Source organism: Micromonospora sp. NPDC047187, assembly GCF_040643355.1.
Taxonomy (GTDB): domain Bacteria; phylum Actinomycetota; class Actinomycetes; order Mycobacteriales; family Micromonosporaceae; genus Micromonospora; species Micromonospora salmantinae.
This window is the reverse complement of sequence record NZ_JBEYUF010000038.1, coordinates 1-43078: the sequence shown is the minus strand read 5'-3', so window position 1 is coordinate 43078 and position 43078 is coordinate 1. Positions and strand designations below refer to the sequence as shown.

The 43078-nt window shown below is 70.6% G+C and carries 42 protein-coding genes; 22 read left to right on the top strand and 20 right to left on the bottom strand.

Translation table 11 applies throughout. The annotated features are described in order from the left end of the window. The 3 genes from ABZ794_RS32450 to ABZ794_RS32440 form a co-directional block, all read right to left on the bottom strand. Positions 1–335 (bottom strand): C39 family peptidase (locus ABZ794_RS32450; protein ID WP_357519178.1); only part of this gene is annotated, 335 nt, incomplete at its 3' end. A 452-nt stretch (positions 336–787) separates the two neighbouring features. Next, positions 788–2671: a Xaa-Pro dipeptidyl-peptidase gene (locus ABZ794_RS32445; RefSeq protein ID WP_357519176.1), complete on the bottom strand. Its 1884-nt coding sequence runs from the start codon at positions 2669–2671 to the stop codon at positions 788–790. Between the two features lie 125 nt (positions 2672–2796). Next, the gene (locus tag ABZ794_RS32440) at positions 2797–3333 is read right to left on the bottom strand and encodes a helix-turn-helix domain-containing protein (protein ID WP_124772961.1); all 537 of its coding nucleotides are present in this window, start codon (positions 3331–3333) and stop codon (positions 2797–2799) included. 290 nt (positions 3334–3623) lie between these two features. Between ABZ794_RS32440 and ABZ794_RS32435 the strand changes: the two genes are divergently transcribed. The 13 genes from ABZ794_RS32435 (at position 3624) to ABZ794_RS32375 (ending at position 18489) form a co-directional block, all read left to right on the top strand. Continuing rightward, the gene (locus ABZ794_RS32435; RefSeq protein WP_357519174.1) at positions 3624–5228 is read left to right on the top strand and encodes an ABC transporter substrate-binding protein; all 1605 of its coding nucleotides are present in this window, start codon (positions 3624–3626) and stop codon (positions 5226–5228) included. A 10-nt stretch (positions 5229–5238) separates the two neighbouring features. Next, positions 5239–6324, top strand: coding sequence for an ABC transporter permease (locus ABZ794_RS32430; RefSeq protein ID WP_210786304.1), 1086 nt, complete (start codon positions 5239–5241; stop codon positions 6322–6324). Further along, the gene (locus ABZ794_RS32425) at positions 6321–7220 is read left to right on the top strand and encodes an ABC transporter permease (RefSeq protein ID WP_357519171.1); all 900 of its coding nucleotides are present in this window, start codon (positions 6321–6323) and stop codon (positions 7218–7220) included. Before ABZ794_RS32430 ends, ABZ794_RS32425 begins: the two co-directional genes overlap by 4 nt. Before the next feature lies 1 nt (position 7221). Then, on the top strand, positions 7222–8199 hold the full coding sequence (locus ABZ794_RS32420; protein WP_357519169.1) for an ABC transporter ATP-binding protein: 978 nt from the start codon (positions 7222–7224) through the stop codon (positions 8197–8199). Next, positions 8196–9173, top strand: a complete 978-nt coding sequence (locus tag ABZ794_RS32415) for an ABC transporter ATP-binding protein (RefSeq protein WP_357519167.1) — start codon at positions 8196–8198, stop codon at positions 9171–9173. The genes ABZ794_RS32420 and ABZ794_RS32415 overlap by 4 nt, the downstream gene beginning before the upstream one ends. Before the next feature lie 9 nt (positions 9174–9182). Further along, positions 9183–10421 (top strand): amidohydrolase family protein, encoded by a 1239-nt coding sequence (locus tag ABZ794_RS32410; protein ID WP_210786301.1) that lies wholly within the window; start codon positions 9183–9185, stop codon positions 10419–10421. Further along, the gene (locus ABZ794_RS32405) at positions 10418–12061 is read left to right on the top strand and encodes a DUF885 domain-containing protein (protein ID WP_357519165.1); all 1644 of its coding nucleotides are present in this window, start codon (positions 10418–10420) and stop codon (positions 12059–12061) included. The genes ABZ794_RS32410 and ABZ794_RS32405 overlap by 4 nt, the downstream gene beginning before the upstream one ends. Before the next feature lie 38 nt (positions 12062–12099). After that, entirely contained in the window at positions 12100–12471 is a 372-nt protein-coding gene (locus ABZ794_RS32400; RefSeq protein ID WP_357519163.1) for a nuclear transport factor 2 family protein, read from the top strand. Continuing rightward, positions 12468–12794, top strand: coding sequence for a TIGR04076 family protein (locus ABZ794_RS32395; protein ID WP_210786298.1), 327 nt, complete (start codon positions 12468–12470; stop codon positions 12792–12794). The genes ABZ794_RS32400 and ABZ794_RS32395 overlap by 4 nt, the downstream gene beginning before the upstream one ends. Further along, positions 12791–13783 (top strand): LLM class flavin-dependent oxidoreductase, encoded by a 993-nt coding sequence (locus tag ABZ794_RS32390; protein WP_210786297.1) that lies wholly within the window; start codon positions 12791–12793, stop codon positions 13781–13783. The genes ABZ794_RS32395 and ABZ794_RS32390 overlap by 4 nt, the downstream gene beginning before the upstream one ends. A gap of 101 nt (positions 13784–13884) precedes the next feature. Continuing rightward, positions 13885–17226, top strand: coding sequence for a S8 family serine peptidase (locus tag ABZ794_RS32385; RefSeq protein ID WP_357519160.1), 3342 nt, complete (start codon positions 13885–13887; stop codon positions 17224–17226). Positions 17227–17353: 127 nt separating this feature from the next. Beyond that, positions 17354–18001 (top strand): DUF998 domain-containing protein, encoded by a 648-nt coding sequence (locus ABZ794_RS32380; protein WP_357519158.1) that lies wholly within the window; start codon positions 17354–17356, stop codon positions 17999–18001. 44 nt (positions 18002–18045) lie between these two features. After that, the gene (locus ABZ794_RS32375) at positions 18046–18489 is read left to right on the top strand and encodes a DUF1801 domain-containing protein (RefSeq protein ID WP_210786295.1); all 444 of its coding nucleotides are present in this window, start codon (positions 18046–18048) and stop codon (positions 18487–18489) included. A 10-nt stretch (positions 18490–18499) separates the two neighbouring features. Here ABZ794_RS32375 and ABZ794_RS32370 read toward each other — a convergent pair whose 3' ends face one another. The 5 genes from ABZ794_RS32370 to ABZ794_RS32350 form a co-directional block, all read right to left on the bottom strand. Continuing rightward, entirely contained in the window at positions 18500–18994 is a 495-nt protein-coding gene (locus tag ABZ794_RS32370) for a DUF2231 domain-containing protein (protein ID WP_210786294.1), read from the bottom strand. Between the two features lie 92 nt (positions 18995–19086). Beyond that, positions 19087–19722 (bottom strand): LysE family translocator, encoded by a 636-nt coding sequence (locus ABZ794_RS32365; RefSeq protein WP_357519155.1) that lies wholly within the window; start codon positions 19720–19722, stop codon positions 19087–19089. A 2-nt stretch (positions 19723–19724) separates the two neighbouring features. Then, a complete protein-coding gene (locus ABZ794_RS32360; protein ID WP_210786292.1) occupies positions 19725–20471 on the bottom strand; it encodes a metallophosphoesterase in 747 nt (248 codons plus the stop codon). A gap of 89 nt (positions 20472–20560) precedes the next feature. Next, positions 20561–21604 carry an SEC-C metal-binding domain-containing protein gene (locus ABZ794_RS32355; protein WP_357519153.1) on the bottom strand — a complete coding sequence of 348 codons (1044 nt, stop codon included), beginning with the start codon at positions 21602–21604 and terminating at the stop codon, positions 20561–20563. A 92-nt stretch (positions 21605–21696) separates the two neighbouring features. Next, positions 21697–22527 carry an NAD(P)H-binding protein gene (locus ABZ794_RS32350; RefSeq protein ID WP_210785431.1) on the bottom strand — a complete coding sequence of 277 codons (831 nt, stop codon included), beginning with the start codon at positions 22525–22527 and terminating at the stop codon, positions 21697–21699. A gap of 103 nt (positions 22528–22630) precedes the next feature. Here ABZ794_RS32350 and ABZ794_RS32345 point away from each other — a divergent pair, with 103 nt between their 5' ends. Together ABZ794_RS32345 and ABZ794_RS32340 are read left to right on the top strand one after the other, a co-directional pair. Continuing rightward, positions 22631–23557 carry an AraC family transcriptional regulator gene (locus tag ABZ794_RS32345; RefSeq protein WP_357519150.1) on the top strand — a complete coding sequence of 309 codons (927 nt, stop codon included), beginning with the start codon at positions 22631–22633 and terminating at the stop codon, positions 23555–23557. Next, entirely contained in the window at positions 23554–24843 is a 1290-nt protein-coding gene (locus tag ABZ794_RS32340; RefSeq protein WP_357519148.1) for an alkaline phosphatase family protein, read from the top strand. Before ABZ794_RS32345 ends, ABZ794_RS32340 begins: the two co-directional genes overlap by 4 nt. A 165-nt stretch (positions 24844–25008) precedes the next feature. Here ABZ794_RS32340 and ABZ794_RS32335 read toward each other — a convergent pair whose 3' ends face one another. The 4 genes from ABZ794_RS32335 to ABZ794_RS32320 all read right to left on the bottom strand — a co-directional run bounded on the left by ABZ794_RS32335 (position 25009) and on the right by ABZ794_RS32320 (position 28929). Then, positions 25009–25845: an aldo/keto reductase gene (locus ABZ794_RS32335; RefSeq protein WP_357519146.1), complete on the bottom strand. Its 837-nt coding sequence runs from the start codon at positions 25843–25845 to the stop codon at positions 25009–25011. Between the two features lie 73 nt (positions 25846–25918). Beyond that, positions 25919–27772 carry a DUF2075 domain-containing protein gene (locus tag ABZ794_RS32330; protein WP_357519144.1) on the bottom strand — a complete coding sequence of 618 codons (1854 nt, stop codon included), beginning with the start codon at positions 27770–27772 and terminating at the stop codon, positions 25919–25921. A 194-nt stretch (positions 27773–27966) separates the two neighbouring features. After that, complete coding sequence (locus ABZ794_RS32325; RefSeq protein ID WP_210785427.1) at positions 27967–28302, bottom strand: nucleotide pyrophosphohydrolase; 336 nt, start codon at positions 28300–28302, stop codon at positions 27967–27969. 297 nt (positions 28303–28599) lie between these two features. After that, on the bottom strand, positions 28600–28929 hold the full coding sequence (locus ABZ794_RS32320; RefSeq protein WP_307850608.1) for an aldo/keto reductase: 330 nt from the start codon (positions 28927–28929) through the stop codon (positions 28600–28602). A gap of 1010 nt (positions 28930–29939) precedes the next feature. On the opposite strand from ABZ794_RS32320, the gene ABZ794_RS32315 reads away from it, so the two are divergent. Further along, entirely contained in the window at positions 29940–30287 is a 348-nt protein-coding gene (locus ABZ794_RS32315; RefSeq protein WP_357519142.1) for a hypothetical protein, read from the top strand. Positions 30288–30657: 370 nt separating this feature from the next. Here the strand turns inward: ABZ794_RS32315 and ABZ794_RS32310 are convergent, their stop codons facing one another. After that, positions 30658–30861, bottom strand: a complete 204-nt coding sequence (locus ABZ794_RS32310; RefSeq protein WP_210785425.1) for a DUF397 domain-containing protein — start codon at positions 30859–30861, stop codon at positions 30658–30660. Next, positions 30854–31468, bottom strand: coding sequence for a DUF5753 domain-containing protein (locus ABZ794_RS32305; RefSeq protein WP_357519139.1), 615 nt, complete (start codon positions 31466–31468; stop codon positions 30854–30856). The genes ABZ794_RS32310 and ABZ794_RS32305 overlap by 8 nt, the downstream gene beginning before the upstream one ends. Between ABZ794_RS32305 and ABZ794_RS32300 the strand changes: the two genes are divergently transcribed. Beyond that, positions 31449–31700, top strand: a complete 252-nt coding sequence (locus ABZ794_RS32300) for a hypothetical protein (RefSeq protein ID WP_357519137.1) — start codon at positions 31449–31451, stop codon at positions 31698–31700. The genes ABZ794_RS32305 and ABZ794_RS32300 overlap by 20 nt on opposite strands. 54 nt (positions 31701–31754) lie before the next feature. Here ABZ794_RS32300 and ABZ794_RS32295 read toward each other — a convergent pair whose 3' ends face one another. Genes ABZ794_RS32295 through ABZ794_RS32280 form a run of 4 tightly spaced genes read right to left on the bottom strand, consistent with a single transcriptional unit; the run spans position 31755 to position 34067 of the window. Continuing rightward, complete coding sequence (locus tag ABZ794_RS32295; RefSeq protein ID WP_357519180.1) at positions 31755–31979, bottom strand: hypothetical protein; 225 nt, start codon at positions 31977–31979, stop codon at positions 31755–31757. A gap of 9 nt (positions 31980–31988) precedes the next feature. Further along, positions 31989–33272, bottom strand: a complete 1284-nt coding sequence (locus tag ABZ794_RS32290) for a WXG100 family type VII secretion target (RefSeq protein ID WP_357519135.1) — start codon at positions 33270–33272, stop codon at positions 31989–31991. Beyond that, positions 33269–33637 carry a type VII secretion target gene (locus ABZ794_RS32285; RefSeq protein WP_357519133.1) on the bottom strand — a complete coding sequence of 123 codons (369 nt, stop codon included), beginning with the start codon at positions 33635–33637 and terminating at the stop codon, positions 33269–33271. Before ABZ794_RS32285 ends, ABZ794_RS32290 begins: the two co-directional genes overlap by 4 nt. After that, positions 33624–34067, bottom strand: a complete 444-nt coding sequence (locus tag ABZ794_RS32280; RefSeq protein ID WP_357519131.1) for a YbaB/EbfC family DNA-binding protein — start codon at positions 34065–34067, stop codon at positions 33624–33626. Before ABZ794_RS32280 ends, ABZ794_RS32285 begins: the two co-directional genes overlap by 14 nt. A gap of 306 nt (positions 34068–34373) precedes the next feature. Between ABZ794_RS32280 and ABZ794_RS32275 the strand changes: the two genes are divergently transcribed. Then, on the top strand, positions 34374–35318 hold the full coding sequence (locus tag ABZ794_RS32275) for a TAXI family TRAP transporter solute-binding subunit (protein ID WP_357519129.1): 945 nt from the start codon (positions 34374–34376) through the stop codon (positions 35316–35318). A 23-nt stretch (positions 35319–35341) separates the two neighbouring features. Here the strand turns inward: ABZ794_RS32275 and ABZ794_RS32270 are convergent, their stop codons facing one another. Beyond that, a complete protein-coding gene (locus ABZ794_RS32270) occupies positions 35342–36763 on the bottom strand; it encodes a HAMP domain-containing sensor histidine kinase (RefSeq protein ID WP_238690060.1) in 1422 nt (473 codons plus the stop codon). Positions 36764–36767: 4 nt separating this feature from the next. Further along, positions 36768–37451 carry a response regulator transcription factor gene (locus tag ABZ794_RS32265; protein ID WP_238690061.1) on the bottom strand — a complete coding sequence of 228 codons (684 nt, stop codon included), beginning with the start codon at positions 37449–37451 and terminating at the stop codon, positions 36768–36770. A gap of 145 nt (positions 37452–37596) precedes the next feature. Here ABZ794_RS32265 and ABZ794_RS32260 point away from each other — a divergent pair, with 145 nt between their 5' ends. Genes ABZ794_RS32260 through ABZ794_RS32245 form a run of 4 tightly spaced genes read left to right on the top strand, consistent with a single transcriptional unit; the run spans position 37597 to position 42586 of the window. Continuing rightward, positions 37597–38619, top strand: a complete 1023-nt coding sequence (locus ABZ794_RS32260; protein WP_357519126.1) for a tripartite tricarboxylate transporter substrate-binding protein — start codon at positions 37597–37599, stop codon at positions 38617–38619. A 1-nt stretch (position 38620) separates the two neighbouring features. Then, the gene (locus ABZ794_RS32255; protein ID WP_357519124.1) at positions 38621–39082 is read left to right on the top strand and encodes a tripartite tricarboxylate transporter TctB family protein; all 462 of its coding nucleotides are present in this window, start codon (positions 38621–38623) and stop codon (positions 39080–39082) included. A 20-nt stretch (positions 39083–39102) separates the two neighbouring features. After that, the gene (locus ABZ794_RS32250) at positions 39103–40608 is read left to right on the top strand and encodes a tripartite tricarboxylate transporter permease (RefSeq protein ID WP_357519122.1); all 1506 of its coding nucleotides are present in this window, start codon (positions 39103–39105) and stop codon (positions 40606–40608) included. A gap of 43 nt (positions 40609–40651) precedes the next feature. Then, a complete protein-coding gene (locus ABZ794_RS32245; protein ID WP_357519120.1) occupies positions 40652–42586 on the top strand; it encodes a Na+/H+ antiporter NhaA in 1935 nt (644 codons plus the stop codon). Positions 42587–43078: the final 492 nt, after the last annotated feature.

Sequence of the window (43078 nt, the reverse complement as noted above, 5' to 3'; positions counted from 1 at the left end):
TCCTTGTTCAGCACCGGGGTGATGTCGTTGATGGAGTTGGTGCCGGCCTCGGTGGTGCCCATCTCCTTGGCCATGGCGTCCACGCTGATCTCCTTACCCTGCACGGACAGGGCGTTACGCGTGGCGGCCGGGCCGCAGTAGTAGAAGTTCGGCTGGGCCTCGTAGCGCACACCGAGCTGACGCTCACCGGCGGGCTTACGGTCGCTCTGCGTCTGGGTGGCCGGCCTGGCTTCCGACGCGGCGTACGCGGCGGTCACCGGTCCGGCGATAGCCCCACCGGTGAACGCGAGGCCAGCAGCGGTCAGAGCGGTCTTACGGATCAGATCGGTACGCATGATGGCGTGCTCCTCTGCATCGGGGGTGCCCGCACCACACTCGGGGGTGGGTGGTGGTGCGGGGAAGGTTCACGGCAACGCCGGCGATCCGGGGGACCTGCTCGGGCGTTGCGGGGGATGTAACCGGGGCGGCCCGGCGGATGTTCCCGGCGGCTGCCGTGCCCCGCGACCCGAGAGTCGCGGTGGCGTGCCAGGTATAACGACCCCGCCGGGCCCCCGATTCCGCCGTCGGGGTGGCCTGGACCACCCGACACCGCCGCACAAACCAGACAACCCGCCCACCCCGCTCACCCGGGGCGAACCCGACACGGGAGCCAGGACGGCCGTGATCCACTCGGGTTCCTGGAAATCGCGGTGTCTGGGTGCCGGGGATATCCCGACCTCATGAAAGCCGAGTGGGTGGGGCAGCCCGAACGTGCCGGACTGCCCCACCCGGGAGCGCGGAGATGAAATCAGAACCCGAGGACGTTCCGCCCGCCGACGACCGGCAGTCGCAGTTCGCTGTCGTTCGGTGCGACCCGCAGTTCGGTGCCACCCAACGGCAGCAGGGTGTACTCCTGGTCGCTGGAGAAGACGACCACGCCGATCCGGTGTCCCGCCGGGAAGATGTAGTCCTTCGGCTCCATGGTCCACCGGTAGTCGTACAGCTTGCCCTGCTTGACCGGCTCGGTGCGCGCGGCGCTCTTGCGGTTCTGCGGGTCCATCCACCCTCGCGTCACCACTGTCGGGGCGGCGGTCGACCCGGCCGGGCCGTAGTCGACCAGGTACGCGGTGAGGTTCGCGTCCGGCTTGTTGTCGATAGCCATCCGCAGTCGCATCTCCGGACGCCCGGAGATGCGCACGCTCCGCGTCAGCTCGGGGGAGCGGTAGGCGAGTCGGTTGGCGCTCGCGGTGTCCGGGTTGGACACCAGGGTGTCCGGGTGGATGGTCCGGCCCTCGTCGACGAAGCGCTGCTCGACCTTGGCCTTCGGTGGCTTGCCGGTGGTGAGCGCGCCGGGTGCGGTGGTGTCGGTGGCCGCGAAGCGCAGGCCGACCTCCCGCGCCACCGGGTCGGGCCAGTTGGCGTACGTGGCGTAGGCGCGGTCCTCGCGCTGGAGCACCGCCGTCGGCTCGTCCATGATGCCGTTGCGAACGTTCCACAGCCAGAAGTCGAACCAGCGGTTCTCGGTCTGCTTGTACGTCCACGTCTGGCCGCTGGGCAGGGTCACCGACGCGTTGCTGCCCGGACCACCGTGGCCGCCCTGGTGCAGCCAGATCTTGCGGGGGACGTCGCGCTTGGCGAGCTGGTCCCACCAGCCGGCGAAGTGTTCGGTCTTCACGTTCCAGTCGTTGAGGCCGTGTACGACGAAGACGCTGGCCTTGACGTCGCGGGCGTCGAGGTAGTCCCGGTCGCGCCAGAACGTCGAGTAGTCGCCGGTGACCCGGTCCTGCTTCGCGGTGATCTCGGCGAGTTCGTCGGCGCACTGCCCTTCGGCGCGGGCCTGCCCGGCGGTGTACTGGGCCAGGATGTCGAGGTCCTCGCCCTGGAACGTCCCGGGCGCGACCACCAGACCGTTGGCCCGGTAGTAGTCGTACCAGCTGCTGATCGCGGAGACCGGCACGATGGTCTTGAGCCCCTTGACGCCAGTGGTGGCCACCTGGTTGGGCAGCGTCCCGTTGTAGGAGACACCGGTCATGCCGACCGCGCCGGTGGTCCAGCCGGCGGTGACCGGGGCGCCGTTCGCGTCGTACCCCTTGGCCCGGCCGTTGAGCCAGTCGATGACCGCCTTGGTGCCGAGCGTCTCGGCCTGGTCCCCGCTGGTCGGGCAGCCGTCCGAGTCGCCGGTGCCGACGCTCTGGCCGAGCACCACCGCGTACCCGCGGGGCACGTAGTAGTCGTCCAGCGAGCCGGGCAGGTTGGCCTTGGCCTGGGCCCGCTGTGCGCCGGCGTCGAGGGCGCGCCGCCCGTCGCGGTCGGTCAGGCCGTTCTGCGGCAGGTCGTCGACCAGCACGCTCGGGTACGGCACGTCACCCCAGGTGCCCTTGCGGTACGGGCTGTGCTCGAAGATGGCAGGCACCTTGAAGCCCTGCGTGGCGGTCTCGCGGGGGCGGGAGATGTCGATCGCCACCCGGTCGGGTCGACCGTCGTGGTCGGTGTCCACCGGGGTCTGGACGAACACCCGCTCCTCGATCGCGTCGGCGAGCGAGAACACGGGTTGGGTCATGCCGTCGCTGACCACGATGCCGGTGGGCGTGGTGGGCGTGGGCGGAGCGGCAGCCGCGGGTGGTGCTGCGCCGAGGACCAGGGCGCCGGACACGCCGACGCTCAGGAGTACCAGATGACGGGGTCGACGCATGCGCGTCTCCCTTCGGTTGGGCTGGTTGCCGGGGGTCGGCAGGGCCGATCTCGAAGATCCATTCGTGGTCATGCTAGGTCCGCCGCGGCGTCCCGTCGATCCCCTCGGCTGTCCACCGTGGTGGGTCAGGGAGTCGGCGGCGTCACCGCGATGATCAGGTGGGCGCGCTGGTCGCTGGCGTTGCGGTAGAGGTGCGCGAGGCGTGAGTCGAAGGTGACCGACTCGCCGGCGGTGAGGGTGTACGACTCACCGCCGATCTCGGCGACGACCTCCCCGGTGATGACGATCGCGCATTCGGTCGACGGGTGCGCCCACGGTTCGGCGGAGCTGGCGTCGCCGGGTGCGAGGTGGGCCTGGAGCACCTCCAGGTCGCCGCGACCGGGGGTGAGTCGTTCGTAGGTGATCTGGCCGGGTGGCGCGGCCAGCCTGGTCCGGGCGCCGACGCGGCTGACGTGCACGGGTGGCGCCTCGGGCTCGGAGAACAGTTCCGCGATCGAGGTGTCGAAGACCTGGGCGAGCTTCCGCAGGGTGGAGAGGCTGGGGTCGGTCGCGCCGTTCTCGATCTGGCTGAGCAGGGCGGGGGACACATCGGCGGCTGTGGCGAGCTGACGCAGCGTGAGGGAGTGCTGCTGACGCAGGTCGCGGAGTCGGTCACCGAGCATGTGTCCTCGTTCCAAATACAGTGTGGCTGAATCTTGATTGACCAAACTATACGGCCATGTTTAGGATCACTAAACATCGGGCGGCAATGTTCAACTCAGGTGAACAAACCGCATCGAGGCGCGAACCGGACGCCTGCCGCCCGGTCTACATCCAACCCCGAGACGACGCCCCCGAGAAGCCCGCGACGCCGTCATCCCATCGGCCCGGCCGATGCGTGGTGTCGCGCGCCGGACGTCGACGCCCCGCGGATCCCGCACAGCGGGCCGCGCGATACGAAGGTAGGAACAGCATGTCGGTGTCTCCCCGCCGGCTCCTCGCCGGAGCGTCCGCTCTGGCGACGCTGGCCGTCCTCTCCGTCAGCGCCTGTAGCGCCGGCGGCAGTGGTGGAAACGCGAACGGTACGGCCAAGACCCTCACCGTGAACACCTCGTTCGTGCTCAAGACCCTCGACCCCGGCCGGGTCTACGAGGCAACCGGTCTGACCGCCGTGCACGCCCTCTACGACACCCTGCTCACCTTCAAGGGTTCGGACGTGAGTAAGCCGGTCCCCGCGCTGGCCGAGTCGTACCAGGCGTCGCCGGACGCCACGACGTTCACCTTCAAGCTCCGGCAGGGCGTGACGTTCGCCGACGGCAGCCCGCTCACCGCCGACGACGTCGTCTTCTCGCTCAACCGGCTGAAGAACATCAAGGGCAGCCCCGCGGTCACCGTCAGCGGCCTGACCGTGACCAAGACCGACGACAGCACAGTCGTGGTCGCCTCGGCCACCCCCGATCCGAACATCCCGGTGGTGCTGTCGATGCCGTCGACAGCGGTGCTCAACTCCAAGGTTGCCAAGGAGCACGGTGCCCGCGACGGCGCCGACGCCGCCCAGGGCGACACCGCGCAGCAGTACCTGGACACCAACTCCGTCGGCAGCGGCCCGTACGTGCTGAAGTCCTACGACCCCTCGTCGCAGGTGGTGTTGGAGGCCAACCCGAAGTACTGGGGAACGAAGCCGCAGTTCTCCCGGGTGGTGCTGCGCAACATGGACGTGCAGACCCAGAAGCTGACCATGCAGCGCGCCGAGGCCGCCGAGATCTCCCTGGACATCTCCGGCAAGCTCCTCGACGGACTGTCGGGCAGCCTGCAGACCTCCGGCGTGCAGGACACCGTCTACTTCCTCTTCCTCAACGCCGACCCGGGCGTCTCGGCGGTCACCTCGAACCCGAAGTTCAACCAGGCCCTGCGCGCCGCCATCGACTACCAGGGCATCGCTGCCCTGTACGGCAAGGGCGCCGCCCCCGGCGCCGGGCTGGTCGCTCCCGCCTTCCCGGGCGCGTTGCCGGCCGGCGAGGAGTCCAAGCGGGACGTGGCCAAGGCCAAGGCGCTGCTCACCGAGGCCGGCCTGACCAACCCGACGGTGAAGTTCACCTACCCGGCCATCACCTACAAGGGTGTGGACCTCGGCACTGTGGCCACCAAGGTGCAGGGCGACGCCGCCGAGGCCGGCATCAAGCTGGAACTCAACCCGCAGCCGCTGACCACGTTCCTCGACGAGATGCGCGGCGGGAAGTCACCTCTCGGATTCACCCCGCAGAGCCTGAACTACCCGGTCGCCGACTCACTGATCAACAACATGGCACCGGGTCAGGCGACCGCGCTGCGCTCCGGCTGGACGGTCGAGCGGGCCGACCCGGCCGTGGTGGCCGCCGGCAAGAAGGTCACCGCGACCCTCGACCTGGCCGGTCGGGCCACCGCCATGCAGGAGTGGCAGCGGCTGATGAACGCGTCCTCGCCGTACCTCGTGCTGGCCAGCAACTCCTCCATCGTCGTGGCGACCACAGACCTGACCGGAGCGGACTACACCGCCGCCGGTTGGCAGGTGGACGTCGCCGCGGTCGGCCGCAAGTAGTCCCGACGACATGACGACAGTCCACGACGGTGAGCCGGGCGCGGTCGCCACGACCGCGTCCCGGCCCCGGGGTGCCCATCCGCTGCTCACCTTCCTGGCCAAGCGGGTGGCGGTCACCGCCGGCCTGCTGCTCGGCGTCACTGTGGTGACGTTCGGTCTGGTCAACGTGGTCCCCGGTGACCCGGTCACCGCCAACCTCTCCGACCAGGCGCTCAACGACCCCGCCGCGGTGGCCGCCTTCCGCGAGAAGTGGGGCCTGGACCAGCCGCTCTGGGCCCAGTACCTGCACTACCTGGGCAACCTGCTGCACGGCGACCTGGGCCACTCCCAGCAGACCGGGCGGGCCGTCCTGGACGACCTGCTGCACTACGTGCCGGCGACCCTGGAACTGGCCCTGCCGAGCATGGTGCTGGCGCTGCTCATCGGCACCGGGGTCGGCATGCTCGCGGCGGTCCGCAACGGCCGGTTCACCGACCAACTGGTCCGGGTCGGCGCCCTGCTCGGGCTCTCCACCCCGCCGTTCTGGCTGTCCCTGGTCGTGCTCTACGTCTTCTTCTACCAGCTCGGCCTGGCCCCCAGCGGCGGACGACTCTCCACAGACTTCAGCCCACCGCCCACCGTCACCGGCATGTACACGGTCGACGGGGCGCTCGCGGGGCAGTGGGACGTCGCCTGGGATGCCGCCCAGCACCTGTCCCTGCCGGTGCTCGTGCTGACCTCGCTGACGGTGGCGATGTTGGTCCGCTTCGTCCGCTCGGCGATGCTCGAGGTGCTCCAGCAGGACTACATCCGGGCCGCGTACGCCAAGGGTCTGCCGACCCGGGTGGTGCTGCGCCGGCACCTGCTGCGCGCCGGCCTCGTCCCGGTGGTCACCGTCTCCGGCCTGGCGTTCGCCTCGCTGCTCTCCGGGACGGTGCTGGTCGAGAGCATCTTCGGCTGGCCCGGCGTCGGCCAGTACGCGTACCGCAGCGCCACGGCGCTGGACCTGCCCGCGATCCTCGGCGTCAGCCTCTTCGTGGCACTTGTCTACACGCTGGTCAACCTGACCGTCGACCTGCTGTACGGGCTCATCGATCCGAGGATCCGGTTGTCATGACGACACTTGCAGACCCGAAGGCGGAGCGGGCCCTGGGCCGACGCCGCTGGCTCGGCCGACTGCGCGGTAGCGCGACCAGCCGACCGGTCTGGCGTCAGCCGATCACCGTGGTGGCGTTGACCATCCTCGGTGGATGGTTGCTGCTGGCGTTGCTCGCCGACGTTCTCGCGCCGTACGACCCGCTGGCGCAGAGCGCCGACACGTACGCGTCGCCGTCCGGGGCGCACTGGTTCGGCACCGACTCGCTCGGCCGTGACATCCTCAGCCGGGTCGTCCACGGCGCCCGCCTGTCCATCCCGCTGGCCCTGGCGATCGTCTCGCTGGCCCTGCTGGTCGGCGGGCTGCTCGGGCTGGTCGCCGGATACGTCGGCCGGTTCGTCGACGAGGCGCTGATGCGCCTGACCGACCTGGTGTTCGCGTTCCCGCAGATCATCCTGGCCATGGCGGTGACGGCGGCGTTCGGCCCGAACACCCGCAACGCCGTGCTGGCCCTGGTCATCGTCTCCTGGCCGGTCTACGCCCGGGTCATCCGCAGCGCCGTGCTGAGCATGCGCGGCGACGACTACCTCAACGCCGCCCGCCTGCTCGGCGTCGGGCCGATCCGCGCGTTGCGCCGCGACGTGCTGCCCAACAGCATCGGCCCGGCGATCGTGCTGGCCACCCTGGAGCTGGGCAACGCGGTGCTGCTGCTCGCCGCCCTGTCGTTCCTCGGCCTGGGCCCGCGCCCGCCGGCCGCCGAGTGGGGCTCGATGGTGGCCCTCGGCGCGCAGGACCTGTCGATGTGGTGGGTCAGCGTGTTCCCCGGTCTCGCCATCCTCACCGTGGTGATGGCCTTCAACGTGCTCGGCGACGCGCTGCGCGACCGGCTCGACCCCCGCTACACGAAGGGACGCTGAGGTGGCACCGCTGCTCGACGTCGACTCCCTGGCCGTCACCCTGCCCTCACCGCGTGGCCCGCTGCCGATCCTGCACGACGTGTCGTTGACAGTCGACGAGGGTGAGCTGGTCGGCATCGCGGGGGAGAGCGGCTGCGGCAAGAGCCTCACCGCGCAGACCCTGCTCGGGCTCCTGCCCCCGGGGGCGGCGGTCACCGGCTCCGCCCGGTACGCCGGCACCGAACTGCTGAGCCTGGACGCCCGGGGCTGGCAGCGGGTCCGTGGCGCCGGCATCGCCATGGTCTTCCAGGACCCGAGCGCGGCCCTGCACCCGATGCTCACGGTCGGGCGGCAGCTCACCGAGCACATGCGGGTGCACCTGCGGATGGACCGTCGAGCTGCCGGCCGCCGCGCGGTGGAGCTGCTCGACCAGGTTCGCATCCCGGACCCGGAGCGGGCGCTGCGCGCGTACCCGCACCAGTTCTCCGGCGGAATGCGGCAGCGGGTGGCCATTGCCATCGCGCTGGCCGCCCGGCCCCGACTGCTGATCGCCGACGAACCGACGACCGCCCTCGACGTCACGGTGCAGGCCGGCATCCTCGCCCTGCTGGAACGGCTGCGCGCCGAGACCGGGCTGGCCGTCGCGTTCATCACCCACGACCTCGGGGTGCTCAGCGCCCTCACCACCCGTGGCTACATCTTCTACGCCGGGCGGGTCGTCGAGACCGGCCCGACGGGCGGCCTGCTCACCGCCCCCAACCACCCGTACACGGCCGCGTTGCTCGGCGCCCGACCGCACGGCACCCAGACCGGCGGGACGTTGCGGCCCATCCCGGGCGCCCCGCCGGCACCCGGCGAGGCGCCGCCGGGGTGCCCGTTCCAACCCCGCTGCGGGTACGCCGAACCGTCCTGCGGCGAGGCCCCGCCCCCGCTCACCCCCGCCGGAGCCGACCGGTCGGTGGCCTGCGTGGTCCGTCCGCACCTGGAGGTGGCGGCGTGAACACCACCGCGCCCGCGCGACTGTCCTTCACCGACGTCGAGGTCGAGTACCGATCCCGAGGGCGTGGCCGGGTGCGGGCCGTCGCCGGGGTCAGCCTGGAGGTGTCACCCGGCCAGATCGTCGGGCTGGTTGGCGAGTCCGGGTGCGGCAAGTCCACCCTCGCCCGCGTCGCGGTCGGGCTCAGCGCACCGAGCGCCGGCGCCGTCGAGTACGCCGGCCGACCGGTCACCCCGCTGGGCTGGCGGCCCCGCTCCGGTGCCGAGGTCGGCCTCCAGATGGTCTTTCAGAACCCGTACGCCTCGCTGAACCCCCGGCGCACCATCGGCTCCCAGCTCCTCGACGGCGTGCCGGCCGCGGTCACCGGGTCGGCCCGCCGAGCCCGGGTGCACGAGCTGCTCGAACGGGTGGCCATGCCGACCAGCGCCGCCCAGCGGTATCCGCACCAGTTCTCCGGTGGTCAGCGGCAGCGCCTGGCGATCGCCCGCGCGCTCGCCCCGGAACCCCGGATGATCATCGCGGACGAGCCGGTCACCGCGCTGGACGCCTCGTCCCAGGCCCAGGTGGTCAACCTGCTCGTCGGGCTGGTCCGCGACCTCGACATGGGAATGCTCTTCATCTCCCACGACCTGGCGCTGGTGCACGAGATCGCCGACGTGACCGCCGTGATGTACCTGGGCCGGATCGTCGAGGCCGCACCCACCCGCGAGCTGTGGCGCGAGCCCCGACACCCGTACACCCGGGCGTTGATCGACGCGGTGCCGCAGATCGGGCCCACCCCGCGCCTGCCCGCCATCCTCGCCGGGGAGGTGCCCGACCCGGCCAACGCGCCCACCGGGTGCCGTTTCCGGCCCCGCTGCCCGCACGCGTTCGCGCCCTGCGGGGAGCAGCCGCCCACCGTCGACCTGGGCGGCGGCAGCGTCGCCTGCTGGCTCACCGACTCCGCAACGGTCCCGACCGCCGCGCGCTCACTCTGAGGACGCCCCATGCGCATGCCCACCGAACAGGTCCTGGTCAACCTCGCCCTCTACGACGGTGTCCAGGACGCCCTCCAACCGGATCGCGGCATCTGGATCGACGCCGACGGGATGATCCGTGCCGTCGGTCAGGTCGACGACGTCCTCGCCGAGGCCGGCGCAGCCCGGGTGGTCGACCTGGGCGGCGAGCACGTCATGCCGGGTCTGACCAACATGCACGTCCACCTGTCGCTGGGGCTGCCCGGCCACCTCGCCGACACGGTGCACGGCGCGAACCTGGCCGAGCTGGTGCTGCTGATGGCCGACTCGGCCCGGCGCACCCTGCACTCCGGCGTCACCACCGCCCGCCTCGTCGGGGAGAGCCGGTACGCCGACTTCGCCCTGCGCCGGGGGATCGAGGCCGGCGCGGTCGACGGCCCGCGCATCTTCACCGCGGGGCACGCGCTCTGCTGCACCGGCGGGCACGGCTGGGAGGCCGACGCCCTGGAGGCCGACGGCGCTGACGGGTTCCGTCGGGCCACCCGTGAGCAGCTTCGCGCCGGCGCCGACCTGATCAAGGTCTGCATCTCCGGCGGGATCGCCGGGCAGCACGAGGCGATCGACACCCCGCAGCTGCTCGACGACGAGATGGCAGCGGTCATCCGCGTCGCGCACGACTGGGGGCGCAAGGTCACCGCGCACGCCGGCCCGGCCGACTCGGTCCGTCGGGCCGTGGAGCTGGGCCTCGACTGCGTCGAGCACGGGTACGAGCTGACCGACGACGTCACCCGACTGATGGCCGAGCGGGGTGTCTGGTACGTGCCGACGATCGTGGTGAGCCGTTGCGAGCAGTTCTTCCGCGACTCCGGGGTGCCCGGCTGGCTGATGGACCGGGCCCTCGCGGCCGGCCCCCGGCACTGGGAGAGCCTCCAGCACGCCATCCGCAACGGCGTGCCGATCGCCCTGGGCAGCGACATGCCCCCGCACGCCGGCTACGACGAGACCACCGCGACCATCCGCGAACTGGAGTTCATGGTGGACGCGGGGATGCCCGTCGCGGACGCGCTCAAGGCCGCCACCACCCGCCCCGCGCAGTGGCTGGGTCGGGCCGACACCCTCGGCACCGTCGAGGCCGGCAAGCACGCCGACCTGCTGGTGCTGCGCGACGACCCGACCCGCTCGGTCTCCGCGTTGCGCACCCTGCACGCGGTGCTGAAGGGCGGGGTGGCGTACCGCGACGACCACGGCCGGCTCGGCGTACCGCGATGAGCAGCATCACCCAGGTCGCCGACGGGTACCTCGACGCGCTCGCCGAGCTGGACCCGCAGGCGGCCGAGGCGGTGGGGCGTACACCCGTGTCGCACGTCCCGGATCTCTCACCGGAGGGCTTCGACGCCCGCGCCGAGCTGGCCCGACGCACCGCGACGGCCGCCGCCGCGGCGACCACGCACGACCCCGGCGAGCGGTCCCTGGCCGATGCCCTGCTCGATCGGCTGGCCAGTGAGGTCGACCTGTACGACGTGGGCTTCACCACCCGGCTGCTCGCCCCACTGGCCACGCCGGTGCACCTGCTCCGGCAGCTCTTCGACAATCTGCCCCGGCACACCGAGGACGACTGGGCGGTGGTCGCCGACCACCTGCGCCAGGTGCCCGAGGCCCTCGCCCGGTACGCCGAGACGCTGCGTCGGTCGGCGCAGCGCGGACAGTTGGTTGCCCGCCGGCAGGTGCTCGTGGTCGCCGACCAGTGCACGGCCTGGACCCGCGCGGACTTCTACGGGCGGCTGGTGGACGGTTACTCCGGCGGCCCGCTCGCCGCGCAGCTGCAATTGGGTGTGCGACTGGCGACCGCCGCCACCGCCGGTTTCGCCGCGTTCCTCCACGCCGAGCTGGGACCTACGGCGTCCAACGTGGATGGTGTCGGCGGCGACCTGTACCGGGTAACTGCCCGCAGTTTCCTCGGTGCGAGCGTCGACCTCGACGAGGTGTACGAGTACGGCTGGGCGGAGTTGGACCGCACCGCCGCCGAGCTGCGGACCGTCGCGGGCGAGCTGGGCCACTCGCGGGTGGCCGCCGCGCGGGCGGCCCTGGACGCCGACCCGGCCGGTCGGGTGGCGGCCGGACCCGCCCGGGAGGAGTGGCTGCGCCAGCGCACCGAGCAGCTGACCCAGGCCCTCGACGGCATCCACTTCGACATCCCGCCCGCCACCCGTCAGGTGGTGTGCCGGATCAGCCCCGCCACGTCCGGGGTCATGTACTACACGCCTCCCGACCCGGCGTTGACGCGTCCCGGCGCGATCTGGTGGTCGGTGCCCACTGGCGAGTCGACGGTGCCGGTGTGGCGGCACGTCGGCACGCTCTGCCACGAAGGGCTGCCCGGCCACCACCTCCAGCACGCCGTCACCCTCACCACCGCCGCCCTGCACCCGTGGCAGCGCACCCTCTGCCAGGTGCACGGGTACGCCGAGGGGTGGGCGCACTACGCCGAGCGCCTCGCCGACGAGATCGGCCTGTACGCCGGCCCGGCCGAGCGACTCGGCATGCTCGACGGTCAGATGTGGCGGGCCGCCCGGGTGGTCATCGACCTGGGTCTGCACCTGAGGCTGCCGATCCCGGCCGGCAACGGGTTCACCGAGGAGCGCCACTGGACGCCAGCGCTCGCGGTGGACGTCCTCACCCGGGTCGCCGGCCTGGACGCCGAGACCGCGCGCTTCGAGGTCGACAGGTATCTGGGCTGGCCGGCGCAGGCCCTGGCCTTCAAGGTCGGCGCGCGGCTGTGGCAGCAGGCCCGCCGGGACGCCGAGCGCCGCGAGGGTGCGGCCTTCGACCGGAAACGCTTCCACCACACCGCGTTGGCGCTCGGACCCATGGGACTGGATCCGCTCCGCGCCCGCCTGGCCGACCTGCACTGACCACCCGCACCGCCGTACCCGATCGGAAGTGACAGCCGATGAGCGATGAGCTCCGCACCACCATCACCGACGTGTACCGGTCCCTCGGCGACCGGCAGGCCTTCGACGCGCACCTGCACCCCGACCTGACGTTCTGGGAGTCCGACGCCGACGGACTGCTGTCCGGCCTGCCCGCGCTCGACGACCTGCGGGACCGGCGAGCGACCCGGGCAACGGGGTCGACGCCGATCTCGGTGGCGCCGGAACACCTGCGCGCCGACGCCTGGGGCGACACCGGTCTGGTCCGCTACGTGCTGCGGGCCCGCTTCGCCGGCACCCGGCCGGACGAGTGTTTCCGGGTGACCGACGTCCTGCGCCGCGAGGACGGCGCCTGGCGCATCGTGCACCACCACGCGGAGGCCGTGCGATGAGCGCCGAGGAACCCACCACCGACCTGTACGACCTGCGGGTCGTGGTGGAGCGGATCGAGGGCCGCTCGGTGTGCGGCCTGAAACCGGGCGACCACATCGACCTGACCGGCTCCAACCGGCTCACCATTCCCGCCGGCAAACACTTCTGCCTGTACGCCCTGGCCGCGTGCCTGCCGCTGCTGCCGGCGAAGCAGCGGGCGCTGGCCGAGGGCGACTGGATGGCCCGGGACAGCCACGTCGCCTGCCCGGACCCGGACGAGCGGCTCATCATGCGCATCGAGCGGACCGCCCTTCAGCGCATCCCCACCGAGGAGCTGACGTGAGCGCTGGGCTGGTCGGCATCGGCCTGCAGTCCGACAAGTCCGCCGACGAGTACGCGGAGCTGGCCGAACTGACCGAGCGGCACGGCTTCGACGTGCTGTCGGTCTTCGGTGACCTGATGTACCAACCGCCGATCTTCCCGCTGCTGGTGGCGGCCCGGCACACCCGGCGGATCCGCCTGGGCGCGGCGTGCCTCAACCCGTTCACCATGCACCCGGTGGAGGTGGCCGGTCAGGTGGCCGCACTGGACCTGGCCTCGCAGGGTCGGGCCTACCTGGGCCTGGCCCGGGGCACCTGGCTCAACGAGATCGGTGTGCCGCAGGTCCGCCCGATCCGGCGCATCGTCGAGACGGTCGCCGTCGTACGGCTGCTGCTCGCCGGCGACGACAGCGGTTTCCAGGGTGGGGAGTTCACAGTCGCGCCGGGCACGTCGCTGCGGTACACGCCGACCCGTGCCGACGTGCCGGTCCTGGTCGGCACCTGGGGGCGGCAGACCGCCCGGGCAGCGGCCGGCTTCGCCGGCGAGGTCAAGGTCGGCGGGTCGGCCAACCCGGCGATGGCCCGGATGATGCGCGCCTGGCTGGACGACGCGGCGGTCGCGGGCCGGGACGGCACGGGTGTCGTGCTCGGTGCGGTCACCGTCGTCGACGAGGACGGTGCGCTGGCACGTCGGGTGGCGCGCCGGGAGGTGGCCATGTACCTGGCGGTGGTCGCCGCCCTCGACCCGACGATCGAGGTGGACCCGGAGTTGCTGGCGCGGATCCAGCAGCACGTCGGCCGCCGGGAGGACGACCTCGCCGGCGCGCTGATCGGCGACGACCTGCTCGATCTGTTCGCCTTCTCCGGCACGCCCGAGCACGTCGCGGGGCAGGCCGCGGCGGTGTTCGACGCCGGGGCGAGCCGGGTGGAGTTCGGCACCCCGCACGGCTTGACGCCGCACGGCGGCATCGACCTGCTCGGTCGGCGGGTGCTTCCCCTGTTACGGGCGTGAAAACCTCCTCGTCGAAAGCTCCCCGAAGATCGTTCCCCTGCATATGATCTTGCCGAAGTCGCCCGAAGAGGCGGCTTCGTCCACATTAGACGAGGAGCGACATGCTCAGGAAAACGCGATGGCTGTTGGCCGTCGCCGTCACGGCCACGACGCTGACCGCCCTACCGGGCGGCGCCGCCACGGCCGGACCCAGCGACATCGGTCAGACCGGCGCACCCGCAGCCACTGCTGACGGGAAGACGCACACCGTCACCCTGCTGACCGGGGACGTGGTGACCGTACGGGACACCGGATCGGGCTGCCCACAGGCCACAATCCGGCCGGCGGACGAGAACGCGGTGATCCACCAGAGCTGCGGCCCCGACGGTCACCTGCACGTCATCCCCGCCCGCGTCGCATCCCAGCTCGGCTCGGTCCTCGACCCCGACCTGTTCGACGTCACCACGCTGATCGCCGACGGCTACGACGACGACAACGCAGCCGAGCTGCCGCTCATCGTGCAGCCCGCCACCGCGTCCGCCCGGGTGGCCGCGCTCGGTGACGTGCTGTCGCTGCCCAGCATCGGTGCGGTCGCCGGCCGCGTACCCAAGAAGAGCCCGGCCACGGCGAAGCTCGCCACCAACTCGCTGCTCGCCGGCGCGAAGAAGGTCTGGCTCGACCGCAAGGTCCGGGCCACCGCCCTGACCGGCGGTGGGCGCCCCGCCGGCCTGGACCGCAACCTGGGCCAGATCGCCGCGCCGGACGCCTGGAAAGCCGGCTACACCGGCAAGGGCGTCCGGGTCGCGGTGCTCGACACCGGCGCCGACTTCACCCACCCGGACCTGGTCGGCCGGGTCGCCGATCGGGCCGACTTCACCGTCGAGGGCGGTGACGCCGTCGACCACAACGGCCACGGTACGCACGTCGCCTCGACCATCGCCGGCACCGGCGCGGCCGCCCACGGTCAGCGTCGCGGCGTCGCACCGGACGCCAAGCTGGTGATCGGCAAGGTTCTCGACGACAACGGGTTCGGCGACGACTCCGGCATCATCGCCGCCATGGAGTGGGCCGCCACCCGCGCCGACGTCATCAACATGAGCCTCGGCGGCGGCGACCCGGACGACGGCAGCGACCCGCTGTCGCTCGCCGTCGACGCTCTGAGCAGGTCCACCGGCGCGCTCTTCGTCATCGCCGCCGGCAACAGCGGCGCCGCCATCTCCTCGCCGGGCTCGGCCGCCAGCGCGCTGACCGTCGGCGCCGTCGACCGCAACGACAAGCTCGCCGACTTCTCCAGCCGTGGGCCGCTGGTCACCAGCAACGTGGCCAAGCCGGAACTGGTCGCGCCCGGTGTCGACATCGTCGCCGCCCGGGCCGCCGGCACCAACCTCCAGGACCCGATCGACAGGTACTACGAGGCGATCAGCGGCACCTCGATGGCGAGCCCGCACGTGGCCGGCGCCGCCGCGCTGCTCGCCCAGCGCCACCCGGACTGGAGCGGTGAGCGACTCAAGGCCGCCCTCGTCGGCGCCGCCGACCCACTCAGCGGCATCGACCCGTACGCCGTCGGCGCCGGTCGGCTCAACGCGGTCCGGGCCCTCGGCGGCCCCACCAGCAACCAGCCGGTGGTCAACCTCGGCACCTTCGCCCACCCGCAGTCCGGGACCAGCGAGACGAAGCTGAGCTGGACCGGTGAGTCGACAGCCGTTCTCGACCTCGACGTGTCGATCGTCAACCACGACGGCCAACCAGTGCCGCGCGGCACGGCGTCGCTGTCGACGAGCCGGCTGACGCTCAAGCACGGCGCCACCGCCGCGGCGACCCTGCGGGTCAACCGTGCTGCGCTGGCCGCCCGGCCGGGCTTCTACCTGGCCACCGTCACCGCCCGTTCCGGCCGCAAGCTGGTCGCGACGACCCCGGTGAGCTTCTACGTCGAGCAGCCCAGCTACGACCTGACCATCCAGACAAAGCCGATGCCGGGCCTGAAGGACGGCGCGGAGAGCTGGATCAACCTGATGGTCACCAACCTCGCCGACCCGGTGATCTACTACGGCGGCGCGGGCGGCACCCCCGGAGACACCTTCACGCTGCGGGTGCCCGCCGGCCGGTACGCGATCCTCGGCTCGTCCGTCGCCTACTACGTCGACAGTGACGTGCTGGAGACGACGCTCGCCGCCGAGGCCGACCTGGACGTGCGCGCTGCCCGAAGCGTGACGCTCGACCCGGCGCGGGCCAAGCCGGTGACGGCGACTGTCGACGGGGTGCCCACCACGCCCACCCGGACCGACCTCACCAACGTCCAGACCACGCCGAACGGCCTGTCCTGGTGGCACCAGATCAGCGGGTACGGGGCCAAGACGGCCGTCCGCACCACAGCGCTGCCCAAGCCCACCGTCGGCTCCCGGCGCACCTGGGCGGCGGTCAACCTGGACTCGCCGGCCGGCACCGCCATGCCGTACCGCTACAACCTGGTGCACGAGTACGCGGGCGGCGTGCCGGCCGACCCCGCCTTCCGGGTGAGCAAGGCCGAGCAGGCGAAGCTCGCCCGGATCGACGAGCGCTTCCACCAGACGGATTCGCCGGGGATGCTCACCCAACTGGTCCGTACCGGCATGACCCGCGACGGGGTGGGGGTCACCCAGACCCACGAGGGGAACCTGCCGCCGTACCGGACCGACTACCTCTCGCCCGACATCCTCTGGGCCGACCAGGGCGTCTACGGCGGGCTGGCCGCTGACGAGGCACCCCGCAGCTACCAGCCGGGCAGTCGGCAGACCAAGATCTGGGCGCGCCAGCCCCTGCACTCCGACTGGTACGACGACCCGGCCGGGGCCGAGTGGAGCTGCGCCACCGCGCCGTCGCGGACCCGGGGCAACCTGCACCTCGACCTGGTGTCGCTGACCGACCAGCACCAGCGGGCCGACTGCCTTCAGGGCGAGGCGATCGGCGTGAAGCGCAAGCTGTCGCTGTACCGCGACGGCAAGCTGGTCGACGAGCGGTCAGGCCCGTACGGCGACTTCACCGTCCCGCAGTCGATGGCCGACTACCGGGTGACCCTCGACGTCGACACGAGCCTGATCCTGCCGATCTCCACCAAGGTAAACACCTCGTGGACGTTCCGGTCGGCCGGGCCGGACGGCACCGGAAGCGTGCCGCTGCCGCTGCTCGCTGTGGACTACGCGCTGCCGATGGACACCAACAACCACGCCACCGGCGGAACTGCGGAACTGGCCGTGCGGCAGATGCGGGGCATCAAGGCGCTGAAGGTGACGTCGTTCCAGGTCTGGACCTCGACGGACGACGGGGCCACCTGGAAGTCGGCCCGGGTCACCGGCAGCGGCGACAGCTACCGGGTCGCGCTGCCGACGGCCACCTCCGGGCAGCCCGTGTCGTTGCGGGTGAAGGCCGCCGCCAACGGCGGTAGCGGAATCGACCAGACCATCATCCGGGCGTACCACGCCGGCTGACCGTCGACGCTGTGGTGCGGCCCGGCTCCGGCCGGGTCGCACCACCTTTTTGGGTCGCGGTGTCGATCCGGGCCCACCTCGTTCGTCGTGACGGTGAACCCCGACGCCGACAACGAGAGGCACGCCCATGACGTCCGTCGCCGAGACAGCGCTGCGCCGAACCCGTCTCCTGCTGGGCTGTGGCACGGTCGCCGGCCTGTTCTTCCCTGTCCTGTCGTTCGGGCAGGCGTTCACCCGATCCGGATTCGACCTGCGCCGGCACGCGATCAGCTCACTCACCCTCGGTGACCTCGGCTGGCTGCAGGTCACCGCGTTCGCGGGCACCGGCGTACTGGCCGTCGCCTTCGCGCTGGGCCTGTGGCAGGTACTGCGACCGGGCCGGGCCGGCACCGTGGTGCCGGTGCTGGTCGGCGTGTACGGGGTGGCGATGGTCGGCGGCGGGATCTTCGTGCCCGATCCCGCGCTCGGCTGGCCACCCGGCGCCCCGGCGGGTCTGCCCGAGCAGGCCAGCACGGGCAGCGTCCTGCACACGGTGTGCGGCGCGACGGCGTTCCTGTCGCTGATCGCGGCCGGTCTGCTGCTCGCTCGACGGTTTGCCGCCCAGGGGGACCGGAACTGGGCGCTCTACAGCGCCACCAGTGGTGCCGTCGCGTTCGTGCTGACCGCCCTGCCGTGGAGCGAGGGGAGTGCGAGCATCCGCTTCGCCATCGGAGCGGTGCTCATCTCGGGGTGGCTCGTGGCGCTCTCCTGGCGAACACGCGACGAGGTTGCCTGACCGTCGAGGCGATTCTCGTCGTAGGCAGGTGACAGCATCACGTCATGGCCACAGCGAAGCAGCCGGTAACCGTTCCGACCGCGATCAGCGTCGACGACTTCCTGGCCGGCAACCCCGACGAACGTAGGCGGGCCGACGCGGGGCGGCTCCGCGCGATCATGGGCGAGCTGACCGGGGAGCCGGCGGTGATGTGGGGCCCGAGCATCGTCGGCTTCGGCAGCTACCACTACACCTACGAGAGCGGGCGTAGCGGCGACGCGCCCCTGGTGGGGTTCTCGCCGCGCAAACAGCACCTCGTCGTCTACCTCACCGGCGGCGGTCTCGAGGAGCGGTACGGCGCGCTCCTCGTCCGGCTCGGTCCGCACCGCGCCGGAAAGGGATGCCTCTACCTGAAGCGGCTCGACGACGTCGACGAGAGCGTGCTGCGGCAGCTGATCGAGCGCACCGTCCGGGTGCACAGGGGCGTGGACCGGGCCAGCGGCCGATGAACCGCCGACGTCACTGGCCCTCCCAGACCGCCTTCGCCCCGGAGTCGCCCGTGCGGAACACGTAATACACGGTGACGGCGGCGGCCACCAGCGACAACACCTGCAACGCCAGGGTCAGCGGCCGACCGGGCCGTCCGTCCGCGCTGGCGTCGGTGCCCTTCGGCGCGACGAACCAGACAAGTGCCAGCGCGACGACCGCCAGCCCGATGGTGGCGTAGAGCGTGTTGTTACCGAAATCCTGATGCGTCTGAAGCGTCGGGAGGAACTCGGGAGTGACCCGGTTGGCGGCGCGCATGCGCTCGAGGAAGGCATCGCCGGAGAGCTTCGTCAGCAGGGCGGCGACCGGCGCGCCCACGGCCAGTAGCCCCAACACCCACCGGGTGTGCGGCCGGATCGGCGGGACGAGCGCGTAACCGACAGTCAGCAGGGCCAGCAGCGGCACGAACACGACCGCGGCGTGCAGCAGCAGAGGGTGGGCCGGGATGCCCATGAACTCCTCGAACATCGGCGTCTCCTCCGGTCACATCGGCCTGGACGTTGATCGTCCACACCGGGACGCTATCGGTACCAGGCGGGCGTGTCATCCCCGCCGATCGCTCAGGTCGCCGCCGCGCGTACGCCGAGGCCGACCAGGAGCACGCCGGTCAGCCGATCGAGCATTCGTCGCACCGACGCGGTGCGCAGCAACCGGGCGGCGGCACCGGAGACGACGGTCCAACCGGCGAGCCAACAGGTGTGCAGCGCGGCGTGCGCCGTGGCGAGCAGCACCATCGGCACCAGCACCGGTCGGCCCGGTTCGAGGAACTGCGGTGCCAACGTGAGGTAGATGGCGGCGGCCTTGGGGTTCAGTACGTTGCCGAGCAACCCTTGCAGGTACGGGTGGTCCACCCGCCAGGGCAGCCTTCGGGCGGAAACCGTCGGTCGCCGTCCCGCTTCCGTTCGGCGGCGCGACGCGGACCAGAGCATCCAGAGCCCGAGCCCGACCAGATAACCGGCCCCGACCAGCTTGACCACCCAGAACGCCTGCGACGAGCGGAGCACCAGCGCGGCCAGGCCGACAGCGGCCAGCGTGGCGTGCACGTAGAGCCCGGTCACCGTACCCAGGATCACCCACCAGCCCTGCCGCCGCCCGCCGGTGGCGACCCGCGAGACGACCAGGGTCAGGCTCGCGCCCGGCGTGGCGGTGATCGGCGCGACGGCGAGCAGGAAGCCGAGCACCGCGACCCCGCGCATGCTCAGACCACCACCCGGTAGTGGGTGGTGAGCAGCCCGGCGTCGTCGTACACGTGGAACGCGACGCCGGGCGGTTGGGTCTGGGTGGTCAACGGGCCGTCGCCCTCCCAGGGCATCCGCAGCGTGGAGACCACACCCGGGGCGATCCGCAGTGGACGGCCCGCGAAGGTGCTCGCGGCGGCGGTGTGGAAATGCCCGGTGAGCACGGCGACGACCTGCGGGTGGGCGGCGACGAGTTCGGCCAGAGGGTCGGCCGGCAGCAGCCGCATCGGGTCGATGACCGGGTGGTGCAGCACCACCGGCGGGTGGTGCAGGGCGATGAACGTCGGCGTCCCGGCCGGCACCGAACCCAGCTCGTCGGCGAGCCAGGCCATCGTCTCCTCGTCCAGGTGACCGTCGTCCGCGCCGGGCACGGAGGAGTCGGCGAGGAGGAAGACCGCCCCGGCCACGTCGTGGCGGGCGTTGATCGGGCCGGTGCCGCCGCCGTCGTCCCCGAGCAGACCCTTGCGGTACGCGTCGCGCACGTCGTGGTTGCCGGGGCAGACCATGACCGGCAGCGGGGAGTCGAAGAGCTTCGCGGCGGTCTCGTACTCGGCCACCTCGCCGTGGTCGGCGATGTCCCCGGTGATCAGGATCGCGTCGACAGGTCGTGGCAGGCCGTGCAGGTAGTCCATGACCCGGGCGGTCCGCTCGGCCGACCGGGGGTGGCTGTCGAGGTGGGTGTCACTGAGATGCGCGATGACCAGCACGAAGTCGCTCCTAACGGCTATTGGTGTCAAAGCCGTTAGGGACGCTACTCCGGGCCAGGTCGGCCACCGCAGCGCGATGGCCACCGCGGTCAGCTCCGCGAGCGCGGCAGGCAGTCCTTCTTGTACTTGAGGCCCGAACCGCACCAGCAGGCGTCGTTGCGCTCCGGCGGCCAGGCGATCCGTGCGCTGGGCCGCGCCGACACCTCGCCCGCGTAGCCCGCCCGGACCGCCGCGTCGGCCGGGTCGCCGCCGCGTCGACCGGCGAACGCGGTCAACCCGTCCACCGTCGCGCCGAACACGCCCAACCCGGCCTGGCCGGCACCCCGCAGCCGAACCAACTCCGTCTCCAGCCGGCCCCGGTGTGCGTCCCAGTCCGGCCCGTACACGTCGGTGAGGGCAGGGTGCTCGGCGAGCAGGCGATCGAACTCGGCCCGCGGCCAGAAGAGCAGATCGGACTCGGCGTCCCGACGCTCCCCGGCCCGACGCACGAGCTGGGTCTCCAACCGGTCCGCCAGGTCGTCCTGCCGGTCGTGCGGCAGGTTCAGATTGCGCCGTACCCGATGCCGTTGTTGCAGCAGGAAGAAGGTGACGCCGGGCGCGTCCGGCGGACCGAGATCGACCACCGGGTCGATCGCGGTGCTGGCCGGCCCGGACGCGGCGGTCGCACGCTCGTTGAGCAGTGTGTCGACCGCCTCGCTCAGCCACGTCTCGGCGGTCGCCGAACGCCCACCGGCGTCCAGCGCGGCACTGACGTAGGCGGGGGCGTCGGGCTGCACGAGCAGCAACGGGCGCAACGCGGTCAACTCCGCCATCGCCTCGTCGTCGCGCCCACCGGCCCGGAACAGCGCGCGGGCCCGCAGCGCGCGGGCGAACCCGGCCCGAGGGTCGTCGCCGGACGGGTACGCCGCCAGGGCCTGCTCCGCGTACCGCAGCGCGGCCTCGGGCCTGGCCCGGATCTCCGCGATCTCGGCGGCCAGCGTCAGCGCGTCCCCGGCGTCGTCCGGGTCCTCCAGCCGGCCCTGCTCGGCGGCCTCCGCGAGGTCGGCGGCGACACCGAGCGGATCGGCCGTCCCGAGCGCCGAGCGGCGAAGTTCGGCGAGGTCGGCCTTGGTGAGTATCTCTCTCGTCGGCACGATCTCACGGTACGTCGCGGTACTCGCGGTAGGCGGGCAGATCACCTGTTACGCCGCTCTCACGCCGCCGCTCATGCCGCCCGCCGGGCGGACTACGACCACGCGCCGGCCGCCGCGGCCTGGGCGGCGTAGCTGTCGAAGTCGAGCGGGTCCCGCCCGAGAACCCGACGTACCCCGTCGGTCGGTTCGGCGAGATGGCCCGCCCGCATCCCGGCGAACAGGGCGTTCAGCGCCGTGGCCGTCTCCGCCGGACAACCCTCGGCGAGCAGTTCGGCGTGGTACTGCTCCGGGGTGAGTTCCACGTAGCGGATCGAACGGCCGCTCACTCGGGCGATCGTCGCCACCGCTTCGGCGAAGGTGAGCGCACGAGGACCGGACAGGTCGTACACCTGTTCGTGGTGACCGGGCGACGTCAACAGCGTCGCGGCCACGTCGGCGACGTCCTGGGCGTCGACGAACGGCTCCGGCATGGCGCCCATCGGCAGGGCCAGCCGACCGTCGAGCAGTGGTTGGCGCCACAGGTCCTCGCTGAAGTTCTGACTGAAGTTGTTCGGCCGGATGATCGTCCACTCGATGCCGGATTTCCGCACCGCCTCCTCGGCGGCGAGCATGCCGGGGGAGAAGTCACCGACCCGGTCGATCCCCCGGCCGGAGAGCGCCACGATCCGGCCGACACCCGAGTCGACCGCCTGGGTCACGAAGTCGGTGGCCGGCGCCGGGTCCTCCGGGGCGAGCAGATAGACCGCCGAGGCGCCCGCCAGGGCCGGCCGCCACGTGTCCCGCCGCGACCAGTCGAACCGCACCTCACCCGAGCGAGAGGCGGCCCGGACGTGCCGACCCGCCGCCCGCAGCGTCTGGACCAGCCTACGACCGGTCTTACCGGTGCCGGCCATCACGAGTGTCGAAGGTGCGTCAGTCGTCATGACCACGAGTCAACGCGCCCGGCCGCGGGCGGGACATGTCCTGTCGTACGCCAGGCATGTCCGATCGTCCGCGGTCCATCCTCCGCGATCTATCGTCGGTGACATGGACCCGTTCGACAATCTGCTGCGGGGCGTGCACGCCGACGGCGCGGCCTTCGGCCGGTCGGTGCTGACGCCGCCGTGGGCGCTGCGGTTCACCGACGGCGCCCCGCTGACGCTCTGCGTCCCGATGCGGGGCGAGGGCTGGATCTCCCACCCGGAGAGCGACAAGCCTCGCCTGGTCCGGGTCGGCGAGGCCGCCACCGTACGCGGGCCGGCGCCGTTCGTCTTCTCCGCCGAGCCCCGGTCGAGCTTCGAGCCCGGGGAACTGCGGGACGTCCGGCGCGGCCAGACCGGGGTGGTCGACCCGGCCGGCACGGACCACACCGACCGTCTCGTGCTGCTGGTCGGGGTGTACCACGTCCGGGGTCGGGTGCCCCAGCGGTTGCTGAACGCGCTGCCGCCGGTGCTCGTCGTGCCGGAAGACCAGGACTGCGCCGCGCTACGCGACTACCTGGACGCCCAACTCGACGCGGGTCGGCCCGGACGGCAGGTCGTGCTGGACCGACTGCTGGACTGGTTGTTGGTGTGCACGGTGCGCGACTGGTTCGACCAGCCGGAGGCCGAGGCGCCCGGCTGGTACCGCGCGCTGAGCGACGACACTGTCGGTCCGGTGCTGCGCGCCATGCACGACGCGCCGGGACGGCCGTGGACCCTGGCCAGCCTGGCCGCGCAGGCCGGGGTGTCCCGGTCCACGCTGGCCAAACGGTTCACCGCGTTGGTGGGCGAGCCGCCGCTCACCTACCTGACCGACTGGCGCATGACAGTGGCCGCCGACATGCTGTCCGAATCGACAGCGACGGTCGCCGCCGTGGCACGTCACCTCGGGTACGCGGACGCGTTCGGCTTCAGCGCGGCCTTCAAACGCGTGCACGGCATGAGCCCGAGCGGGCATCGACGACTCACCCGGGTCGACGCCACGGCGGCGTGACCGGTACTCCTCCCGACAAGGCGAAGACCGGCACGGAGGTCAGGACGCAGGGCCGCGACCCGGAGGCGCTGCTGGCCGACTTCCGCGCCGACGTCGAGGCGGGACGCCTGCCGGAGGTCTCCTGGATCACCGCGCCCGAGGCGTACACCGAGCACCCGAACTGGGAGCCGGCGTACGGCTCCTGGTACATCTCGCAGGTCATCGACATCCTCGCCTCGAACCCCGAGGTGTGGAGCAAGATGGCGCTCTTCATCACCTACGACGAGGAGGGCGGCTTCTTCGACCACGTGGTCCCGCCGACGCCCCCGCAGACCCGCGAGCACGGGCAGTCGACAGTGCCGACCACCAACGAGATCTTCCCCGGCGACGCCGACCACCCGGCCGGGCCGTACGGCCTCGGCATCCGGGTGCCCATGGTCATCGTCTCGCCCTGGACGCGCGGCGGCTACGTGAACTCCCAGGTCTTCGACCACACCTCACTGATCAAGTTCCTGGAGGCGCGGTTCGGGCACGGCCGGCCGGACCTGATCGAGCAGAACATCACCCCGTGGCGGCGGGCCGTCGTCGGCGACCTGACCACGGCCTTCGACTTCCGGCACCCGAACCGCTCGCGCGAGGTCAGGTTGCCCGACACCGACGACTTCAAGCCCGAGGAGTTGGTCCGGCACCCCGACGAGGTGCCGGTCCCGCCGGCGGACCAGCGACTGCCGAAGCAGGAGCACGGCGTACGCCCGGCGCGGCCGATCCCGTACACCCTGCACGCCGACGGGCACCGCGGCGACGACTCGTTCCGGATCGACTTCCGCAACTCCGGCGGGGTCGCCGTGGTCTTCCAGGTCCGCCAGGCCGGCAGTGCGGACGCCCCGCGCAGCTACACCGTCGAGCCGGGCAAGCACCTGACCGACACCTGGCCGGTCACCTCCGGGTACGACCTGTCGGTGCACGGGCCGAACGGCTTCTTCCGCCGGTTCACCGACGGTCGAACCCACCTCGACGTCACTCCCGCCTACGACGAGCGCGACTACAAGCTGGCCCTCACGCTCAAGAACCGCGGATCGAAGCGGGTCGAGGTGACCGTCCGGGACGGGTACAACGCCCGCCCGGTCACGCTGTCGCTGCGCCCCGGCGAGACCGAGCGCGTCACCTGGGCGCTCGCCCGCACCCAGGGCTGGTACGACCTGACGGTCTCCGTCGCGGGTGACGCCGACTTCGCGTACCGCTGCGCGGGTCATGTCGAGAACGGCAAGGACAGCATCAGCGACCCGGCCCTCGGCGGGCTCGTCTAAGCGTTCGTCACGCCGACGTCCGAGCGCGGTGGATCAGCCCGGCGATGTGGTGATGAGCGTAATGACTCACAGGCATCTTGATGCCTCACAGTCATCATGCTCATCACTGCGTCCGATCCCTCAGACGTCACGTTCCGTGGTCCTGGCCGAGCATGGTCGGGGCGGTCAGAACTCCTCGTACACCGCCGGGTCCTGGTCGGAGAGTCGCCCGTCCGGGCGGCCCAGCGCGGTGATGGCCTCGACCTGCGCGTCGGTGAGCTTGATGCCGAAGACATCCAGGTTCTCGACCTGCCGCTGCGGGGAGGCGGCCTTGGGCAGCGGAATCACCTGACGGGCCACGTGCCAGGCGAGGATCGCCTGCGCCGGACTGACGCCGTGCGCGGTCGCGATCTCCACGACGACGGGATGCTGCTGCAGGTCGTTGCCATGGCCGAGCGGGCTCCACCCCTGCACCAGGATGCCGTTCTCCCGGTGGTAGTCGAGCGCCTCCTGCTGCGGAAAGTACGGGTGCACCTCGATCTGGTTGACCACGGGGGCGACCCCGGTCTCGGCCACCAGCCGCTCGATGTGCTCGGGCAGGAAGTTGGAGAGCCCGATGTGCCGAACCAGGCCGCGCTCCCGCGCCTCGATCAGCGCCCGCCACGCCTGCACGTACAGGTCGACCTTCGGGTTCGGCCAGTGGATCAGGTACAGGTCGACCCGGTCGAGGCCGGTGCGGAACACACTCTCCTCGATGGTGGTCAGCGCCTCGTCGTAGCGGTGGTGCCGCCCCGGCAGCTTCGAGGTGACGACCAGCTCGTCCCGCACGTCACCGGCCGAACGGGCGGCCCGGCCGACCGCGCCCTCGTTCTCGTAGTTCACCGCCGAGTCGATCAACCGGTAGCCCGCCCTGATCGCCTGACCTATCGCGTCGACACCCGCCGAGCCGTTCAACCGGTACGTGCCGAGCCCGATCGCGGGCAGGGTGGTGCCGTCGGCCGCCGTGAGATGGGGAATCGTCATGGTTGATCTACCTTTCGTCGACCGTGACTGGACCCTACCCGCACGGATTGGGCCGCCGAGACCAACCGGTCGATCAGCTCAGGTCGGCGTCGGTTGCCGCCTCGTAGACCGTCTCGACGGGCCGGATCACCTTGACCATCGAGGCAAGGTACTCCTGCGTCTCGGGATCGGTGGAGTAGATGATCGTGCCCTTCATCCCGCGGGTCAGCAGGACTTTGTAGGTGTTGCGGATCAGTAGATCTGCTTCGGCGTCGCTGACCGCCTTGCGGCTGCGGAACGCTGGATCCTTCGACTCCTCGCGTCGTGTCACCAACCGGCCGTCCCGGGCGACCAGGTCCGGCCCGACGATGACGCCCGACCAGTCGTACTCGAAGCCCTGCGCCGTGTAGACGCAGCCCACCTGGCCGAAACCGTTCGGGTCGGTGGCCCAGAACGCGCTGCCTGGCGCCTCGCCGACGCTGCGGTCACTCTTGACGTTCCAGGGTCGCGACCAACCGCCTACCTGCACGTCCGGCACCAGGCTGTCATCCGGACGTGGATCGCTCCACGGCCAGCAGTACCCGGCCGACATCCTGGCGGTCACACCGGGCACCTGCTTACTGGCGAGGAAGGCTTCCATTTCCTCTGGCGAATCGGCGAAACGTAGGTCGACCTTCCCGTCGCCGGTCCAGACCGACGGCTCGCCGCCATCGAGACCGAGCAGGTCAACGACCCAACCCTCGTACGTCTCACTGCCGCCGCAGCGGAACTGGCCGTGCAAGGACACAACCTCGACGTCAAGCTTGAGCTGCTTCGCGTACGACGAGATGACCTCGACGTTGCCCAACTCGCCCGGCTTCACCACTTGGTGCTCGTCGAGCAGGAAGACGGGCACCCGGGCCGCGGCGATGAGTTCGTCGATCTGCGAACGGGCCTCCGCCCGCCTAGCTTTCGGCGTGAACCGGTTGACGGAGGTCTCCCGGATGCGGTGCGCCTCGTCGCAGATCAGGACGTCCAGACCGTTGCGTTCGGCGGACATGAAGCTGTTGAAGTAGCCAAACAGACTCTTCAACCGGGTCGAGCCCGTGCCGGCGTATTTACGCAAGGTCTGCGTGAACGACCGCGAGCCCGTGGCGTGCATGACGGAGCGGTTCTGGCGCGCCAACTCGCCGAGCACCGACAGGGCGATCACGCTCTTGCCGCTGCCCGGTCCGCCCGAGACGACCACTACCGACTTTCGGTCCGCCGACCGCGCCTTCTCCACGGCGTGCAACACCAACTCGTACGCTACGCGCTGCTCATCCAGCAGCGTGAAGCGCGAACGAGCCTTCAGTTCCTGGGCGGCGTAGCGCAGCAGATGTCGGCTGGGCCGAACCGAGCTGGTGAGGAAACGATCAGCCGCGCCAGCACCAGGGGCCGGGGCGAGGTGAGCGCGTAGGTAATCGAGGAACTGGCCCCGCCGCTGCTTCGTGAAGATCCGGCTCTGCTCGGTCGCCTTGCGATCGAACAGATCACGGATGTCACGGTCGGTCGCGTTGTGCAGGTACGCCGCCCCACGGACCGGGTTCCGTTGCTCGGTGAGGATGCCGAGAAAGTCCGTCAGGTACTCGCAGTAGAGTTCGACCTGGACACCGGGGTGGAGCCGTGGGCCACGCGCGTGCTCCACCGCCACGAGGTTCTCTGAGCCCTCGTGGGACTCGGCGTGGGACCACTGCTTCAACTCGACGACGATGTAGGAGTCCTGGGACGTCCGAGGGTCCACACCGGCAAGCACCACGTCCACCCGCTTGCTGGTCAGCGGCAACTGATACTCGACCAACATCTCCACCTGGCCCAGGCCCGCGTCGGCGAGATCCTGCCCCAGCACGGCGAGGCTGTGCGACCAGGAACGACGTTCAGCCGGGCTCACGTTGCGCCCGATCTGCTCCACGATCCTGTCTGCGAGCATGCCGGTGCCGCTCAGGCGTAGCAGACCATCGGCAGACGTACGGAACGCTGACAACACTTGCCCCCGGGCAGCACGAAGTGATCGTGCGCATGGGGGGCGTGTCCGGCAGCCGCCGGAAGCCCGTCGTGACGCGCTTCTACGTGATGGACTGTAGCGAAGAGATCAACTGAGCGCCATGTTGACGCTGCCCGCGGCTACCGCTTCGCCGCCGAGCCGCGAGCCTGCTCAACGGGGTAGCGGCGGGCTACCTCCTCGAGCTTGGTCAGAGCCGCCTCTGTCAGGTCGATGCCGAGCACGTCGGCGAGCCGAGTCAGATAGATCATGACGTCGCCGATCTCGGCCCTCACCCGGCTACCCGCGTCCGGGTCAGCCATGACCGTCGCAGACTGCTCCGGCGTGAGCCACTGGAACTCGGCAATCAGCTCACCGACCTCGCCAGCGAGCGCCATGGCCAGGTTCTTGGGCGTGTGGAACTGTTGCCAGTCCCGTTCCTCCGCGAATGCCCGTACGCGGCCCGTCAGGTCGTCCATGACCCGGAGCATCGCAGATTGACGCGTACCGCCGGGCACTGAGGAATCCGTGCAACGAAGTGACTACTGACCGTTGTCATTGGGGTTTGTTGTAAGGAACGGGCCGGTTGCAGGCTTGGTCCGGCCTCCTGACTGGCCCTCATAAGGTGGGCGAGGGCTGGGCTCTGATGACTCCTGTGGTGAGGGTTTGGCTACGGTGTTGGCTTTCGGGTGTCGGGTGGGGTTAGCCGGTGCAGGCGAAGGCGTGCCGCGCTGGTAACGACAGGTAGGAGGCCGCAGTGGAGATGACCGAGCAGCTCATTTCCCGGACGGATGCCGACAATCGCCACTGGGTGCCTCAACCGGAGCGGCCCCTCGCTGGTCCAAGTTACTGAGGACAGCACCGAAGGGGACCCTGTTGTGGCCGGTTAGGAGCGCGTGTTGACGGATCTCGTCAACATCAGGGGCCGTCTCGGCCACCAGCCGCTCGATGTGCTCGGGCAGGAAGTTGGAGAGCCCGATGTGCCGAACCAGGCCACGCTCGCGCGCCTCGATCAGCGCCCGCCACGCCTGCACGTACAGGTCGACCTTCGGGTTCGGCCAGTGGATCAGATACAGGTCAATCCGGTCGCGCCGGTTCCGGGTGATCGCCCGTCAGTCGAGGACCCACCCTTCAGCGGGTCGGAACGCCGTTCGGTCTCGGGAGATCCATCGCGGCGGGCGGAGCGCCCGCTTTCCGGTGGTCGTCCCGGTACGAAGAGCACCGGGAAAGCGGAAGCACCGAATCCGGGAAGGCAGAAAGCGGCGGGATTCAGCAGACGTGCGTCCGCCAACTCACCTTCGTCACGGTCATGGGAACGTAGAAGAACCCGTCACCAGGAGTAGCACAGTCCGTGCCGGTGAGAGTCATTCCTTGGGTGGTGAACGACCAGCTAATCTCGGCGTTCCGGTTCGTGTAGTTGTAGTAGTTGAAACCCGTGATGTTGCCGCTCCACTCCGTGGTGGTCACCAGGGACGGAGTCGCCGTAGGAACCCCGTTCGGGTGGTCCCAGTGGGGCCAGACGCAGAATGTGCCCGGCTGGCAGTTCCCGGGCGGGTAGACGCCGGCCCCCGACTGGGGTGCCGCCGAGGCAGGAGGGGCAACAGCTAGCACACCTGCGATGACCCCGGCGATGGCGAAGGGTTTCAACAGCACGGCTACCTACTTCCATTGAAGAGAATGAATTATTTCAAGCTACCGCCGGAAAGTTGCACCGTCAAGTACCTGCGCTACCGCCCAGGTGGACGGCCGCATCATTCGCAGCAAGGTGGGCGATGCGACACGATCGCCGCAGCTTGCGACGACAGCAGGACCATCGGTCGGCGGCCAGGGGTCAGGGCGACGAGATGCTCCCGCACCGCAGGCCGTGGCGCCTACGGTCACTGACGGCAGGGCGCCAGCCGGGAACCCGGCCGCCGGCCGATCCGGCCACCTCCGAACGCCCCGCGACTCGGGTGGCAGGCGACCGGCTCGCAGCCAGCTCTGCGTTCGGGCCGCTCAGCGACAGCGATCAGCGGCGGGTTGGTTGACACGGGGAACATAATCGATACAAATAAATCTATCCCTGGGCTGAACGAGCTCCGGTCCCGTCCCTGAACACCGTTAGGAAGGGAAGCTCATGCGCAGATTTACCAGCCGAATCGCTGCGGGTCTCGCCGCCGCCTTGATCACCACACTGGCCGTGACGATACCGGCGTCGCCCGCAGCCGCTGTCGAGACGCTCAAGGTTCCCGACACCGGCCTCGTCTTCTACCAGGCCTACACGCAGATCATCGTAGGCAGGCAGGCCACGCCCGACGGTATCTGCCGCCCGGTCCCGGCCGAGGCGATCTGGGCGATCGGCTGGAACGGCTTCGGTTCCGTCTCGGGCTACCGGACCTCCGACTGCACCGGCGCTGCGTCCGAGCTCAACAACTTCCACAGCTGGCCGTACGAGGGCTACTACCTCTCCTACCGGGCCGGTTGACATTTCTTCGACGCATCCGCCGTCGACGGCAAGGTGTACGTCGGTTACATCGGTCGTCATCTCACAAACACCATGACGTCGTAGCCTTGCTGTGGCGAGCTCGCGGCTAACCCTCGCCCGGACCTTCGAGGTGACGACGGCAGCGTCTACCCCGACCGATTGCTACTCGTCAGCGTGGACAGCAGCAGCGGGCCGAGCCTTTGCCGACGAGGACGCTGCGGCGTACGGCGATCTGTGGCTTGTGCGCGCCCTCGAGCCGATCAGCGGAGAGCCGCACCGCGCAGTCGTATCGACGCCGGACTTTGCGCGTGAATGGTGGCCGGTGGGAGCAGGACTCGTATTGCTTCCATGCACGATCGGTGAAGGCGAACTAACTGGCCCTTCCGTCGCGCCTGGTGGCCGCGATGAAGTCCGCCCACGCTTGGGCGGTGAAGGTGAGAAGCGGTCCGGTGGAATCCTTCGAGTCGCGGACGGCGACAGTGCCAGGGAGGTTGGTGGCGACCTCGACGCAGTTTCCACCGTTGTCGCCGCTGCGGGTGCTCTTACGCCAGACGGCGCTGGTCAGGTCAGTCATGCCACATCTCCCCGACGATTCGCTTGATCATGTCCCTTGAGTCTGCCTGACCGAGGGCGAGCGCATCCAGACCCTTCCAGACGTCTTCATAGGCCCGAAGCTCGTCTGGCTTGTCGAGGTAGAGCGCCCCGGTCAGCGATTCGCTGTAGACGACCGACGGTTCCGGTGCGGCTCGTCCGCCCTTCGTGGCCGGGAAGTCCAAGACCACAAAGGATCCTGCGACCGCACCGGGATGTGGCCCTGCCGCGAGCGGCACGATACGAACCGACACGTTGGGCAGCTCCGATGCTTCGAGCAGGCGGGCGAGCTGCTCACTCATCACGGTCGGACCGCCGACGACACGGCGTAGCACCGCTTCCGAGAGAACGGCATCCAGGTGCGGCGGCTGTGGAAGCCGACGAGTGAGCAGGATCTGACGCTGCAGCCGCACCTCAACCGCCCGCTCGCGCTCCTCGGTGCTCAACCGGCTCGTGGGTCGGAAAAGACCGAGTGCGTAGGCACGGGTCTGGAGCAGTCCGGGGATCAAGTTTTCGCCGTACTCGCGAAGGCGGGCGGCTGCTGATTCCAGGCCCACGGGGCCAGAGCCGATGAGCCAGCGGTACGTCATCCACCTACCCGTGGTCGCCACCGACCTGCCTGCCGCGCAACGCCTGGCCCGGGTCATCGGCCGTTGGATGCTGGTGCTGCCGATGACCGACCCGGGGGAGACGATCATCTCCGAAGAGGACCATCAGCTCGTCCGGCACCGGGCATTCTGCGACCTGCGGATGGCAGGCGGCCGGCGCTGCCTCCCGCACGACGGCCACGACGGCGACTGCTCCCGCCGCCTACGCCGCTGACGTTCCGCACGGTCTATTACGGTTGCGCAACCCTTGGAGGCGGGCGTCATTCGCTCAGCTTGCGAACAGCACTCTCGTCGGGAACTCACCGCTGGATCGCCGAACCTTTACGATCTTTGCTGCGATCGCACCCGCAGCTGAGTTGAAATCGCCATCTTCGACACGGGCATCGAGGGTGTGCGGATCGATTGTGAGGATTCGATCAAACCTGTCATCCAATCCGAACTCGTACCGAACCTCGCCTGCGACCGCCTCGATGCGCCGCGCGGTCACCATCATTCCCACGTCCTAGCCTCCAATGCCCGAGTAGTCCTCGTAGGTCGGCCCGGGTATGTACGCCTCCCAATTGGACACCTGGTTGGCGGCAAGATGTGCTTCCCGGTATGTCGCCTGCGGGTGTGCCCGGTAGTACTGCAGTTCTGCCAACTCGTGCTCCAATAGTGCGTAATCCTCGGGCAGTGGGCTACCTCGCCGTAAACGCAGCCATGCCTCAGCCATGGGCGGGCTCGGATCGTATCGTTGATGGATGACTCCGCCCGCATAGTCATCCATCGGGTGGGCGTCGAAGAAGATGTGCCAGCGGATCTGCTCGATGTCCTCCTGAGAGAACCCTCGGGAACCATCCAGGCGGGGCGCGTCTCCGAGGTGGCCAGCTATGACGTCGGCGTCGGCCTGCTGGCGGATCGCCTCGTACGCCTCCTCCGCCCAACGGTCCTGCCCTCCGTAGTCTGCAAGGTTACGAGGTCGAGTGGTGTGGCCTCCATGAACGCCGCGCGCCCCATCTGCTGCGCTCTCTGGACGCCCGCGCGGAGTATCGCGAAGTCGGCTCAGGGTTTGCTTGAGCTTGTCGATGAGGTCGCCGAGCCGGCGCATCTCCGGAATCAACCGTCTCAGGCTGGTTAGCAGCCCGCGCAACAACCGCGCGATCCGCGCCCCCCACGACGCCACCAGCGTAGTGACCTGCTCCACCACCAGCGGCGCGGCCAGGCCGCCGGTGATGAGGAGTTCGCCCGCGTACACGATGATGCGGGACACGCAGGTGGCGATGGCGTCGCGGACGAGGAGTCGGACGGCGGCCACCAGGCCGGCGGCTCCTTCGGTGATCGCGGCCATGGTGTCGGCGCCCTGGGCGAGGCCGGTGATGGCCTGTCGCTGTTCGTTGGCCCAGCCTCGGTAGGCGGGGCCGGCACTGCCGCCCCAGCCTGCGATGTCGGTGCGAACGGCGCGAGCCAGTTCGGCGGCGTCGTCGCGGAGCGACCCGGCGACGTTGCGCCAGGTCTGTGCGTGCGCGGTGATCTGCGCCGGGTCGCCGGCGAGCCAGTCCAGCGCTTCGCTGAGGGGCTTGACGTGTTCGATGAGCCAGGCGATCCCGTACTGGAGCAGGGCACCGACCGGGTCGGAGACGAGGGCGAGGGCGTCCAGGCCGGCGCTCACGACGCCGAGGCTGCCGTCGATCCAACTGCCGGTCCGGATGCCCTGGGCGATGAGTTCGATGTCCTCGCAGATCCACACGCCGGCCCAGGCGCTGGGTGGGGTGTCCGCAGCGGCGGCGACGAGCGGGTTCGACGTCACGGGCGCTGCCGCACCCCGTCGAGCTGGTGCGGCTGCACCCCATCGAGCCCCTGCCGCCGCACCCTGTCGAGTAGCTGCTTGGCGTGGGCGTCGGAGCTGCGGTAGCGGTCGGCTCCGACCCGCAGCTTGCCGGCGGTGTCCCGTACCGACGCTGCGGCGGCGCCGATGCCGTCGACCAAGTTCCGTTGCAGGCCGTCGAGCAGCACCGGCATCATCGCGCAGAGTTGCCCGTAGGCGTCGGCGCCCAACCGGACTTGCTGGCCTGCCTGCTGAGCGGTGTCGAGGCTGCTGGCACAGCGATCGAGGCGTGCGGCGTGGGCGGTCAAGTCGTCCGGGTCGACCTGGATGCCGTCACCGACGGGCATGGTTCGATCCCTGGTCGGGTAGGAGCCGGGTGCGATACGAGTCGATGATGGCCCGGGCGCTCGCGTCGTCGCCCAATGCCTCCGTGGCTGCGTCGCTGACCTTTCGAAGCAGGTCGGCGCGGGCGGCAGCGGTGGTCTCCAGGATCTGCCGAGCGGTGTGCGCCGCGGGTTGTTGCCGGATGCGCTCATCGAGCCGTAGGTCGATCAGCAGGCCAGTCGAGTCGACGGTGACGTCGACAGTCCGATCGGCGTTGCGGGCGGTGCCGGTCAGATCCCGTATCGACGCCGACAGCGTCTTCGCTCGTGCCGCCCGCTCGGCGAGCGACTTCTCCCACTCATCGAGCCGGCGCTCCGCTGCGTCGAGCGCAGCGTCGTCCGCCCACACGTCGACCCTCCCCAGGGGACCACTGCCGGCGGCAACCGGCGACATCACCGGCACGCTACCAACCGGTGGCGCTGGGTGCATGCCCACAGGGCGAATGCCAAGAACGTCGCGCTAGGCGGCACAGGCGGTCCGTCAACCCGTGGCGCCTCGCCGATCATGGAGTTGTGGTGGGCAACAAAGAGCCCATCATCACGCCAAAGCGGGCACCACAACTCCATGATCGACCGAGTCAGGCCGCGATCTTGCATTTGCTGTCGCGACAAATGGTGCAGGATCCCGCATTTCGACGACCGAAACTGCAAGATCGACGCAGCAGGGGGCGCCGTGGGCATTCATCCGTATCATCTCGGCATGACGCGGTTCAGTCGGCGGGCGGTGTTGCTGGCCGGCGGCGGGCTGCTCGTCGGCTGTTCGCGGCGGCCCGAGGCGGACCCGGTCCACCTGCGACTGGCGACCGGGCCGGCGGGGGCGGTCTACCGGCGGATCGGCGGGGCGCTGGCCGAGCACATCTCCGAGCAGGTGCCGGGCGCCACTGTGACCACAGTGCCGAGCGGGGCGTCCACCGACAACATCCGGATGCTGCGGGCCGGCGAGGTGCACCTGGGGCTGACCAGCCTGGACGCGCTGATCACCAGCGACGGGAGCGCGCCCGGAGGGCTGTCGGCGATCTGCCGGCTCTACGACAGCCATCTGCATCTCGTGGTCATGGCCGGTTCGGCGATCGACGAGTTTCGGGATCTTGAGGGCAAACGCGTGTCCCTCGGTGCCCACGACTCCGGCACGGAGTTCACGTCGTTGCGGGTCCTGAAGCTCGGCCCGCTCAAAGCCGACGGCCAGAACCTCAGCCAGGCCGAGTCGGCGGCGGCGCTGCGCGACGGCACGATCGACGCCATGTTCTCGCTGACCGGCGTCCCGACGCCCGCCATCACCGAGTTGGCGCAGCGCCACCCGATCCGGCTGATTCCGTTGGACGCGCAGGCCGACGGGCTCTTCACGGCGTACCCGGGTCCCTACGCCCCGGCCATGATCCACGCGGCTGCCTACGCCGGCGTCCCGGCGACCCGCACCGTCGCCGTACCGAACGTGCTGCTGGCGCGCGACGACCTGCCTGGCGACCTGGTCTACGCCATCACCGACACGGTCTTCCGGCATACCGGGGCGATCACCTCCGCTGGTCGTGACGACGCCGAGGCCCTTCCGGAGGCGTGGCAGATCAACGTGCGTACCGGGATCTCCACCGCGTCCGTCCCGCTGCATCCGGGCGCGGCGGCCTGGTTCCGCGACCGCAAACGCTGACCCGGTCACCGGGAACGCTGTTGTCAGGCCGGCGTCGACGCGGGTGCGACCGGCAACACCACCACCGCGGCCAGCCCGTGCCCGGGCCCGTCCGGACGCGGCAGGCCCTCCTCCAGCCGCAGCTCACCACCGGCCGCCCCGATGAGGTCGGCGCAGATCGCCAGCCCCAGGCCGGTCCCGGGAACGTTCTGGTGCCGCGGTGACCGCCAGAAGCGCTGCAACGCCTGGGCCCGCTCGGACACGTCGATTCCCTGGCCGTCGTCACGGACGGCGACCGTGACGGTGCCGGGACCAGCGGAGACGAGCCGCGCGGTCACCTCCACGACCTGCGCGTCGGACAGCCGCAGCGCGTTGCTGATCAGCTCGTCCAGGATGCTGCCCAGACCGCCCGGCGGTTCCAACAACCGCAACCCCGGGGGTACGTCGACAGTCAGGCTCTGCCCGGCGGTGGCGGTCAGGGCACGCCACCGGTCCACCCGGGTCGCCAGCACCTCGTCGAGGTCCACCGGCGACGCCGTCCGCAGGCTCTCCATCCGCGCGCTGGCCTGCAGCGAGTTCAGCATCCGCTGCATCGCCTTCAGCTCGTCGACGGCGACGTCGTACACCTGCTGCCCGTCGCCGTCTGACCGCAGGTGTGGCGCGAGGCTCTCCACCGCGAGCCTCAGGCTGGTCAACGGGTTGCGTAGCTGGTGTGACGCGTCCGAGACGAAAGCGCGCTGTCGCTGGGCGGCGTTCTCGACGGCGTCCATCATGGAGTTGAACGACCGCGCCAGCCGCCGCAGCTCGACAGGGCCGGCCTCGGCGTCGGCGCGGATGGTCAGGTCGCCCTCGGAGATCCGCGAGGTCGCCGCGTCGAGTTTGCGCACCGGCCGCAGCACCCACGCCGACACCGGCCAGGCGACGGCCGTCAACGCGAGCAACGGCAGCAGCCCGAGACCGGCCAGCCGGGCCCAGCGTACGAGGATGAGCTCGCGCGTCCGGGACAGGTCGGAGATCGTCACGACGGCGCCGACGACCTCACTGTCCCGGCCGACCGGCTCCGCCACCACGAGTGCGGAGTCGTCCCACGGCGCCCACTCCCAGGACGGTTCGGAACGGGCACCGGCAAGCGCCGCCGTCACGGTCCGGGGCAACGCCGCCTCGGCGCGCGCCGCCTTCTGGTACGCGTCGGCCGGCCCGAGCAGCACCGCGCCCGACGTGTCGATCAGCGCGACCGGAATGCCGTAGAGCTCGTGGTACCGCGTCAGCTCCTGCTGCAACGCCTCGGTGCGGCCGGTCGACAGCGCGGTCTCGGCCAGCGAGGCGAACCGGCCGACGTCGTTGAGCCGGTTGACGTACGTCTCCTGCATCTCGCGTTCGGCAACGGTGATGCTGAGCGGCACCCCGAGCGCCGTGACGAGCAGCACGGCGAGGGGGACCAGGACGACGAGCAGCCGGCGGTGCACGCGGTCAGCCGATCAGCTCCGGCTGGTCGGCCAGCAGCCGATAGCCGACGCCGTGGACGGTCCGGATGACCACGTCCGGCCCCAGCTTGTGCCGCAGCGCCGCGATGTGGGTGTCCAGGGTGCGGCTCGACGACTCCCAGGACGCGCCCCAGATCTGGTCGAGGATGACGTCGCGGCTGACCACGTTGGGCGCCCGCCGGGCCAGGAGCAGGAGCAGTTCGAACTCCTTGCGGGTCAACGGCACGAGTACGCCGTCGACGGTGACCTCGCGGGTGCCGACGCCGATCCGCATCGGGCCGAGGACGAGCGGCTCGTCGGTCTGGCCGAGGGCACGAGCGGCCCGGGTGCGCCGCAGGACGGCTTCGATCCGGGCGAGCAACTCGGGGATGCCGAACGGTTTGACGATGTAGTCGTCGGCACCGGCGCGCAGGCCGCGGACCCGCTCGTGCTCCTCGGATCGCGCGGTCACCGCGATCACGGCGGTCTGCGGGTGGTCGCGCAACTTGCGGATCACGTCGAGCCCGTCGCCGTCGGGGAGACCCAGGTCGACGAGGACCACGTCGGACGGCCCGGCGCGCTCGGCTTCCGCGGCGGTGGCGACGCGGTGGACCTCGAAGCCCGCCTGGGTCAGGACGGTCACCAGACCCCGCGCCACGCGGTCGTCATCCTCGATGACGGTTATCCGCATACCGGCGAATTGTACGGCCCGGACGGGTGCTCGTGCCGGCCCGGGTTCTTGGGATTTTTCTGACACCATCCGGGCCCCGACCAGCCGAGACTGAGGGCCACTAACGCGCCGAGGGATGTCCATGCGTTGATGGGGAGGTCGCCGTATGCGAACGACCAGTAGATACCGGGCCACCGCGCGGATGATCGCCGCGATCGGTGTCGTCTCGCTCGCCGCCGCCTGTTCGGGTAACGGGGGTGCCGCCGGCGGAGGGGACGCCGGAAATTACCCGGACGAGAACATCACGATCGTCGTGCCGTTCAGCGCGGGTGGTCCGACGGACACCGTCACCCGGATGATCGCCGGGCCGATGGCCGCGAAGCTCGGCGGCAAGATCGTCGTCCAGAACGTCGAGGGTGCCGGCGGCACTGTCGGCGCCGGCGATGTCGCGCGGGCCAAGCCGGACGGCTACACGGTGCTCATGCACCACATCGGCATGTCGACGGCGCCCGCCCTCTACAAGAGCCTGGGCTACAAGCCCCTGGAGGACTTCGAGACGGTCGGGCTCGTCACCGAGGTGCCGATGACGATCGTCGCCCGTAAGGACTTCGCGCCCGCGACGCTCCAGGACCTGGTGACCCACGTGAAGGCGAACGCCGACAAGGTCACGCTGGCCAACGCCGGCATCGGCGCGGCGTCGCACCTGTGCGGTCTGCTGTTCCAGAGCACCACCGGTGTGAAGCTCCAGGAGGTTCCGTACCAGGGCACCGGTCCCGCACTGACCGACCTCGTCGGCGGCCAGGTCGACTTCATGTGCGACCAGACGACAAACACCAGCGGCCAGATCGCCGCCGGAAAGGTGAAGGCGTACGCGGTCACCACACCCGAGCGGGTGAAGAGCCTTCCCGACCTGCCCACCACCACCGAGGCCGGGTTGCCGCAGCTGAAGGTCAGCGTGTGGCACGGCCTCTACGTTCCGGCCGACACCCCGCCGGAGATCGTCCAGAAGCTGTCCGAGGCGTTGAAGGTGGCGCTGGCCGACCAGGGGGTCATCGACCAGATGGCCAAGCTGGGCACCGCGCCGGTCCCGGCCCAGGACGCGACCCCGGACGCGCACCGGGCGAAGCTCGACGAACAGCTCGGCACCTGGGCGAAGATCATCGCCGACTCCGGGGTCAAGGTGTCCTGAGGTGGAGCGCCGTCGGTCGTTACCGGACGTCCTCGCCGGGGGGATCTTCGTCCTGATCGGTGGCGCATTCGTGGTGGGGGCGCTCGGCTACGAGCTGGGCACCCCGACCCGGATGGGCCCGGGCGCCTTCCCGCTGCTGGTCGGCGTGGCAGTGGTCGCCCTGGGCCTGGCGATCGCCGGCAAGGGGCTCGTCGCCGGCGAGGTGATCTCGTTCGGGCCGGTCCCGTGGCGGGCGGTCGCCGTCATCGTGCTCGCGGTCCTGTTCTTCGGGTTCACCATCCGGCGACTCGGGTTCGTACCGACGACGGCGGTGACCGCACTGCTCACCACCCTGGCCAGCGCCCGCGTACGGCTGCTCACGGCGGTGGCCGTGGCCGCCGGGCTGACGGTGGCCAGCACGCTCATCTTCGTCGTCGGACTTCAGCTGCGGATCCCGCTGTGGGGCCCCTGGCTGGGACTCTGACGGGGCATCCGGATTGAGGCATGGAACTCCTCGACAACCTCGCGCTGGGCTTCTCGACGGCCCTGCTGGTCCAGAACGTCCTCTACTGCTTCGTGGGAGTGCTGCTCGGGACCGCGGTCGGTGTGCTGCCCGGCATCGGGCCCACGGCCACTGTGGCGATGCTGCTGCCGATCACGTTCAGCTTCGAGCCGGTCACCGCGCTGATCATGCTGGCCGGCATCTACTACGGGGCACAGTACGGCGGCTCGACGACCGCCATCCTGATCAACCTGCCCGGTGAGTCGTCAGCGGCGGTCACCGCGCTGGACGGGCACGAGATGGCCCGCCAGGGCAGGGCAGGCCCTGCCCTGGCGGCTGCGGCGATCGGGTCCTTCGTCGCGGGTACGGTCGCCACCGTCGCGCTGGCCGCCGCGGCCCCGCCCCTGGCCAGTGTCGCGTTGAAGTTCGGCCCGGCCGACTACTTCTCACTCGTGCTGTTCGGCCTGATCGTGTCGATCGCGCTGGCGCGGGGCAGCGCGCTCAAGGCACTGGCGATGATCGCGCTCGGCGTACTGCTCGGTACGGTCGGCCAGGACATCTACACCGGAACGCCCCGCTTCGTGTTCGAGCAGCGCGAGCTGTACGGCGGCATCGACTTCGTGTCGGTCGCCGTGGGCCTGTTCGGGGTGGCCGAGATCCTGCGCAACCTGGAGAACGAGCAGACCCGTACGGCGATCGTCAACAAGGTGACCAACCTCTGGCCGACCCGCGAGGACCGGCGTCGCATCGTCGCCCCGATCCTGCGGGGCACCGGTCTCGGCGCCGCGCTCGGTGTCCTGCCCGGCGGCGGCCACGTGCTGGCCTCGTTCACCTCGTACGCTGTCGAGAAGCGCATCTCGAAGCGGCCGCAGGAGTTCGGGCGGGGCGCGATCGAGGGCGTCGCCGGCCCCGAGTCGGCGAACAACGCCGCCGCGCAGACGTCGTTCATTCCGCTGCTCACCCTGGGCCTGCCCGCCCACCCGGTGATGGCACTGATGATCGGCGCGTTCATCGTCCACGGCATCACCCCGGGCCCGAACGTCATCAACGACGAGCCGGCGCTGTTCTGGGGCCTGATCGCGTCGATGTGGATCGGCAACGTGCTCCTGCTGCTGCTGAACCTGCCGCTGATCGGCCTCTGGGTGCGCATGCTGCGCATCCCGTACCAGGTGCTCTTCCCGATGATCATTCTGTTCGCCGCGATCGGCACCTACTCACTGAACTTCAACGCCTACGACGTCTACGCCATCGCGTTCTTCGGGATCCTGGGCTACATCCTGATCAAGTGCGGCTGCGAGCCTGCGCCCCTGCTGCTCGGCTTCGTCCTCGGCCCGCTGCTGGAGGAGAACCTGCGCCGCGCGCTCATCATCTCCCGTGGCGACCCGTCGGTCTTCGTGACCCGGCCGATCTCCGCGGCGCTGCTGGCCCTGGCCGTCGTCGCGCTCGTCGTCGCTGTCCTCCCGACGATCCGCCGGCGCCGCGCTGTCGTCTTCGCGGAGGATGAGTAGCAATCCGAAGCACGTGACGGTCAGGTCGACGAAGATTGTTCCCGTGACGAGCGACAACACGCCCCGGGGCTGGACCAGCCGGACCGTCTGGGACCGGCGGTTCAACGCCCCGCTGCGCTCGTTCCTGCGTACCGAGACCGGCGGCGCGCGGGTGGTGCTGATCGGCGCGGTGGCGGCCCTCGTCTGGGCGAACCTCAGCGCATCGTCGTACGAGTCGGTCTGGGAGACCTCCTTCTCGATCCAGCTCGGCGACTGGCAGGTGGCACATGACGTGCGTACCTGGATCAACAGCGGCCTGATGACGTTCTTCTTCCTGGTGGCGGGGCTGGAGTTGCGCCGCGAGTTCGACATCGGCGAGTTGCGGGAGCGGCGTCGCCTGGCGTTGCCGATGCTGGCCGGGGTCGGCGGCATGCTCGTGCCGATCGCGATCTACCTCGCCATCAACGCCGGGCAGACCACCGCGGCGGGCTGGGGCGCGGTGATGGCCACCGACACGGCGCTCGCGCTCGGCGCGCTGGCCGTCTTCGGGCCACGCTTCTCGGAACGGCTGCGGGGTTTCCTGCTGACCGTCGCCGTCGTCGACGATGTGGTGGCGATCGCGGTGCTGGCCATCGCGTACCCGCATCACCCCTCGCTGACGGCGCTGATCGTCGCGGCGGCGATCTTCGGCGTGGTGCTGCTCGTCCGGGGCTTCGGGGTGCGGTTCGGGCCGGTCTACGCGCTGCTGGGGGTGGCGGCCTGGCTCGCCGTCTCGATGTCCGGTGTCGACCCGGTCGCGGTGGGCCTGGTGATGGGGTTGCTGACCTACGCCTACGCTCCCGGCCGAGGCGACCTGCAGCGGGCCAGCGACCAGTTCCGCCTCTTCCGAGAGCAGCCCACCCCGCAACTCGCCCGGATGGCTCGGGCCGGGCTCACCTCGGCGCTGTCGCCGAACGAGCGGTTGCAGACGCTCTACCACCCGTTGGCGAGCTACGTGGTGGTGCCGCTCTTCGCGCTGGCCAACGTCGGCATCGTGATCGACGGCGACCTGCTGACCAGGGCCGTGACCTCTCCGGTCACGCTCGGGGTCGTGGTCGCGTACGTCGTCGGCAAGCCGGCCGGGATCCTGGCCACCGCGTGGCTGGTGACCCGGCTCAGCGGCAACCGGTTCCGGCCGCCCGTCGGGTGGGTTGCCGTCGCGGGGGTCGGCACGATCTCCGGCATCGGCTTCACCGTCGCGCTCCTGATCGCCACCCATGCCCTGAGCGGCCCGGCCCTGGACGAGGCGAAGTTCGGCATCCTCGTGGCGACGCTCGGCGCGTCCCTCGTCACGTGGTTGGTGTTCCGCTCCGTCGGACGGCTCTCGCCGGCGCGGCGGACCCGTGCGCTGCTGGGCGTCGCCGAGGGCATCGTCGACCTGATGCTGCCGGTCGACGCGGATCGCGACCACATTCGCGGGCCGCTTGAGGCGCCGGTGACGGTGGTGGAGTACGGCGACTTCGAGTGCCCCTACTGCGGGCAGGCCGAGCCGGCGGTCCGAGAGTTGCTGGCGGACTTCGCCAACATCCGGTACGTCTGGCGGCACCTGCCGCTCACCGACGTCCACCCGCACGCCCAACTCGCGGCCGAGGCCGCCGAGGCGGCGGGGGAGCAGGGCGCGTTCTGGGAGATGCACGACCTGCTGCTCGCCCACCAGGACGCTCTCAACCCCACTGACCTGCTCGGTTACGCCGAACAGCTCGGCCTGGACCTGGACGGGTTCCGGGAGCACATGGTGAAGCGGATGGGCGTGGACCGGATCGCCGAGGACGTCGACTCGGCCGACCTCAGCGGCGTCACCGGCACCCCGACCTTCTTCATCAACGGCCGGCGGCACCACGGCGCGTACGACATCGCCGCGCTCTCGGCGGCGGTGAAGGCGGCGTTCGCGAGCGCGAAACTCCGCCCCGAGTACCACCCTCGGGATCCCGGCCGCCGCGAGACCGGGCCGGCGAGCTGACCGCGCGGCCCGTGCGGTCGGTGCGGTCGTCACCGGGCCAGGTGGTCGACGGGCGCCGTGGTCAGCTCCCGGCCGACGGCGGCGCCGCCACGATCACGGGTACGGGTGGACACCTGGCTCACCGTCCGGCAGTCGCGGCGTCGCCGGATCAACGGGGTCCGCCGCCGTGACGTCCGATCCCGCCTCCGCGTCGCGGGGTGCGGAGGTGTTGGTCGGCGCCTTTGGAGCTGAATCGTTTGCGACATCACCGCGGCACACAGAGGGTGCGAATCGTTTGCGGCATCAGCTCCATAGGCAGCGCGCCAACCCATACAGCCCTTCAGCCCCGGGCTCCGGAGCCCGCCCCTGCGGGAGCCCGCGCCCGCAGCCCTAGGGTCCACACGGTCCAGCGCCGCACGCTCCCCGCAGCCCCGCAGCCCCGCAGCCCCGCAGCCCCGCAGCCCCGCAGCCCCGCAGCCCCGCACGCCCCAGCCCGGCCCGCCGGGAGCCCGG

Excerpts from the sequence above, each read along its gene's own strand:
- ABZ794_RS32330 (WP_357519144.1), bottom strand. The coding sequence starts at position 27,772 with ATGCTCGCAGACAGGATCGTGGAGCAGATCGGGCGCAACGTGAGCCCG.
- ABZ794_RS32370 (WP_210786294.1), bottom strand. The coding sequence starts at position 18,994 with ATGTTCGAGGAGTTCATGGGCATCCCGGCCCACCCTCTGCTGCTGCAC.
- ABZ794_RS32325 (WP_210785427.1), bottom strand. The coding sequence starts at position 28,302 with ATGGACGACCTGACGGGCCGCGTACGGGCATTCGCGGAGGAACGGGAC.
- ABZ794_RS32380 (WP_357519158.1), top strand. The coding sequence starts at position 17,354 with ATGACGTCCGTCGCCGAGACAGCGCTGCGCCGAACCCGTCTCCTGCTG.
- ABZ794_RS32410 (WP_210786301.1), top strand. The coding sequence starts at position 9,183 with ATGCGCATGCCCACCGAACAGGTCCTGGTCAACCTCGCCCTCTACGAC.
- ABZ794_RS32440 (WP_124772961.1), bottom strand. The coding sequence starts at position 3,333 with ATGCTCGGTGACCGACTCCGCGACCTGCGTCAGCAGCACTCCCTCACG.
- ABZ794_RS32345 (WP_357519150.1), top strand. The coding sequence starts at position 22,631 with ATGGACCCGTTCGACAATCTGCTGCGGGGCGTGCACGCCGACGGCGCG.
- ABZ794_RS32250 (WP_357519122.1), top strand. The coding sequence starts at position 39,103 with ATGGAACTCCTCGACAACCTCGCGCTGGGCTTCTCGACGGCCCTGCTG.
- ABZ794_RS32365 (WP_357519155.1), bottom strand. The coding sequence starts at position 19,722 with ATGCGCGGGGTCGCGGTGCTCGGCTTCCTGCTCGCCGTCGCGCCGATC.
- ABZ794_RS32285 (WP_357519133.1), bottom strand. The coding sequence starts at position 33,637 with ATGCCCGTCGGTGACGGCATCCAGGTCGACCCGGACGACTTGACCGCC.
- ABZ794_RS32265 (WP_238690061.1), bottom strand. The coding sequence starts at position 37,451 with ATGCGGATAACCGTCATCGAGGATGACGACCGCGTGGCGCGGGGTCTG.
- ABZ794_RS32300 (WP_357519137.1), top strand. The coding sequence starts at position 31,449 with ATGAGCCAGCGGTACGTCATCCACCTACCCGTGGTCGCCACCGACCTG.
- ABZ794_RS32295 (WP_357519180.1), bottom strand. The coding sequence starts at position 31,979 with ATGATGGTGACCGCGCGGCGCATCGAGGCGGTCGCAGGCGAGGTTCGG.
- ABZ794_RS32395 (WP_210786298.1), top strand. The coding sequence starts at position 12,468 with ATGAGCGCCGAGGAACCCACCACCGACCTGTACGACCTGCGGGTCGTG.
- ABZ794_RS32430 (WP_210786304.1), top strand. The coding sequence starts at position 5,239 with ATGACGACAGTCCACGACGGTGAGCCGGGCGCGGTCGCCACGACCGCG.
- ABZ794_RS32400 (WP_357519163.1), top strand. The coding sequence starts at position 12,100 with ATGAGCGATGAGCTCCGCACCACCATCACCGACGTGTACCGGTCCCTC.
- ABZ794_RS32435 (WP_357519174.1), top strand. The coding sequence starts at position 3,624 with ATGTCGGTGTCTCCCCGCCGGCTCCTCGCCGGAGCGTCCGCTCTGGCG.
- ABZ794_RS32375 (WP_210786295.1), top strand. The coding sequence starts at position 18,046 with ATGGCCACAGCGAAGCAGCCGGTAACCGTTCCGACCGCGATCAGCGTC.
- ABZ794_RS32385 (WP_357519160.1), top strand. The coding sequence starts at position 13,885 with ATGCTCAGGAAAACGCGATGGCTGTTGGCCGTCGCCGTCACGGCCACG.
- ABZ794_RS32305 (WP_357519139.1), bottom strand. The coding sequence starts at position 31,468 with ATGACGTACCGCTGGCTCATCGGCTCTGGCCCCGTGGGCCTGGAATCA.
- ABZ794_RS32280 (WP_357519131.1), bottom strand. The coding sequence starts at position 34,067 with ATGTCGCCGGTTGCCGCCGGCAGTGGTCCCCTGGGGAGGGTCGACGTG.
- ABZ794_RS32405 (WP_357519165.1), top strand. The coding sequence starts at position 10,418 with ATGAGCAGCATCACCCAGGTCGCCGACGGGTACCTCGACGCGCTCGCC.
- ABZ794_RS32310 (WP_210785425.1), bottom strand. The coding sequence starts at position 30,861 with ATGACTGACCTGACCAGCGCCGTCTGGCGTAAGAGCACCCGCAGCGGC.
- ABZ794_RS32425 (WP_357519171.1), top strand. The coding sequence starts at position 6,321 with ATGACGACACTTGCAGACCCGAAGGCGGAGCGGGCCCTGGGCCGACGC.
- ABZ794_RS32275 (WP_357519129.1), top strand. The coding sequence starts at position 34,374 with ATGACGCGGTTCAGTCGGCGGGCGGTGTTGCTGGCCGGCGGCGGGCTG.
- ABZ794_RS32445 (WP_357519176.1), bottom strand. The coding sequence starts at position 2,671 with ATGCGTCGACCCCGTCATCTGGTACTCCTGAGCGTCGGCGTGTCCGGC.
- ABZ794_RS32315 (WP_357519142.1), top strand. The coding sequence starts at position 29,940 with ATGCGCAGATTTACCAGCCGAATCGCTGCGGGTCTCGCCGCCGCCTTG.
- ABZ794_RS32335 (WP_357519146.1), bottom strand. The coding sequence starts at position 25,845 with ATGACGATTCCCCATCTCACGGCGGCCGACGGCACCACCCTGCCCGCG.
- ABZ794_RS32260 (WP_357519126.1), top strand. The coding sequence starts at position 37,597 with ATGCGAACGACCAGTAGATACCGGGCCACCGCGCGGATGATCGCCGCG.
- ABZ794_RS32350 (WP_210785431.1), bottom strand. The coding sequence starts at position 22,527 with ATGACGACTGACGCACCTTCGACACTCGTGATGGCCGGCACCGGTAAG.